This window comes from Cellulomonas endophytica, assembly GCF_004123805.1.
Classification (GTDB): Bacteria; Actinomycetota; Actinomycetes; order Actinomycetales; family Cellulomonadaceae; genus Cellulomonas; species Cellulomonas endophytica.
Map to the genome: position 1 here is coordinate 115,343 of NZ_RWJX01000001.1, position 53,160 is coordinate 168,502.

48 protein-coding genes, 2 tRNA genes and 1 riboswitch (1 of these 51 running past the window's edge) are annotated in these 53,160 nt (G+C 76.6%); of the genes, 23 read left to right on the forward strand and 27 right to left on the reverse strand.

Annotated features, from left to right (window positions below; translation table 11 throughout):
• Positions 1–772, reverse strand: partial view of a depupylase/deamidase Dop gene (gene dop, locus EJA20_RS00470; protein ID WP_129336205.1) — the 5' end (the start) only. Its footprint begins 833 nt before the window's first position; 772 of the gene's 1,605 nt are visible here — the first part of the coding sequence; its start codon is at positions 770–772; its stop codon lies beyond the left edge, outside the window.
• Positions 773–890: 118 nt separating this feature from the next.
• On the opposite strand from dop, the gene EJA20_RS00475 reads away from it, so the two are divergent.
• Together EJA20_RS00475 and EJA20_RS00480 are read left to right on the forward strand one after the other, a co-directional pair.
• A complete protein-coding gene (locus EJA20_RS00475; RefSeq protein ID WP_420836392.1) occupies positions 891–1,703 on the forward strand; it encodes an ABC transporter ATP-binding protein in 813 nt (270 codons plus the stop codon).
• Between the two features lie 32 nt (positions 1,704–1,735).
• A complete protein-coding gene (locus EJA20_RS00480) occupies positions 1,736–2,434 on the forward strand; it encodes an ABC transporter permease (protein WP_240674825.1) in 699 nt (232 codons plus the stop codon).
• A 91-nt stretch (positions 2,435–2,525) separates the two neighbouring features.
• Here EJA20_RS00480 and arc read toward each other — a convergent pair whose 3' ends face one another.
• From arc to EJA20_RS00495, 3 genes are all read right to left on the reverse strand, one after another.
• Complete coding sequence (gene arc / locus EJA20_RS00485) at positions 2,526–4,157, reverse strand: proteasome ATPase (RefSeq protein WP_129336208.1); 1,632 nt, start codon at positions 4,155–4,157, stop codon at positions 2,526–2,528.
• 233 nt (positions 4,158–4,390) lie between these two features.
• On the reverse strand, positions 4,391–5,512 hold the full coding sequence (locus EJA20_RS00490; protein ID WP_129336209.1) for a tRNA (adenine-N1)-methyltransferase: 1,122 nt from the start codon (positions 5,510–5,512) through the stop codon (positions 4,391–4,393).
• A 92-nt stretch (positions 5,513–5,604) separates the two neighbouring features.
• The gene (locus EJA20_RS00495; RefSeq protein WP_240674826.1) at positions 5,605–6,792 is read right to left on the reverse strand and encodes a site-2 protease family protein; all 1,188 of its coding nucleotides are present in this window, start codon (positions 6,790–6,792) and stop codon (positions 5,605–5,607) included.
• 170 nt (positions 6,793–6,962) lie between these two features.
• Here EJA20_RS00495 and EJA20_RS00500 point away from each other — a divergent pair, with 170 nt between their 5' ends.
• The gene (locus EJA20_RS00500; protein ID WP_129336210.1) at positions 6,963–7,907 is read left to right on the forward strand and encodes a RecB family exonuclease; all 945 of its coding nucleotides are present in this window, start codon (positions 6,963–6,965) and stop codon (positions 7,905–7,907) included.
• A gap of 85 nt (positions 7,908–7,992) precedes the next feature.
• Here the strand turns inward: EJA20_RS00500 and EJA20_RS00505 are convergent, their stop codons facing one another.
• The 4 genes from EJA20_RS00505 to EJA20_RS00520 form a co-directional block, all read right to left on the reverse strand.
• Positions 7,993–8,856: an amino acid ABC transporter ATP-binding protein gene (locus tag EJA20_RS00505; protein ID WP_129336211.1), complete on the reverse strand. Its 864-nt coding sequence runs from the start codon at positions 8,854–8,856 to the stop codon at positions 7,993–7,995.
• Positions 8,843–9,505: an amino acid ABC transporter permease gene (locus EJA20_RS00510; protein ID WP_129336212.1), complete on the reverse strand. Its 663-nt coding sequence runs from the start codon at positions 9,503–9,505 to the stop codon at positions 8,843–8,845. The genes EJA20_RS00505 and EJA20_RS00510 overlap by 14 nt, the downstream gene beginning before the upstream one ends.
• Complete coding sequence (locus EJA20_RS00515; RefSeq protein WP_129336213.1) at positions 9,502–10,353, reverse strand: amino acid ABC transporter substrate-binding protein; 852 nt, start codon at positions 10,351–10,353, stop codon at positions 9,502–9,504. The genes EJA20_RS00510 and EJA20_RS00515 overlap by 4 nt, the downstream gene beginning before the upstream one ends.
• Positions 10,354–10,678: 325 nt before the next feature.
• Positions 10,679–11,380 carry an HAD family hydrolase gene (locus EJA20_RS00520; protein ID WP_276319513.1) on the reverse strand — a complete coding sequence of 234 codons (702 nt, stop codon included), beginning with the start codon at positions 11,378–11,380 and terminating at the stop codon, positions 10,679–10,681.
• 118 nt (positions 11,381–11,498) lie between these two features.
• Between EJA20_RS00520 and EJA20_RS00525 the strand changes: the two genes are divergently transcribed.
• Together EJA20_RS00525 and EJA20_RS00530 are read left to right on the forward strand one after the other, a co-directional pair.
• The gene (locus EJA20_RS00525; RefSeq protein WP_129336214.1) at positions 11,499–12,353 is read left to right on the forward strand and encodes a PAC2 family protein; all 855 of its coding nucleotides are present in this window, start codon (positions 11,499–11,501) and stop codon (positions 12,351–12,353) included.
• Positions 12,354–12,370: 17 nt separating this feature from the next.
• Entirely contained in the window at positions 12,371–12,775 is a 405-nt protein-coding gene (locus EJA20_RS00530) for a thioredoxin family protein (RefSeq protein WP_129336215.1), read from the forward strand.
• On the opposite strand, the gene mshC is transcribed toward EJA20_RS00530, so the two are convergent.
• From mshC to EJA20_RS00565, 7 genes are all read right to left on the reverse strand, one after another.
• On the reverse strand, positions 12,772–14,091 hold the full coding sequence (mshC, locus tag EJA20_RS00535) for a cysteine--1-D-myo-inosityl 2-amino-2-deoxy-alpha-D-glucopyranoside ligase (protein WP_129336216.1): 1,320 nt from the start codon (positions 14,089–14,091) through the stop codon (positions 12,772–12,774). The genes EJA20_RS00530 and mshC overlap by 4 nt on opposite strands.
• Before the next feature lie 62 nt (positions 14,092–14,153).
• The gene (nirD, locus tag EJA20_RS00540) at positions 14,154–14,606 is read right to left on the reverse strand and encodes a nitrite reductase small subunit NirD (RefSeq protein ID WP_129336217.1); all 453 of its coding nucleotides are present in this window, start codon (positions 14,604–14,606) and stop codon (positions 14,154–14,156) included.
• On the reverse strand, positions 14,603–17,332 hold the full coding sequence (nirB, locus tag EJA20_RS00545) for a nitrite reductase large subunit NirB (RefSeq protein ID WP_129336218.1): 2,730 nt from the start codon (positions 17,330–17,332) through the stop codon (positions 14,603–14,605). The genes nirD and nirB overlap by 4 nt, the downstream gene beginning before the upstream one ends.
• Positions 17,329–19,029, reverse strand: coding sequence for an FAD-dependent oxidoreductase (locus EJA20_RS00550; RefSeq protein ID WP_240674828.1), 1,701 nt, complete (start codon positions 19,027–19,029; stop codon positions 17,329–17,331). Before EJA20_RS00550 ends, nirB begins: the two co-directional genes overlap by 4 nt.
• Positions 19,026–21,266, reverse strand: coding sequence for a molybdopterin oxidoreductase family protein (locus EJA20_RS00555; RefSeq protein WP_129336219.1), 2,241 nt, complete (start codon positions 21,264–21,266; stop codon positions 19,026–19,028). Before EJA20_RS00555 ends, EJA20_RS00550 begins: the two co-directional genes overlap by 4 nt.
• A gap of 2 nt (positions 21,267–21,268) precedes the next feature.
• Positions 21,269–22,660, reverse strand: coding sequence for an MFS transporter (locus EJA20_RS00560; protein WP_129336220.1), 1,392 nt, complete (start codon positions 22,658–22,660; stop codon positions 21,269–21,271).
• Between the two features lie 258 nt (positions 22,661–22,918).
• Complete coding sequence (locus EJA20_RS00565) at positions 22,919–23,806, reverse strand: undecaprenyl-diphosphate phosphatase (protein ID WP_129336263.1); 888 nt, start codon at positions 23,804–23,806, stop codon at positions 22,919–22,921.
• Positions 23,807–23,953: 147 nt separating this feature from the next.
• Between EJA20_RS00565 and EJA20_RS00570 the strand changes: the two genes are divergently transcribed.
• From EJA20_RS00570 to EJA20_RS00580, 3 genes are all read left to right on the forward strand, one after another.
• Positions 23,954–24,958 (forward strand): aldo/keto reductase, encoded by a 1,005-nt coding sequence (locus EJA20_RS00570; protein ID WP_129336221.1) that lies wholly within the window; start codon positions 23,954–23,956, stop codon positions 24,956–24,958.
• Between the two features lie 100 nt (positions 24,959–25,058).
• A complete protein-coding gene (locus EJA20_RS00575; protein ID WP_129336264.1) occupies positions 25,059–25,889 on the forward strand; it encodes an ABC transporter ATP-binding protein in 831 nt (276 codons plus the stop codon).
• Positions 25,889–28,459, forward strand: coding sequence for an ABC transporter permease (locus tag EJA20_RS00580; RefSeq protein WP_129336222.1), 2,571 nt, complete (start codon positions 25,889–25,891; stop codon positions 28,457–28,459). The genes EJA20_RS00575 and EJA20_RS00580 overlap by 1 nt, the downstream gene beginning before the upstream one ends.
• A gap of 60 nt (positions 28,460–28,519) precedes the next feature.
• Here EJA20_RS00580 and EJA20_RS00585 read toward each other — a convergent pair whose 3' ends face one another.
• The 4 genes from EJA20_RS00585 to EJA20_RS00600 all read right to left on the reverse strand — a co-directional run bounded on the left by EJA20_RS00585 (position 28,520) and on the right by EJA20_RS00600 (position 30,683).
• Positions 28,520–29,569, reverse strand: a complete 1,050-nt coding sequence (locus EJA20_RS00585) for a zinc-dependent alcohol dehydrogenase family protein (protein ID WP_129336223.1) — start codon at positions 29,567–29,569, stop codon at positions 28,520–28,522.
• 50 nt (positions 29,570–29,619) lie between these two features.
• A tRNA-Val gene (locus tag EJA20_RS00590) sits at positions 29,620–29,693 on the reverse strand.
• A 55-nt stretch (positions 29,694–29,748) separates the two neighbouring features.
• Positions 29,749–30,204, reverse strand: a complete 456-nt coding sequence (locus EJA20_RS00595) for a peroxiredoxin (protein WP_240674848.1) — start codon at positions 30,202–30,204, stop codon at positions 29,749–29,751.
• Between the two features lie 56 nt (positions 30,205–30,260).
• A complete protein-coding gene (locus tag EJA20_RS00600) occupies positions 30,261–30,683 on the reverse strand; it encodes a DUF3052 domain-containing protein (RefSeq protein ID WP_129336225.1) in 423 nt (140 codons plus the stop codon).
• Positions 30,684–31,084: 401 nt separating this feature from the next.
• On the opposite strand from EJA20_RS00600, the gene aceE reads away from it, so the two are divergent.
• On the forward strand, positions 31,085–33,826 hold the full coding sequence (gene aceE, locus EJA20_RS00605) for a pyruvate dehydrogenase (acetyl-transferring), homodimeric type (RefSeq protein WP_129336226.1): 2,742 nt from the start codon (positions 31,085–31,087) through the stop codon (positions 33,824–33,826).
• Between the two features lie 97 nt (positions 33,827–33,923).
• On the opposite strand, the gene EJA20_RS00610 is transcribed toward aceE, so the two are convergent.
• Positions 33,924–34,502 (reverse strand): hypothetical protein, encoded by a 579-nt coding sequence (locus EJA20_RS00610; RefSeq protein ID WP_129336227.1) that lies wholly within the window; start codon positions 34,500–34,502, stop codon positions 33,924–33,926.
• Positions 34,503–34,777: 275 nt separating this feature from the next.
• Here EJA20_RS00610 and EJA20_RS00615 point away from each other — a divergent pair, with 275 nt between their 5' ends.
• The 6 genes from EJA20_RS00615 to EJA20_RS00640 all read left to right on the forward strand — a co-directional run bounded on the left by EJA20_RS00615 (position 34,778) and on the right by EJA20_RS00640 (position 40,440).
• Positions 34,778–36,028, forward strand: coding sequence for a PucR family transcriptional regulator (locus tag EJA20_RS00615; protein ID WP_240674829.1), 1,251 nt, complete (start codon positions 34,778–34,780; stop codon positions 36,026–36,028).
• Positions 36,029–36,134: 106 nt separating this feature from the next.
• A complete protein-coding gene (locus EJA20_RS00620; RefSeq protein WP_129336229.1) occupies positions 36,135–37,160 on the forward strand; it encodes an ACP S-malonyltransferase in 1,026 nt (341 codons plus the stop codon).
• Positions 37,157–38,161 carry a beta-ketoacyl-ACP synthase III gene (locus tag EJA20_RS00625; RefSeq protein WP_129336230.1) on the forward strand — a complete coding sequence of 335 codons (1,005 nt, stop codon included), beginning with the start codon at positions 37,157–37,159 and terminating at the stop codon, positions 38,159–38,161. The genes EJA20_RS00620 and EJA20_RS00625 overlap by 4 nt, the downstream gene beginning before the upstream one ends.
• Positions 38,162–38,325: 164 nt before the next feature.
• Complete coding sequence (locus EJA20_RS00630) at positions 38,326–38,574, forward strand: acyl carrier protein (RefSeq protein WP_129336231.1); 249 nt, start codon at positions 38,326–38,328, stop codon at positions 38,572–38,574.
• A gap of 90 nt (positions 38,575–38,664) precedes the next feature.
• Positions 38,665–39,909 (forward strand): beta-ketoacyl-[acyl-carrier-protein] synthase family protein, encoded by a 1,245-nt coding sequence (locus tag EJA20_RS00635; protein ID WP_129336232.1) that lies wholly within the window; start codon positions 38,665–38,667, stop codon positions 39,907–39,909.
• Positions 39,910–39,996: 87 nt separating this feature from the next.
• Positions 39,997–40,440, forward strand: coding sequence for a cupredoxin domain-containing protein (locus EJA20_RS00640; RefSeq protein ID WP_129336233.1), 444 nt, complete (start codon positions 39,997–39,999; stop codon positions 40,438–40,440).
• On the opposite strand, the gene EJA20_RS00645 is transcribed toward EJA20_RS00640, so the two are convergent.
• From EJA20_RS00645 to EJA20_RS00660, 4 genes are all read right to left on the reverse strand, one after another.
• Complete coding sequence (locus EJA20_RS00645; protein ID WP_129336234.1) at positions 40,421–40,876, reverse strand: hypothetical protein; 456 nt, start codon at positions 40,874–40,876, stop codon at positions 40,421–40,423. The genes EJA20_RS00640 and EJA20_RS00645 overlap by 20 nt on opposite strands.
• A 12-nt stretch (positions 40,877–40,888) precedes the next feature.
• Positions 40,889–41,389, reverse strand: coding sequence for a DUF3145 domain-containing protein (locus tag EJA20_RS00650; protein WP_129336235.1), 501 nt, complete (start codon positions 41,387–41,389; stop codon positions 40,889–40,891).
• Positions 41,390–41,553: 164 nt separating this feature from the next.
• A complete protein-coding gene (def, locus tag EJA20_RS00655; RefSeq protein WP_129336236.1) occupies positions 41,554–42,042 on the reverse strand; it encodes a peptide deformylase in 489 nt (162 codons plus the stop codon).
• Positions 42,043–42,224: 182 nt separating this feature from the next.
• On the reverse strand, positions 42,225–42,455 hold the full coding sequence (locus tag EJA20_RS00660) for a BldC family transcriptional regulator (protein WP_129336237.1): 231 nt from the start codon (positions 42,453–42,455) through the stop codon (positions 42,225–42,227).
• Positions 42,456–42,470: 15 nt separating this feature from the next.
• A riboswitch (cyclic di-GMP riboswitch) is annotated at positions 42,471–42,545 on the reverse strand.
• Between the two features lie 335 nt (positions 42,546–42,880).
• Between EJA20_RS00660 and EJA20_RS00665 the strand changes: the two genes are divergently transcribed.
• Together EJA20_RS00665 and EJA20_RS00670 are read left to right on the forward strand one after the other, a co-directional pair.
• Positions 42,881–43,363, forward strand: coding sequence for a hypothetical protein (locus EJA20_RS00665; RefSeq protein ID WP_129336238.1), 483 nt, complete (start codon positions 42,881–42,883; stop codon positions 43,361–43,363).
• 121 nt (positions 43,364–43,484) lie between these two features.
• Positions 43,485–44,663, forward strand: coding sequence for an RtcB family protein (locus EJA20_RS00670; protein ID WP_129336239.1), 1,179 nt, complete (start codon positions 43,485–43,487; stop codon positions 44,661–44,663).
• Between the two features lie 137 nt (positions 44,664–44,800).
• On the opposite strand, the gene EJA20_RS19230 is transcribed toward EJA20_RS00670, so the two are convergent.
• Both EJA20_RS19230 and EJA20_RS00685 read right to left on the reverse strand, forming a co-directional pair.
• A complete protein-coding gene (locus EJA20_RS19230; protein WP_240674831.1) occupies positions 44,801–46,405 on the reverse strand; it encodes an excalibur calcium-binding domain-containing protein in 1,605 nt (534 codons plus the stop codon).
• A 193-nt stretch (positions 46,406–46,598) separates the two neighbouring features.
• Positions 46,599–46,672: transfer RNA gene (locus EJA20_RS00685), tRNA-Ile, on the reverse strand.
• Positions 46,673–46,773: 101 nt separating this feature from the next.
• Between EJA20_RS00685 and EJA20_RS00690 the strand changes: the two genes are divergently transcribed.
• The 5 genes from EJA20_RS00690 (at position 46,774) to EJA20_RS00710 (ending at position 52,234) form a co-directional block, all read left to right on the forward strand.
• Positions 46,774–48,447, forward strand: coding sequence for a methyl-accepting chemotaxis protein (locus tag EJA20_RS00690; protein WP_240674833.1), 1,674 nt, complete (start codon positions 46,774–46,776; stop codon positions 48,445–48,447).
• A 94-nt stretch (positions 48,448–48,541) separates the two neighbouring features.
• Positions 48,542–49,060, forward strand: a complete 519-nt coding sequence (locus EJA20_RS00695; protein WP_129336240.1) for a hypothetical protein — start codon at positions 48,542–48,544, stop codon at positions 49,058–49,060.
• A gap of 121 nt (positions 49,061–49,181) precedes the next feature.
• Positions 49,182–50,345 (forward strand): GGDEF domain-containing protein, encoded by a 1,164-nt coding sequence (locus EJA20_RS00700; protein ID WP_129336241.1) that lies wholly within the window; start codon positions 49,182–49,184, stop codon positions 50,343–50,345.
• Between the two features lie 75 nt (positions 50,346–50,420).
• A complete protein-coding gene (locus tag EJA20_RS00705) occupies positions 50,421–51,479 on the forward strand; it encodes an ATP-binding cassette domain-containing protein (RefSeq protein ID WP_129336242.1) in 1,059 nt (352 codons plus the stop codon).
• The gene (locus EJA20_RS00710) at positions 51,476–52,234 is read left to right on the forward strand and encodes an ABC transporter permease (protein WP_129336243.1); all 759 of its coding nucleotides are present in this window, start codon (positions 51,476–51,478) and stop codon (positions 52,232–52,234) included. Before EJA20_RS00705 ends, EJA20_RS00710 begins: the two co-directional genes overlap by 4 nt.
• Positions 52,235–52,342: 108 nt before the next feature.
• Here EJA20_RS00710 and EJA20_RS00715 read toward each other — a convergent pair whose 3' ends face one another.
• Positions 52,343–52,753: a bleomycin resistance protein gene (locus EJA20_RS00715; RefSeq protein ID WP_129336244.1), complete on the reverse strand. Its 411-nt coding sequence runs from the start codon at positions 52,751–52,753 to the stop codon at positions 52,343–52,345.
• A gap of 213 nt (positions 52,754–52,966) precedes the next feature.
• Between EJA20_RS00715 and EJA20_RS18970 the strand changes: the two genes are divergently transcribed.
• A partial coding sequence (locus tag EJA20_RS18970; RefSeq protein WP_205687283.1) for a WD40 repeat domain-containing protein occupies positions 52,967–53,160 on the forward strand: 194 nt, incomplete at its 3' end.

The following is a 53,160-nucleotide window of genomic DNA, read 5'->3' on the forward strand; positions in this document are numbered from 1 at the left end:
CGGCGTGCGGCTCGTCGCGGGTGTTGACGATGGGTCGGCGCAGGGTGGTCTCGAGGCCGATCTCCGCCTCGACGTAGTCCGCGCGCTGGGACAGCTGGTAGCCCGCGCGCTCGCCGTGCTGCCCGAGGCCGACCCGACCGGCCCCGGCGAACACCGTCCGCGTGGCGAGGAACGGCATGAGCCGCGCGGCGAGCTCGCCGAAGGGCACCGCGCGCTCGACGAGGTAGTTCTCGTGCGTGCCGTACGTGGCGCCCTTGCCGTCGACGTTGTTCTTGTACAGCGTGACGTCCGGGAGGGCGGGGTTCGCCGCCAGCGCCCGCACCGAGGCGAGCATGACCCGCTCGCCCGCCCGGTCCCACCGCACGGCGTCCCGCGGCGTGAGCACCTCCGGCGAGGAGTACTCGGGGTGCGCGTGGTCGACGTACAGCCGCGCGCCGTTGGTGAGGATGACGTTGGCCGCGCCGGGGTCCTCGTACTCCTCCGCCGACGAGCGGGGCACCTCGTGCGGCCCGTCGCCCGAGGGGGCCGGGGCGGCGGGGTTTTCCGTGATCAGCGAGGGGTGCGCCGACGCGCGCTCGAGCCGGAACCCCCGCGCGTCGTGCAGGGGGTCCTCGTCGTCGTAGTCCCAGCGGGCCCGGGTCCGCGCGCCCTCGCGCGCCGCCGCGTGCACCGCCACGACGTGGGAGGACATGAGCATCGGGTTGGCCAGGGGGTTGCCGGGCTGCAGGACGCCGTACTCGGTCTCGATCCCCATCACGCGCCGCACCGTCACGCGCCCACCCTACGAGCCGCGGCAGGGCGCCCTTGACGCCGGGGGCCGACGGGAGGACGTTCGCGGCGTGAGCAGCGTCCCGGCGACCGCGCCCGTGCCCGCGCCCGTACCCGCGCCCGTGCCCGTACCCGCGCCCGCCGTCGTCGCGCGCGACCTCGCCGTGCGCCGGGGCGGGCGGCCCGTGCTGCACGGGGTCACGTTCACGGTCGCCGCCGGAGCGGTGACGGGCCTGCTCGGCCCGAGCGGCGGCGGCAAGACGACCCTCCTGCGCGCGGTGGTGGGCGTCCAGGCGGACGTCACGGGCTCGCTCACCGTGCTGGGCCTGCCGGCGGGGTCGCCCGCCCTGCGCGCCCGGACGGGCTACGTCACGCAGAGCCCGTCGGTCTACGGCGACCTCACCGTGCGGCGCAACCTGCGGTACTTCGCCGACCTGCTCGGCGCGCCCCCGGGCCGGGTCGACGAGACGCTCGCCGCCGTCGACCTCCAGGGCGAGGCCGACCGGCGCACGGACGCGCTCTCCGGCGGCCAGCGCGCCCGCGTGTCCCTGGCCGCCGCCCTCGTCGGCTCCCCGGACCTGCTCGTGCTCGACGAGCCGACCGTGGGCCTGGACCCCGTCCTGCGGCGCGACCTGTGGGCGCTCTTCCACGCCCTCGCCGACGCCGGCCGCACGCTCCTCGTCTCGAGCCACGTCATGGACGAGGCCCGTCGGTGCGACCACCTGCTCCTGCTGCGCGACGGGCGGCTCGTCGCCGACGACACGCCGGCCGGCCTGCTGGCGCGCACGGGCGCCGCCGACGTCGAGGACGCCTTCCTCGTACTGGCCGAGGGGGGCGGTGCGGCCGGTGGGACGGGCGGTGCGACCGGTGCGACCGGGGCGGTCGGGGCGTCCGGACGGGGGCGGCACCGCGGACCCGCCGGGGGCTCGCGGTGAACGGCGCGCGGACCCGGGCCACGGCGCGCCGGGTGGCGGCCCAGCTGCAGGGCGACCACCGCACGCTCGGGCTGCTCCTCGTCGTGCCCCTCGTGCTGCTCACCCTGCTGCGCTACGTGCTCGACGCGGGCGACGCGTTCGACCGCGTCGGTGCGCCGCTCCTGGCCCTGTTCCCCTTCATCTCCATGTTCCTCGTCACCTCGGTGGCGATGCTGCGCGAGCGCGGGTCCGGGACGCTGGAGCGCCTCCTGGCGCTGCCCGTCGGGCGGGCGGACCTCCTCGGCGGCTACGCGCTCGCCTTCGGGGGCGTCGCCGTCGTCCAGACCCTGCTCGCCTCGGCGCTGGCCGTGGGTCCCCTCGGGCTCGACGTCGCCGGTCCCACGGCCCTCCTCGTGGCGCTGGCGGTCCTGGACGCGCTGCTCGGCACCGCCCTGGGCCTGCTGCTGTCGGCCTTCGCCCGCACGGAGTTCCAGGCGGTCCAGTTCCTGCCGGCCGTGGTGCTGCCGCAGCTGCTGCTGTGCGGGCTCTTCGCCCCGCGCGAGGGGATGGCGGCGCCGCTGCGCCTGCTGTCGGACGTGCTCCCGCTGAGCTACGCGGTGGAGGGCATGCAGCAGGTCGCGCGCTCGGCCGAGGTGACGGGGACCTTCGTGCGGGACGTCGTCGTCGTGGCCGCGTGCACCGTGGTGGCGCTCGTGCTCGGCGCCGCGACCCTGCGGCGGCGCACCGCCTGACAGGGCCGAGGGCCCGGCCGAGCGACGGCGCCGGCGCACCGCGGGGGTGCGCCGGCGCCGGCCCGTGCGTCGCGGGGACGCCCGGGTGGGGTCAGAGGTACTGGCCGGTGCTCGTCACCGTCTCGATGGTGCGCGCGCCCTCCTGGCCCTTCTTGCCCTGGACGATCGTGCGGATGAAGACGATCCGCTCGCCCTTCTTGCCGGAGATGCGCGCCCAGTCGTCGGGGTTCGTCGTGTTCGGCAGGTCCTCGTTCTCCTTGAACTCGTCGACCACCGCGGTGAGCAGGTGGTCGACGCGGATGCCGCGCTGGCCCGTGGCGAGCAGGTCCTTGATGGCCGTCTTCTTCGCCCGGTCGACGATGTTCTGGATCATGGCGCCGGAGTTGAAGTCCTTGAAGTACAGGACCTCCTTGTCGCCGCTGGCGTAGGTGACCTCGAGGAAGCGGTTCTCGTCGCTCTCGGAGTACATCCGCTCCACGACGCGGCCGATCATCCCCTCGACCGTGGCCTTCGCGTCCCCGCCGTGCTCCGCGAGGTCGTCGGCGTGCACGGGCAGGTCTGCCGTCAGGTACTTCGCGAAGACCTCGCGCGCGCCCTCCGCGTCGGGCCGCTCGATCTTGATCTTCACGTCGAGCCGGCCGGGGCGCAGGATCGCGGGGTCGATCATGTCCTCGCGGTTCGAGGCGCCGATGACGATGACGTTCTCCAGCCGCTCCACGCCGTCGATCTCGGCGAGCAGCTGCGGGACGATCGTCGTCTCGACGTCCGAGGACACCCCCGTGCCGCGGGTGCGGAACAGGGACTCCATCTCGTCGAAGAAGACGACGACGGGGCTGCCCTGCGAGGCCTTCTCCCGGGCGCGGGCGAAGATGAGGCGGATGTGGCGCTCCGTCTCCCCCACGTACTTGTTGAGCAGCTCGGGGCCCTTGACGTTGAGGAAGTAGCTCCGGGTGTCCGTCGGCCCCTCCTCGCCGCGCAGGCGCGCCGCCGTCTGCGCCAGGGAGTGCGCGACGGCCTTGGCGATGAGCGTCTTGCCGCACCCGGGCGGGCCGTACAGGAGCACGCCCTTCGGGGGCTTGAGGCCGTGCTCGCGGAAGAGCTCGGGGTGCAGGAACGGCAGCTCGACCGCGTCGCGGATCGCCTCGATCTGCGGGCCCAGGCCGCCGATGTCCTCGTACTCGATGTCGGGGACCTCCTCGAGGACGAGCTCCTCGACCTCGGCCTTGGGGATCACCTCGAACACGAAGCCCGAGCGGGAGTCGATGGTGAGGGCGTCGCCCACGCGGACGCGGGCGTTCATCACCTGGCCGGCGAACCGGACGACCCGCTCCTCGTCGCCCCGCCCGACGACGAGCGCGCGGTCCTCGCCCAGCAGCTCCTTGACGGTGACGAGCTCGCCGACCCGCTCGTAGCCTCCGGCCTCCACGACCGTGAGGGCCTCGTTGAGCATGACCTCCTGCCCCGGGCGCAGCGCCGAGAGGTCGAGGGTCGGGCTCGCGCCGACGTGCATCTTGCGGCCCGCCGAGACGATGTCGACCGAGCCGTCCGCCCGCGACGCGAGGAAGGTGGCGTACGTCCCGGGCGGCTTCGCGAGGTCGTCGACCTGGCGCTTGAGCTCGACGATCTGCTCCCGCGCCGCCAGGAGGGCGTCCGTGAGGCGCTCGTTCTTCGCGGCCAGCACCGCGATCTCGCGGGCCGTGTCCCGCCCGTGCATCTCCGTCATCGCCTCCGCCTCCGTCCGTGCTCCGTCGGTGCGTCCGGGCTCGGCCCGGCCGCGCGCCGGCGGCGTGCCGCGGACACGGCCGGCGGCGTGCCCCCGATGCCGCGACCCTAATCCGAGACGGCCGGGCACGGGACCCGGACACGAGGACGTCACAGGACCGTGACACGGACGTGGCGCCGGGCGGGCCGCGGAGTCGGGCGGGGCCGGGCGGGGCCGGGCGGGGTCGGGCGGGGTCAGGCGGGGTCGTCGTCCCGGCGGGCCGCGACGACCGGGTCGTCCGCCGGCGCCTGCCCCACGGCCCGGCGCGCGCGGCGGACGTGCTTGGCGGACGGCAGGCGCTCGCCGAGGGCCTCGGAGGTCCACGGCCCGTCGCCGTCAGCGGCACCCGCGCCGGGGGCGTCGCCCGCGTCGGAGAGGTCGGAGGCGTCGGCGACGAGGTCCGCGGCGCCCTCCTCGACCACGGGGTAGGAGCCCTTCGCGGGGCGGCGGCGGCGCAGCGGGGCCTCGACGCCGTCGGCGAGCCGGCGGGTCGTGAGCAGGAACCCGGTGTGCCCGATCATGCGGTGCTGCGGGCGGACGGCCAGGCCCTCGAGGTGCCAGCCGCGGACCATGGACTCCCACGCCTCGGGCTCCGTGTAGCGCCCGTCGGCGCGCAGGTCCTCGGCGAGGCGGGACAGCTGGGTCGTCGTGGCGACGTAGCAGACGAGCACCCCGCCCGGGGCGAGCACGCCCGCCACCGCGTCGAGGTTCTCCCAGGGCGCGAGCATGTCGAGCACCACCCGGTCCACGCTCCCCGGCGCCTCGGCGACCGGCGCCACGTCGGCGAGGTCGCCCACCGACAGCGTCCACGCCGGGTGCGGCCCGCCGAAGAAGCCCTCGACGTTGCCGCGCGCGATGGCGGCGAAGTCCTCGCGCCGCTCGACGGAGTGCACACGCCCGCCGTCGCCGACCGCCCGCAGCAGGGACATCGTCAGCGCACCCGAGCCCACGCCGGCCTCGAGCACGCGCGCCCCCGGGTAGACGTCGGCCATCGCAACGATCTGCCCCGCGTCCTTCGGGTAGACGACGGCAGCGCCGCGCGGCATGGACAGCACGTAGTCCGGCAGGAGAGGTCGCAGCGCGAGGTACTCGATGCCGGCGGTGTTCCGGACGACCGTCCCCTCGTCGGCGCCGACGAGCTCGTCGTGCCGGAGGTAGCCCTTGTGGGTGTGGAACGTGCCGCCCGGCGCCAGCGTGACCGTGTGCAGCCGGCCCCGCGGGTCCGTCAGCTGGACGCGCTCGCCGACGCGGAACGGGCCGCGCCGCTGGGCGGCCCCGGTGGGGGCGGGCGGGAGGGGGGCGTCCGGGAGGGTCACGGGGGGGCAGTCTAGGTGGGGCGCCGGGGACGGCCGGGCCCGGCGCCCGCCACCCGCCGCGGCAGGGCGTCGGCGGGGCGTCCCGCCCCGGGTCAGCGGCCGCGCAGCAGCGCGACGACGTCCGCGGCCCGGACCACGCCGACCACCCGGCCGTCGAGGACGGCGACGGCCAGGGGCGAGCGGCGGCAGGCGGCGGCCAGCGCGGCCAGGAGGTGCGGCCCCGCCAGGCGCGCGTCGACGACCGCCTCGGGCGGCAGGGGCGCGCTCACGGCGCCGACGGGCGTGGCGGGGGCGGCCTCGGGCGGCACGCCGGACGCGGCCTCGCGCACGACGGTCGACGCCGGCCCCCCGTCCTCGCCGAGGACGACGACCTCCTCGGCGGCCGCGGCCCGCGCCGCGGCGACGACCGCGGTCACGCTGGAGCCGGCCGGCACGGCGACCGCCGTCCGGAGGACCTGCTCCAGGCGCAGCCCGTCCCGGGCGCGGGCCCACCGCTCGCCGGCGAGCGCCGCGCGGGCGCTGGTGAACAGGTAGGCGCCGAGCAGCCCGGACCAGGCCACGGACAGGAACGACGGCGGCCGCCCCTGCGCGAGCGCCTCCCCGAGGACCGCGACGGGCACGCCCACGGCGAGCACCAGGCCCGCGCGCCCCGCGACCCGGGTGCCGAGGTGCCGGTCCCGGCGCGCGGCCCACACGGCGGCCTCGAGCACCCGGCCGCCGTCGAGCGGGAGCCCGGGCAGGAGGTTGAACAGGGCGACGAGGAGGTTCGCGGCCGCCAGGCCCGTGACGAGCAGGCCCGCCGACCCCTCGAGGTCGAGCACGCCCGCCGCGAGCGCGCCCAGGCCGGCGAGCACGAGGTTCGCCGCCGGGCCGGCCGCGGCGACCAGCGCGCTCGTGCCCGGGGTCGAGGACTCCCCGGAGAAGGACGTGTGCCCGCCCCACAGCGTGAGCACGAACTCCTGGGGCTGCTGGCCCCGCGCCCGCGCGACGAGGCCGTGCGCGAGCTCGTGGACGAGCACGGAGGCGAAGAGCAGCACGACGACGGCGAGGGCGACGAGGTACGCGGCCACGCGCAGGTCCGGGACCTGCTGAACGACGGGCAGGAAGGCGAAGGCGAGCACGACGGCGGCGACGAGGGAGCTCGGCGCGACGACGACCGGCGCGCCCGCCACGCGGCCCACCCGCCAGCCCTTCGTCCCCGTCGGCGCGGGCCGCTCCGGCAGCGGGGGCCGCGGCGGTACGACGGGCGGGACGGGCGGGACGGCGGGCGGGACGGGCACGGGCCCAGGGTAGGCGGCGCACCTGGGCGGCGGCCGAGAGCGCGGGGCCAGAGGGACGGGCGGGGAGCAGGGGCGGGGAGCACGGGAGGGTGCACGGCCGGGCCGTCGGCGGAGGGCGCCGGCGGCGGGGCGTCGCGGCCGTGTCGGGGGCGGCGCCTACCCTCGGACCCGTGACGCTCCAGGTCGACCTCGCCCCGCCCGCCGCCGCCGCGCCGGCGCCCGTCGGGGCACCTCCCGAGGCACCCGCGGCGGCGGGCGCCGACGCCGTCCGTACGGACCGCGCCCCCTCGGCCCCGGGCCTGTCGCCCTCCCGCGCGGCCGACTTCGGCCGCTGCCCCCTGCTCTTCCGCTACCGGGTGGTCGACCGGCGGCCGGAGCCGGCGAGCCCGGCCGCCGCGCGCGGCACGCTCGTCCACGCGGTGCTCGAGCACCTCTTCGAGCTGCCCGCGGCCGAGCGCACCCTCGAGGCGGCGCACGGCCTCGTCCCCGGGCGCTGGGAGGCGCTGCTGGCCGACGACCCGCGCTGCGCGGAGCTGTTCTCCTCCGACGCGGAGCGCGTCGAGTGGCTGCGCTCGGCGGAGGGCCTGCTGGGCACCTACTTCCGGCTCGAGGACCCGACACGCCTGGAGCCGGCGGAGCGCGAGCTCACCGTGCGCCTGGACCTGGCCGACGGGCCGCAGCTGCGCGGCATCGTCGACCGCGTCGACGTCGCGCCGAACGGCTGGGTGCGCGTGGTCGACTACAAGACGGGCCGCGCGCCCTCGCCGGGGTTCGAGGGCCAGGCCCTCTTCCAGATGCGTTTCTACGCCTACGTCCTGTGGCGGACGCGCGGCGTGCTGCCGAAGCTGCTCCAGCTCGAGTACCTCGGCGACGGCACCGTCGTGCGGCACGAGCCGACGGAGGAGGAGATGCTCGTGCTCGAGCGGCGCGTGCGCGCGCTGTGGTCGGCCGTGCAGGCCGCGGCACGTGCCGACCGGTGGGAGCACCGGGTCTCGAAGCTGTGCGGGTGGTGCTCGTTCCAGAGCCTGTGCCCGGCCTTCGGCGGGACGGTGCCGCCCGTCGACCCGGACGCCGTCGAGCGGGCGCTGGGCGTGCGCCCGGACGCCGCGGCCTGAGGTCCCCGCCCCCGGCGGGACCGGACGACGGCACGGCGGGACGGCACGGCGCGACGGCACCGGCCGGGGCGCCGAGGGCCGGCGCCTAGGGCCGCAGCTCCGGGCCCTCCGGGGCGGGGCGGTGCAGCAGGCGCCGCAGGAACGTCCGTGTGCGCTCCTGCTGCGGGTGCTCCAGCACCTGCGCGGGCGGCCCCTGCTCGACGACCACGCCGCCGTCCATGAAGACGACGAGGTCGGCCACGTCGCGGGCGAAGGCGAGCTCGTGCGTGACGACGAGCATCGTCCAGCCCTCGCGGGCGAGCTCCGTCATGAGGTCGAGGACGTCCCCGACGAGCTCGGGGTCGAGGGCCGACGTCGGCTCGTCGAAGAGCAGCAGCGCGGGCCGCAGGGCGAGGGCGCGCACGATCGCCACCCGCTGCTGCTGCCCGCCGGACAGCTCGTGCGGGTAGGCGTCGGCCCGGTGCTCCAGCCCGACGCGCCGCAGCAGCTCCAGCGCCTCGGCGCGCACCTCGCGCTCGGGCCGGCGCTGCACGACGAGCGGCCCCTCCGTGACGTTCTGCAGCACGGTCCGGTGCGGGAAGAGGTGGAAGTGCTGGAACACCATGGCGGAGCGGTCCCGCAGGGCCGCCCGGTCGGCCCGGGTGGCGCCGGCGCCGAGGTCGACGCGCAGGTCGCCGACCTCCACCACGCCCGCCTCGGGGGTCTCGAGGTCGTCGAGGCAGCGCAGGACGGTGGTCTTGCCCGAGCCCGACGGCCCGATGAGGGCGACGACCTGCCCGCGCCGCACGTCGAGGTCGATGGAGCGCAGCACGGGCGTCCCGTCGAAGGACTTCTCCAGCCCGCGCACGCGCAGGAGCAGCTCGCCCGGGGCGACGCCGCCCGAGGCACCGGGCCCGGCAGCGGGCCCGCCGGCCGGGGCGGGCCCGCCGGTGCGGTCAGTGGGCGACATGGCGCTCCAGGCGGGTCTCGAGACGGCTCTGGCCCGCGGACAGGACGAGGCAGATCACCCAGTAGATCGCGGCCGCCTCGCTGTACACGACCATGAACTCGCGGCTGAAGGCCGAGATCTCCTGGGCCACCCGGAACATCTCGGTCACCAGGACGATGGAGGCCAGGGACGTGTCCTTCACCAGGCTGATGAACGTGTTCGACAGGGGGGGCACCGACACGCGCGCGGCCTGCGGCAGGATGATCCGCCGCAACGCCTGGGTGCGGTTCATCCCGATCATGTGGGCGGCCTCCCACTGGCCGCGCGGCACGGACAGCACCGCCGCCCGGATCACCTCGGCGGCGTACCCGCCGACGTTGATGGAGAACGCGATGATCGCGCTCGGCCACGACGGGATCGTGACGCCGAGGGACGGCAGCCCGAAGAAGACGACGAAGAGCTGCACCAGCAGCGGGGTCCCGCGGACCACGGACACGAAGGCCCGCGCCGGCGCCCGCAGCCACCACCGGCGCGAGAGCCGCATGAGGGCGACGACGAGCGCCAGCACCAGGCCGATGGCGAACGAGACCAGCGCCAGCGGGATCGTCCCCCGGACCGCGCCGCCGACGAGCGGCCCGAGGGAGTCGAGGAGCAGCTCCCCCGTCGTCACGGCACGGTCACGTCCGCGCCGAAGTACGTCTGCGAGATCTCCGCGAGGGTGCCGTCGGCGGCGAGGGCGGCCAGCGCCTCGTCGATCGCGTCACCCAGGGCCGTCGCCCCGCCGGCCAGCGCGACCGCGCTGCGGGACTGGTCCTCGGTCTCCGCGGCGACCTTGAGGTCCGTGGCGTCGTCGGTCTGGGCGTAGTCGAGCCACGTCAGCTCGTCGTTGATCGTCGCGTCGACGCGGCCCTGGCGCAGCAGCTCCACGGCCTGCGCCCAGCCCTCGACGGCCTCCACCTGGGCGCCGCTCTCCTGCGCCAGCGTGTACCAGTTCGAGGTGAGCGACTGCGCGGTGGTCGTGCCCGACAGGTCCTCGAAGGAGGCGATGCTGCTGTCGTCCGCGCGGACCACGACGACGCCGCGGGAGTAGGTGTACGGCTCCGAGAAGGTGTAGGACTCCTCACGCTCCGGCGTGATGGAGACCTGGTTGGCGATGGCGTCGAACCGGCCCGCCTCCAGCCCGGCGAAGATCGCGTCCCACTGCGTCTCCTCGAAGCGCACCTCGACGCCCAGCTCCTCGCCGACCGCGCGCGCGACGTCGACGTCGAAGCCGACGAGGTCCCCCGAGCCGTCCTCGTGGTAGCTGAAGGGCCGGTAGGTGCCCTCGGTCCCCACGACGAGCTCGCCCGCGTCCAGGACGTCCTGCAGCGAGGTGTCCTCCCCGCCGGCGTCCGCCGGGGCGGAGCCGCCCGTCCCGCCCGCGTCGGAGGAGCAGGCCGCGAGGGTGAGGGCGGCGGCGGCGAGGAGCGCGGCCCCGGTCCGTCGGGCGGCGCGGGGGGTGCGGGGCAGGCGGAGCATGAGGGGTCCTTCGCGTGGTGGTGGTGCATCGGTCCGTGCGGGGCGGGCGGTGCGTCCTGTGCCGGAGGGGCCGGGCGGGGGCCGGAGGGGCCCGCCCGGCCGTCCGCGGTCGGACGGGGGCGGGGCGGGCACCCGGCGGGGCGCCGCGGGCGGACGGGGCGCGGGGCCGGTCAGCGACAGCGGCGGCGGCGACAGCACCACGCCGCCGCGGCCGGGGCCGTGCGGGGGCGGAGCGGTGCGGCGGCGTGCATGGCGCGATCTCAGCACACCCGCCCGCGGGGAGCCACCCGGGTCCACGCCCGTGGAGCCCGCCCTCGGCGTGCCCTCAGGCGGGGGCGGGCACGCCCCGGGGGCGGGTGTCGAGCGTCTCACCGGCGACGACCCGGGCGAGGGTCGCCGCGTCGAGGTCCGCCAGCGAGGCCACGACGCTCAGGCCGGGGCGGCCCGTCACCGGCACCACGGCCTCGACGGCCACGGTCCGTGCGCCGGAGGCCAGCGCGGAGGCGATGCCCGCCGGCGAGTCCTCGAGCGCCACGCAGCGGCGCACGTCGACGCCGAGCAGCTCCGCCGCCCGCAGGTACGGCTGGGGGTGCGGCTTGGGGTGCTCGACCTCGTCCCCGGCGACGACCACGTCGAAGAGGCCGGTCGCGGCGGCGAACGGCTCGGCCAGGACCCGGAAGGACGAGGTGACCAGCGCCGTCGGGACGCCCGCGGCCCGGACGGCCCGCACGAGCTCGAGCGCGCCGGGCTGCCACGGCGTCCGGGCGGCGACGGCCGCCGCCACCGAGGCGTTGAGCCGGTCGACGATCTCCTCCAGCGGCAGGTCCACGCCGCGCCCGGCGAGGACCTGCGCCGAGCGCATCATCGGGTTCCCGACGAGGGACAGGCCGTCCTCGTGCGTCCACGTGCCGCCGTGGGCGGTGACGAGGGCCGTCTCCGCGGCGATCCAGTGGGGCTCGCTGTCGATGAGCGTGCCGTCCATGTCGAACAGGACGGCGGCGGGTGCGACGACGGGTGCGGGGGGCAAGGGCGCTCCTGGTGCAGGGCGCCGCGCACGGGCGCGCACGGCGGTGGTGGGGGGCTCGCCGCGTCGTCGGGGCGCGCCCAGCCTACGGGCACCCGTGGCGGCACCTAGGCTGACCGGCGTGACCGAGCACGCCCACGCCCCGCTGCCCCGGGACGAGACCGTCATGCTGGCCGCCTTCGAGGGCTGGAACGACGCGGGCAGCGCGGCGACGAGCGCCCTCGAGCACCTCCACGAGGTGTGGGGCGCCGAGCCGGTCGACGAGCTCGACCCGGAGGAGTACCACGACTTCCAGGTGAACCGTCCCACCGTCGCCCCCGGCCCGGACGGGCGCCGACGCCTGACCTGGCCGACGACCGCCGTGGCCGTCGCGACGCTGCCCGACGGCCGCCAGGTCGTCCTCGTCCACGGCATCGAGCCGTCCATGCGCTGGCGGCGCTACTGCGCCGAGCTCCTCGACATCGCCGCCGACCTCAAGGTGACGAGCGTGGTGACCGTCGGGGCGCTGCTGGCCGACGTGCCGCACACGCGCCCCATCCCGGTGAGCGCCACGACGGAGGACCCGGTCCTGCGGGACGTGCTGGGCCTCGAGGCGAACACCTACGAGGGCCCCACCGGCATCGTCGGCGTCCTCCAGCACGAGGCCATCGACCGCGGCCAGCGCGCGCTGTCGCTGTGGGCCGCGGTGCCGCACTACGTCGCCCACCCGCCGTCGCCGAAGGCGACCCTGGCGATCCTGCACCGGATCGAGTCCCTGCTGGGGGTGGCGGTCCCCCTCGGCGAGCTGCCCGAGGACGCGGTCGCGTGGCAGACGGGCGTCGACGAGCTCGCGGCCGAGGACGGCGAGATCGGCGACTACGTGCGCCAGCTCGAGGAGGCGAAGGACACGGTCGAGCTGCCGGAGGCCTCCGGCGAGGCGATCGCGCAGGAGTTCGAGCGCTACCTGCGCCGCCGCGACCGCGGCACCGGCGGGTAGGGGCGGTCGAGGCGGGGATGACGACCCCGGTCCCCGACGAGGTCGGCCCGCTCGGCGAGCGGGCGACGCTCGTGCAGCTGTCGACCGCCTTCTGCGCGCCGTGCCGGGCGACGCGCGCCGTCCTGGCGCGTCTCGACGGCCGCGACGGCGTGCGGGTCGTCGAGGTCGACGCCGAGGCGCACCTGGAGCTCGCCCGTCGGGTCGACCTGCGGCGGACGCCGACGACGCTCCTGCTCGACCCGGCGGGCCGGGAGGTCGCCCGGTTCGAGGGCGTGCCGCACCTGGCGCGGCTGCGCTCGGCGCTGGACGCGCTGGTGCCCGCACGCGGTCCCGACGGCACCGGCCCGACGACCGGCCCGACCACCGGCCCGACCACCGGCCCGACCACCGGCCCGTCGACCGGGCGCGGCCCGGACCGCTAGAGCCGGACGCCGAGGATCGCGTCCACGGTCCGCGCGACGACGCCCGGCGCGCCCACCTGCCAGCCGGCGGGGTCGGCGGCCGCGGATCCCGCGAGGGTCCGCTCCGCCCACTCGTCGACGGCCGACAGCGCGGTCGGCGTGTCGAGGTCGTCGGCGACGGCGGCGCGCACGGCGGCCAGGGTCCCGGCGGCGTCGACGCCCCCGTTCCCGCCGAGCGCCGCGCGCCAACGGTCGAGCCGCGCCTGCGCCTCGGCGAGGACGGCGTCCGTCCACTGCCAGTCGTCGCGGTAGCGGTGCGCGAGCAGCGCGAGGCGGACGGCGGCCGGGTCCACGCCCTGCGCCCGCAGCGTCGAGACGAGCACGAGGTTGCCCCGCGACTTGCTCATCTTCTCGCCGTCGAGGCCCACCATGCCCGTGTGCAGGTGGTAGCGGGCGCTGCGGCCCTCGTCGAGCACCCGCGCGTGGCTCGAGCTCATCTCGTGGTGCGGGAAGACGAGGTCGCTGCCGCCGCCCTGCACGTCGAACGGCAGGCCGAGCGCGTCCGCGGCGATGACGGCGCACTCCACGTGCCAGCCGGGCCGCCCGCGGCCGAGGCCGCGCCCGTCCCAGGCCGGCTCCCCCGCCCGCTCGCGCCGCCAGAGCAGCGGGTCCAGCGGCGACCGCTTGCCCGCCCGCTCCGGGTCGCCCCCGCGCTCGGCGAAGACCTCCCGCATGCCGGCCTCGTCCAGGCCGGTGACCGTCCCGGGCCCCGCGAGGGTGCCGAACGCGGGGTCGGCGGACAGGTCGGCGTAGACGTCCCCGTCCTCGCCCGCACGGGATCCGGCGTCCGAGCCGGGGCCGGCCACGGCGTCGGGCGTGGGCACCCGGTAGGCGGTGCCGGCGGCGAGCATCGCCTCGACGGCGTCGACGACGGCCGGGACGGACTCCACCGCGCCGGTCCACGTGTCCGGCGGCAGCACGCCGAGCGCGGCCATGTCCTCGCCGAAGAGCGCCGTCTGCTCCGCCGCGAGCTCGCGCCAGTCGCGGCCCGTGGCCGTCGCGCGCTCGAGCAGCGGGTCGTCGACGTCCGTGACGTTGGAGGCGAACCGGACCCGCAGGCCGCTGTCGCGCCAGGCGCGGACGAGCACGTCGAAGGCCACGTAGGTGGCCGCGTGACCCATGTGGGTGGCGTCGTACGGGGTGATGCCGCAGACGTAGAGCGAGGCCGTCGGGCCCGCCGCCGCGACCACCGGCGCACCGCCGGCGGACTCCCGGATCTTCACGGGGTCGCCCCGTCCCGGGAGCGCGGGGACGTGCGGGGCGGGCCAGGTGAGCACGGTCCGAGCCTACCGGCGGCGCCGCGGACGGCCCGTCGCGGGCCCCGCCCCCGGCCCCGTCCTCAGCGCCCGTCCGCGCCGGCGGGCGGCCCGCCGTGCACGCGCACGAGGACCGTCCCGCCCGCGACCTGCACCTCGTGCACCCCGAGGGCGAGCGCCGGGTCGTCGAGGCAGCGGCCCGTGGTGAGGTCGAACACCTGCTTGTAGAGGGGGCCGGCCACGGTCGGCACCGCGCCCCGCGTCCCGACGAGGCCCCGCGCCATGACGTTCGCGCCCGAGGCCGGGTCCCGGTGGTCGACCGCGCGGACGGTGCCGTCGTGCAGGCGGAAGAGCGCCACCTGCACCCCGTCGACGAGGGCCGCGGCGCCGCGCTCGGCGACGAGGTCGTCCAGCGCGCACACCGGGTGCCAGCGGTCGGCGGGCGCGGCGGCCCGCAGGGCACCGTCCGGGACGGGGCGCGGGGCGGCGTGGCCCAGGGGCGTGGGGGCGAGGGGCGCGGGGGCGGTCGTGGTCATCGGGGCATCACCTCGAGGGTCGGGCCGGCGACGAGGACGCCGCCGGGCGTGCGGGGGCCGGGGGCGGGGGTCGGGCCGGCAGGGCCGGGCGCGGCCCCGGCGGGGGCCGCGAGGCCGCGCTCGGCCGCGGTGGCCGGGCGGCGCTGGCCGCGCTCGGGCACGTAGGCGAGGTCGGGGTCGGCGGTGCCGGGCGCGTTGACGAAGGACGCGAACCGGCGGAGCTTCTCGGGGTCGGCCAGGGTGGCGGCCCACTCGTCCTCGTAGCCGGCCACGTGCGCCGCCATCTGCGCGTCGAGGTCCGCCGCGATGCCGAGGGAGTCCTCGAGCACGACGGCCCGCACGTGGTCGACCCCGCCCTCGATCTCCTCGAGCCACGGCGCCGTGCGCTGGAGGCGGTCGGCCGTCCGCACGTAGTACGCCAGGAACCGGTCGACGGTGCGCACGAGCGTCTCGTCGTCGAGGTCCTCCGCGAGCAGCTGGGCGTGCCGGGGCGTGAAGCCGCCGTTGCCGCCGACGTAGACGTTCCAGCCCTTGTCCGTGGCGATGACGCCGACGTCCTTGCCGCGGGCCTCGGCGCACTCGCGCGCGCACCCGGACACCCCGAGCTTGATCTTGTGGGGGCTGCGCAGCCCCCGGTAGCGCAGCTCGAGCCCGACGGCCATGCCGACGGAGTCCTGGACGCCGAACCGGCACCACGTCTGCCCCACGCAGGACTTCACGGTGCGCAGCGACTTGCCGTAGGCGTGCCCGGACTCGAAGCCCGCGGCGACGAGGCGCTCCCAGATCTGCGGCAGCTGCTCGATGCGCGCGCCGAACAGGTCGATCCGCTGGCCGCCCGTGATCTTCGTGTAGAGCCCGAAGTCCTGCGCCACCTGCCCGATCGCGACCAGCCCCTCCGGGGTGACCTCCCCGCCGGGGATGCGCGGGACGACGGAGTAGGTGCCGTCCTTCTGCATGTTGGCCATGACGTGGTCGTTCGTGTCCTGCAGCGCCGCCTGCTCGCCCTCGAGGACGTGGCCGGCGCCCAGGGAGGACAGGACCGAGGCCACGACGGGCTTGCAGATGTCGCAGCCTCGCCCGGTGCCGTACCGCTCGACCAGGTCGGTGAAGGTCCGGATGCCCGTGACCCGCACGATGTCGAACAGCTGCGCGCGGGTCTGCGCGAAGTGCTCGCACAGGGCCTTCGACACGGTGACGCCGGCGCTCTCGAGCTCGACGGTGACGAGCTTCTTCACCAGCGGCAGGCAGGAGCCGCAGGAGGTGCCGGCGCGGGTGCAGGCCTTCACCGCGCCGACGTCGGTGCAGCCGTCGCAGCGCACGGCGTCGCGGATGCGCCCGGCGGAGACGTTGTTGCACGAGCAGACGGTCGCCTCGTCGGGCAGCGCGGCCTGGGCGGCGCCGCCCTCCGCGCCCTCGGGCAGGAGCCAGGCGGACGGGTCGCCGCCGAGCGCGGTCCCGAGCATCGGGCGCAGCGCGGCGTAGGAGGACGCGTCCCCGACGAGGACCCCGCCGAGCAGCGTGCGGGCGTCGTCGGACAGCACGAGCTTCTTGTAGACGCCGGCGACGGGGTCGGCGTAGACCACGCTCAGCGCGCCGGGCGCCGCTCCCATGGCGTCGCCGAAGGACGCCACGTCGACCCCGAGCAGCTTGAGCTTCGTCGACAGGTCCGCCCCGGGGAAGACGGCCTCGCCGCCGACGAGGTGGTCGGCGACGACCTCCGCCATCGTGTAGCCCGGCGCGACGAGCCCGAGGCACCGGCCCTCGAGGCAGGCGACCTCGCCGACCGCCCAGATCGCCGGGTCCTCCGTGCGGCACGTGAGGTCCACGACGACGCCGCCGCGCGGCCCGACGGGTAGGCCGGCGGCGCGGGCGAGCTCGTCGCGCGGCCGCACACCCGCGGCGAACACCACGACGTCGACGTCGAGCACGTCGCCCGCTTCGGCACCGTCGGCACCGTCAGCACCGTCGGCACCGACGCGGGGCGCGAACTCCATCCGTGCGACGTGCCCGGCGCGCGGGCCCTCCTCGTGGGCGTGGAGGCGGGCGGTCGCCGTGGCGGTGTGCACGCTCACGCCCAGCCCCTCGACGAGCCGCTTGAGCGCCTCGCCGCCGCCCTCGTCGACCTGGAGCGGCATGAGGCGCGGCGCGAACTCCACCACGTGGCTCGTGGCCCCGAGCGCGGCGAGCGCGCCCGCCGCCTCGAGCCCGAGCAGGCCGCCCCCGACCACGGCCCCGGTGACGGGCCCGCCGCCCGTGGCCGCACGCTCGGCCGTCAGCGCGGCGACGTGGGCGCGCAGCCCCTCGACGTCGTCGAGCGTGCGGTACACGAACACCCCGGGCAGGTCCTTCCCGGGCACGGGCGGGACGAACGCGGACGAGCCCGTGGCCAGGACGAGCGCGTCGTAGGCGTAGGCGGCGCCGGTCGAGGTCGCGACCGTGCGGGCGTCGCGGTCGAGCGCCGTGACCGCCTCGCCGAGCCGCAGGTCGACCCGCGGGTCGTCCCACAGCGCGCGGTCGCCGAGGACGAGGTCGTCGGCGGTGCGGCCGGAGAAGAACGACGTCAGCGCGACGCGGTCGTAGGGCACGCGCGCCTCCTCCGCGAGGACCGTGACGCGCCAGGCGGGGCCGTCGGCGGCGGCGTCGACGCGGGCCAGCAGGGCCTCCACGAGGCGCTGGGCGACCATGCCGCCGCCGACGACGACGAGGTGGGAGGTGGTGGCGCTCATCGGAGGGCTCCTTCGAGGGGGCTGACCGGCTCGTGCGGGACGGCGGGGGTGGCGGGGCCGGCGGGGTCGGCGGGCGGGGGCGCGACGGCGCCGGCCGCGCCCGGGGCGTCCGCCGGCGGGGGGTCGGAGGCCTGCCGCGCGAGCCAGTCGGCGATCCCGCCGACGGCGTCGGCGCAGGTGCCGCAGCCCGTGGTGGCCCGCGTGGCGGTGGCGATCTCGGGCACCGTGCGCGCGCCGCCGCGCCAGACGCGGACGATCGCGCCCTTCGTCACGCCGTTGCAGCGGCAGATGGTGGCGCGGTCGGGGATGCGGGTCGGGTCGTCGGCGCGCTCGGCGGTGCCGCGACGGGCGCCGGGGAGCACGAGCACGGCCCGGTCGAGCGGGGCGGGCGTGCCGCGGTCGACGAGGACCGTGAGCTCGGCCGCCGCGCGGGGGTCGCCGATGCTCACGGCGCCCACCACGCGGTCGCCCCGGACGACGGCCTTGACGTAGCGCCCGTGCGCGGCGTCGAGGAGCTGGACGACCTCCGTGCCCTCGTCGGCCTCCAGCGGGTCGACGAGCGTCTCCCCCACGGCGGCGACGTCGAGACCCGCCGCCTTCACGCGGAGCACAGCCGTCTGCGGCACGTAGGTGGCGTCGGGCCGGGCGCCGGTGAGCCGGTCCGCGACGACCCGCGCCTGGTCCCACGCCGGCGCGACGAGCCCGGGCACGGCGCCGCGGTGCTCGGCGCAGTCCCCGACCGCCAGCACGGCCGGGTGGCTCGTGACGAGCGCGTCGTCGACGACCACGCCCCGCCGGCACGCCAGGCCCGCCGCGGCCGCGAGCGCGGTGCGGGGCCGGACGCCGCAGGACAGCACGAGCAGGTCGACCGGCCGGTCGGTGCCGTCGGCCAGGCGCACCCCGACGAGCCGCCCCGCCCGGACGTCGACCGCGGCCACGCCGCTGGAGGCGAGGCTGGGCAGGCCGAGGCGGCGCAGGGCCCGCGCCAGGACGGCCCCGCCCGCGGCGTCGAGCTGCCGGTCGACGAGGTGCGGCCCCGTGCTCACGACGGTCGTCGGCACGCCGCGCCCGACGAGCCCGCGGCCCGCCTCCACGCCGAGGACGCCGCCGCCCAGGACGAGCGCGTGGCGCGCGTTCGTGCTGGCGGCGACGATCTCGCGGCAGTCGTCGAGCGTGCGCAGCGCGTGCACGCCGGCGGGCAGGTGCTCGGGGTCCAGCCCCGGCAGCGCGGGCACGTGGGCGGCGGCGCCCGTGGCGAGCACCACGCGGTCCGCCACGAGGCGCGTGCCGTCGGACAGCAGGACCGTCGCGGGGGCGGCGGCGCCGGCACGGGTGCCGGCACGGGTGCCGACACCGTCACCGGCACCGGCGACCGGCGCGGGCAGGTCGAGGCCGATCGCGCGCACGCCGTCGCGCACGTCGACGCCGGCGCGGCGCAGCTCGTCGCCGTCCGAGAGCGCCAGCGCGGCCACCTCGACCTTGCCGGCCACGACCTCGCTGAGCAGGACCCGGTTGTAGGCGCCGTAGGGCTCGTCGCCGACGACCGTGAGGCGGACCCGGCGGGTGGCGCGCCCGTCCGCGGACCGGGCCACGACCTCGTCGACGAGGCGGCTGGCGGCCATGCCGTGGCCCACGACGACGACGCGGAGCACGGCCCCGTCCGCGGCGGGCGGACCCGCCGGCGTCGTCGCGCTCACGCGGGCACCTCCTCGAGGACGGGCGTGCCGGCAGCGGGACGCGGCGGGGCCAGCCGCACGGAGACGGCGCACACCTTGAACTCGGGCATGGAGGACACGGGGTCGAGGGCGTCGTTCGTCAGCCGGTTGACGCTGCCCTCCCCCGCCCAGTGGAACGCCATGAACACCGTGTCGGGCCGGGCGGTCCCGGAGAACCGCGCCACCGCCCGCGCGGTGCCCCGGGCGGTCGTCAGCTCGACGTCCGCGCCCTCGTCGATCTCGAGGCGCGCGGCGAGGTCGGGGTGCAGCTCGACGAACGGCGCGGGGTGCGCCGCGACGAGCTCGGCGACGCGCCGGGTCTGCGCCCCGGACTGGTAGTGCTGCAGGACCCGTCCCGTGACGAGGTGCAGGGGGGCGTCGGGGCGCAGGTCGTCGGCGGGCGGCCGGTGGTCGACCGGGACGATGCGCGCGCGGCCGTCGGGGGTGGCGAAGCCGTCGAGGAAGGTGCGGGGGGTGCCGGGGTGGGTCGGCGCGGCGGACGCGGGGTCGTCCGGGCAGGGCCAGTGCAGCGCCTCGCCCGCGTCGAGGCGGTCCCAGGTGATGCCCGAGTAGTCGGCGGTCCCGCCCGCCGACGCCCGGCGCAGCCCGTCGAAGGCCTCTGCGGCGGTGCGGGGCAGGATGCCCGGCCGGCCGAGGCGCTCGGCGAGGTCGGCCCACACCTCGAGCTCGTCCCGCACTCCGGCTGGCGGCGGCACGGCGCGGCGGCGGCGCAGGACCCGGCCCTCGAGCGAGGTCATGGTGCCCTCCTCCTCCGCCCACTGGGGCACGGGCAGGACGACGTCGGCGAGCAGCGCGGTCTCCGACGGCACGAGGTCGGCCACGACGAGCAGGTCGAGCGCCCCGAGCCGCTCGACGACGTCGCCGGAGCGCGGGGCGCTGACGACGAGGTTGCTGCCGTGGACGAGGAGGACGCGCGACCCCCCGGGACGGCCGAGGCTGCGCAGGAGCTGCACGGCGGGCAGGCCGGGACCCGGCAGCTCGTCGGGGTCCACGCCCCACACGGCGGCGACGTGCGCCCGGGCCGCGGGGTCGTCGATCTTCCGGTACCCGGGCAGCTGGTCGGACTTCTGGCCGTGCTCGCGGCCGCCCTGGCCGTTGCCCTGGCCGGTGATGCAGCCCCAGCCGCTGCCCGCCACGCCGGGCAGGCCCAGCGCCAGGGCCAGGTTGATGCAGGCGGTGACGGTGTCCGTGCCCTTCGCGTGCTGCTCCGCACCGCGGCCGGTGAGGACGTAGGCGCCGGCGCCGCCCCGGTGCGGCGAGGCCGCCGCGAGCCGGAGGGCGGCCGCGCGCACGAGCGAGGCGGGCACGCCCGTGACCCGCTCCGTGCGCTCGGGCCACCAGGCGGCGAGGCTGCGGCGCAGCGCGTCCGCCCCGGTCGTGCGCGCCGCCAGGTACTCCTCGTCGGCCAGCCCCTCGGCGAGCACCACGTGCGCGATCCCCAGGACGAGCGCGAGGTCCGTGCCGGGCACGTTCTGCAGGTGCAGGCCACCGCCGTCCTCCGCGAGCGCGGCCGTCGGGGTCCGCCGCGGGTCGACCACGACGAGCCCCCCGCGCGCCACGGCCCGGGCCAGGTGCGCCTGCGCGGGCGGCATCGTCTCGGCGAGGTTGGACCCGACGAGCAGGACCGCGTCGGCCCCGCCGAGGTCCGTGAGCGGGAAGGGCAGCCCGCGGTCGAGGCCGAACGCCCGGTTGCCAGCCGCCGCCGCGGAGGACATGCAGAACCGCCCGTTGTAGTCGATGCGCGAGGTGCGCAGCACCGCCCGGGCGAGGGCGCCCAGGGCGTACGCCTTCTCGTTCGTCAGGCCGCCCCCGCCGAAGACCGCCACCGCGTCCGGCCCGCTCTCGGCCTGCACCCGCCGGACCGTGCCGGCGACGAGGTCCAGCGCGGTGTCCCAGGACGTCGGCTCCAGCGCGTCGGCCGCCGCCCCCGTCCGGCCCAGGTGCCGGCCCCGCACGAGCGGAGCCGTCAGGCGGTCGCCGGCGCGCAGCACCGCGCCGGCGGTCCAGCCCTTCTGGCACAGCCCGCCGCGGTTCGTCGGGAACGCGCGGCCCGCCACGCCCACGCCGGCGACGCCGTCCGCCCCGACGGGCTCGGGCGTGAGCGTCGTGGCGCACTGGAGGGCGCAGTAGGGGCAGTGGGTGTCGACCGGCCCACCGGGGGCGGCGCCCCGGGGGGCGTGGACGGGGGCGGCGCTCACGCCTAGGCGCCGATCGCCGTCGCGCCGGAGCCCTTGCGCAGGTAGAAGGCCCAGGTCACGACGAGCATGACCACGAAGACCCCGATGTAGAACTGCAGCGCGGGCAGGATCGTGCCGGTCGACGACCGCGCCCAGGCGTAGAGGATCGGCACGAGGAACCCGCCGAAGGCGCCGACGGAGGAGATGATCCCCAGCGCCCCCGCCGCCTCGCGCTTCGTCGCGACGAGCTCCTCGGCGGACGCGCCCCGGGCCAGGGCCTGCGCCCGGAAGATCGCGGGGATCATGCGGTAGGTCGACCCGTTGCCGATGCCCGTGGCGACGAAGAGCAGCATGAAGGCGGCGAAGAACAGCGGCAGGCTCCCGGAGGTCACCCCGGCGACGGCCAGCACGCCGCCGACCGCCATGAGGCCGAAGGCGCCCACGGTGACGACCGCCCCGCCGAGCCGGTCGGACAGCTTCCCCCCGAACGGCCGGGCGATGGAGCCGATGGCCGCGCCGAGGAAGCCCCAGGCCAGCGCGATGTCGGCCCGGTCGAAGGCCGTCCGCAGCAGCGTCGGGAAGGCGGCGGAGTACCCGATGAAGGACCCGAAGGTGCCGATGTAGAGGAACGAGAGCACCCAGGTGTGCAGCCGGCGCGTGGAGTCCACCACGGGCCGCCAGTCGGCCTTCGCCTCGGACAGGTTGTCCATGAAGAGCCAGGCGAGGACGGCGGCGGCCACCGCGAGCGGGATGTACATGAGGCCGGCGCGGGCCAGGGCGAGGCCGCCGCCCGCGACGACGACGACCGGGACGACCTTCTGCACGACGGCGACGCCGATGTTGCCGCCCGCGGCGTTGAGGCCGAGCGCGAAGCCCTTCTCCCGCTCGGGGAAGAAGAAGGAGATGTTCGCCATCGACGAGGCGAAGTTGCCGCCGCCGAGGCCGGCCGTCGCCGCGACCGCGAGCAGCACGCCGAAGGGCAGGCCGGGGTTCGAGACGGCCCACGCCAGGCCGAGGCACGGGACGACCAGCAGCAGCGCCGAGACGACCGTCCAGTTGCGGCCGCCGAAGACCGGCACCGCGAACGTGTAGGGGATGCGCAGCACGGCGCCGACGCCGGAGGGGACCGCGACGAGCCACAGGGCCTGGCTCGTCGTCAGGTCCCAACCGGGCGCGGCCGACAGGCCCGTGGTGGCGTCGGCCGTCATCTGGACGACGACGATGCTCCAGAGCAGCCAGACGGAGAAGCCGATGTGCTCGGCGAGGACGGACCACACGAGGTTGCGGCGGGCGATCGCCCGCCCCGTCGAGCGCCAGAAGCCCTCGTCCTCGGGGTCCCAGTGGTCGATCCAGCGGCCGCCGCGGCGGGCGGAGGGCGGGGCGGGGGTGGTGACGTCGAGGGTGGGGGCGGCCATGTCGGCTCCTCGCGGGTCGGCGGCGCAGGGTGGGGGCCCGGGCGCCGGCGGGGCCGGTGCGGCCCCGCCGTCGTCACCTGGCGGCACCGGCGACGCTAGGAGTGCCGTGTTACGCCCTGCGCCGCGCGGCGTAACGCGTGCGCGACGGTCTCCTCTCACCCGCCCCGGGGCCCGTGTGAGAGACGACGACGGCCGGCCCCCGGGTGGGGGCCGGCCGTCGGGGCCGTGCGGGACGTGCGGGACGCGCGGGGGCGACGCTCAGGCGGCGGACCCGAGGGGCTCGAGCACCCCGACGAGGAGCAGCACGACGACGGCCGCGGCGAGCGCCAGGCGGTACCAGACGAAGGGCCAGTAGCTGCGCGTCGAGACGAGCTTGAGGAAGCCGATGATGACGACGTAGCCGACGACGAAGGAGATGACGGTGGCCACGAGGGTCGCGACGCCGCCCGGGGTGCCGGCCGTGCCGAGCTCGTCGTAGCTCTTCACGAGCTGGAAGAGTCCCGAGCCGAAGACGGCGGGCACGGCGAGCAGGAAGGAGTACCGCGCCGCGGCCTCGCGGGTGTAGCCCATGAGGAGCCCGAACGTGATGGTGCCACCCGAGCGCGAGACGCCGGGCACGAGGGCGAGGGCCTGCGCGAGCCCGAAGTACAGCGCGTGCTTCGGCGTCAGCTGCTCCAGCGTGCGCCGCTTGGCCCCCACGCGGTCGGCCCACCCGAGCACGAGCGCGAAGACCGCGAGCGTGCCCGCGATGAGCCAGAGGTTGCGGAAGGTCTCCTCGATGGCGTCCTGGAACGCCAGCCCGAGGACGACGATGGGGACGGAGCCCAGGATGATGAACCAGCCCATGAGGGCGTCGTGGTCCCCCGCGGACCCGTGCCGCGGGGCGCCCGTGCGCGAGCGCAGGTCCGTGCCGTGCCGCCCGAGCAGCGCCCGCCACCAGGCGGCCACGATCCGCGCGATGTCCTTGCGGAAGTACAGGAGCACCGCGGACTCCGTGCCCAGCTGCACGATCGCCGTGAAGGCCGCCCCGGGGTCGCCGGAGCCGATGAGCTCCCCCACGATCCGCAGGTGCGCGCTGGAGGAGATCGGCAGGAACTCCGTGAGCCCCTGCACCAGTCCCAGCACGGACGCCTCGAGCACGTTCATCCCCGGTTCCACGGTCGCCGACCCTAACCGCGCGCCGCCCGGGGGCACGCCCCGGCGCGGGGAGGGCATGGTCACACCACCCCTCCCGCACCCGGGCCGCCGACGGGCCGGGCCTCCTGCCAGGACCGCCCGTTAGGGTCCTGCCCCATGGAGCAGCGCCACCTGGGACGCACGGGACTGCGGGTGTCCCGGCTGGGGCTGGGCACGCTGACGTGGGGCCGCGACACCGACCCCCACGAGGCGGCGGAGCAGCTGCGGACCTTCGTCGACGCGGGCGGCACCCTCGTCGACACCTCCGCCTCCTACGCCGACGGCGGCGCGGAGGAGCTCCTCGGCCGCCTGCTGCGCGAGGAGGTCGCACGCGAGGACGTGGTGCTCTGCACGAAGGCCGGCGTGCGCCGGGCCGGCGGCCGGGCGGTCGTCGACGCCTCCCGCGGCTCGCTGCTGTCCACCCTCGACGCCTCCCTGCGGCGGCTGGGCACCGACCACGTGGACCTGTGGCTCGTGCAGAGCCCGGACCCGCGCACGCCGCTGGAGGAGACCGTCGCGACCCTGCGGCAGGCCGTCGCGACCGGGCGGGCGCGCTACGTCGGCCTCGCCAACCACGCGGGGTGGCAGGTGGCGCGGGCGGCGACGCTGCTCGACGACGGCACGGGCCTGGCCGCGGTCGAGGCGGAGTACTCCCTGCTCCAGCGCGGGGTCGAGCGGGAGGTCGTGCCCGCGGCGCAGTCCCTCGGCGTCGGGCTGCTCGCCTGGTCGGCGCTCGGCCGCGGCGTCCTCACCGGCAAGTACCGCCGGACGGTGCCGCCGGACTCGCGCGCGGCGTCCGCGCACCTCGCCGGGTTCGTGCAGCCCTACCTCACGCGCCAGGCCGCGGCGGTGGTCGAGGCGTGCGCGACGGCCGCGGCGGGGCTGGAGGTCTCCGCCCTCGAGGTGGCCCTGGCCTGGGTGCGCGACCGCGCCGGGGTGGCCTCGGCGCTCGTCGGGCCGCGGACGACCGTGCAGCTGAAGGCCTGCCTGGCCGCCGACGACCTGCGCCTGCCGCCGGAGATCCGGATGGCGCTCGACGACGTGACGCGCCCCGAGCTGGGCTACCCCGAGCGCTTCGAGGTGCCCGCCGAGCCGGCCGTCCGCCCCGTCGCGGGGGTCTGAGGCCGTGCCCGGTCCGGGGCCGGCCCGCTCCCGGGGGCGCCACGCGCGCGAGGACGACGGCGCGCCGACGACCGCCCCCGGGTCCGCTCTGGGGTCCGCTCTGGGGTCCGCTCCCGGGTCGCCCGCCGCAGCCGGTGCGACCCCGCCCGCGCTCGCGCCGCCCGGCACGGCGGTCATCGCCTCCGCCCGTGCCCTCGTGAAGGACTACGGGTCCGGCCCGACGGCGGTGCGCGCGCTGGCCGGCGTGGACGTGGACCTGCGGCGCGGGGAGCTGACGGCCGTCATGGGGCCCTCGGGCTCCGGCAAGTCGACGCTCATGCACTGCCTGGCGGGCCTCGACCGCCCGACGAGCGGACGGGTCGTCGTCGACGGCGAGGAGGTCAGCGCCCTGTCGGAGCGTGGCCTCACGCGGCTGCGCCGCACGCGCCTGGGCTTCGTGTTCCAGGCCTTCAACCTCATCCCCACCCTCACGGCGCGGGAGAACATCACGCTGCCGCTGGACATCGCACGGCGCCCGGTGGACCGGGACCTCCTCGACGAGGTGGTCGCCGCCGTGGGGCTGGCCGACCGGCTCGACCACCGCCCGAGCGAGCTGTCGGGCGGCCAGCAGCAGCGCGTCGCCTGCGCCCGCGCGCTCGTCACCCGGCCCGCGGTGGTCTTCGCCGACGAGCCGACGGGCAACCTCGACTCGCGGTCGTCCGGGGAGGTCCTCGGCTTCCTCCGGCGCAGCGTGGACACGCTCGGCCAGAGCGTCGTCATGGTGACGCACGACCCGCGGGCCGCCTCCTACGCCCACCGCGTCGTCTTCCTCGCCGACGGCGCGCTCGTCGCGGAGCTGCACGACCCCACGTCGGCCTCCGTGCTGGACGTGCTCGCCGCGCTCGGGCCCGCGGGGTCCACGGGTCCCCCGGGTTCCCCAGGTCTCCCGTGATGCTCACCCTGGCCGTGCGGGGCGTGCGCGAGCACCTCGTGCGGTTCGCCCTCTCGGTCCTGGCGGTGACCCTCGGCGTCGCCTTCGTCGCCGGCACCTTCGCGCTGCGCCAGATGCTGGCCTCCACGTTCGACGACATCGTCGCCACGACCGTGACGGCCGACGCCTACGTGCAGCCGCCCGGGGCGACGACCGGCGACCCCGGCGCCGCGGCCCCCGTGCCCGACGGTGCGGCGGCCGGCGTGCCGCTCGACCTCGTCCCCGAGGTCGAGGCGCTGCCCGGCGTCGCGACGGTCACCCCGGCGCTGCAGGGCACGGGCGTGCTCGTCGGCGCCGACGGCACCGCCGTCGGGTCGGGCGGCGCGCCGACGATCCTCACGGTGCTCGACCCCGGCGACGGGCTGACGGACCGCGTCGTGGGGCGGACCCCCGCCGCGGCCGGGGAGGTCGTGCTCGAGAGCGCCGCCCTCGCGCGGTCCGGGCTCGCGGTCGGGGACGCCACGCGCCTCGTCGTGCTCGGGGAGCTCCGGGACGTCCGGGTCGTCGGCGAGGTCGACGTCGGGCCCGCCACCGCCGGCGCCACGCTGGTGTTCCTCGAGCGGGGCGCGGCGCAGGCGCTCTTCGCGCCGGACGGCACCGTGCCGTCCCTCGCGGTGCACGCGGCGGCGGGCACGAGCCCGGAGACGCTCGTGGGGCGGCTGAGCGGCCTCGCCGCCGACGCCGGGGCCGTGGCGCTCACCGGCGAGCAGGTCCGCGCCGACGCCACCGCCGCCGTCCGGGAGCAGCTGGGGTTCGTCTCGGCGTTCCTGCTCGTCTTCGCCGCGGTGGCGCTCTTCGTCGGCGCGTTCCTCATCGCCAACACCTTCACGATGAGCGTGCGGCAGCGGCTGCGCGAGTTCGCGCTCCTGCGCGCCGTCGGCGCCTCCCCCGCCCAGGTGTTCGGCTCCATCGTCGCCCAGGCCGCCGTCGTCGGGCTGCTGGGCTCGGCGCTCGGCGTGGCCGGCGGGATCGGGCTCGTCGCCGCGCTGCGCGCCCTGCTCGCCGGCATGGGGGCGCAGCTCGCCGGCCGCATCCCCGTCGACGCCGCGACCGTCGGGGTCTCCCTCGCCGTCGGTACCCTCGTCAGCGTCGCCGCGGCGGCGCTGCCCGCCCGCCGGGCCGCGCTCACCCCGCCCGTGGAGGCCATGCGGGAGGTCCTCTCCGTCCGCGAGCGCTCCCTGCGGCCCCGGACGGCGGCGGGCGCCCTCCTCGGCCCGCTCGGTGCGGGCGCCGTGGCGCTCGCCGCCGCGCGGCCGGACGAGGACGCCGCGACGGCCCTGCTCGCGACGGGCGCGGGGCTCGTGCTCGTCGCCGTGCTGCTGCTGGGTCCCGTGGTCGCGCCCGCCGCGATCCGCGTCCTGGCCGCCCCGGCCGTCGCGCTCCTGCGCCCCGTGGGCCGCCTCGCCCGCGGCAACGTCACCCGCAACCCCCGCCGGACGGCCAGCACCGCCGGGGCGCTCACCATCGGCATGGCGCTCGTCGGGGCGGCGTCCGTCCTCGCGGCCTCGGCGCAGGGCTCGACGACCGCGCTCGTGCAGCGGGAGGTCACCGCGGACTTCGTCCTGCGCGCCGCCCCCGGGACGACCGTCGGCCCGACCCTGGGCGAGAGGGTCGCCGCGGTGACGGGCGTGGCCTCGGCGTCCGGGCTGCCCGTCACGGTGGTGACGGCGACGCGCACCGACCCCGCGGGCGGCGACCGGGGCGCGGCGGCGCCCCTGACCGGGGTCGACCCGGAGCTCCTCGGCACGGGCCTGCGCATCCAGGACGGCGGGACCGTGGCGGCCGCCCTGCGCGACGGCGACCTCGCGGTGCACGCCGCCCTCGCGGAGGACCGCGGCTGGGCGGTGGGCGACACCCTCGTCCTGGCCGGGGCGGCCGGCGAGCGCACGGCGCGCATCGGCGCCCTGCACACCTCCGACGGCATCGGGCGGACGCTCGTGCTGCCCGCGGCCGACCTCCCCGCCCTCCAGCCCGCGGCGGCCGTGGAGACGTCGACCCTCCTCGTGACGACCGCGGAGGGCGCGGACCCCGAGCGGGTCCGGGCGGGGCTCGTCGCCGCCGTGCGGCCCTACGTCGTCGTCAGCGTGCTCGACGGCGAGGAGTTCGTCTCGTCCCTCGCCGACCAGGTCGACCGGGTGCTCGTCATCCTCTACGCCCTGCTGGGCCTGTCCGTCGTCATCGCGGTGCTCGGCATCGTCAACACCCTGGCGCTGTCCGTCATCGAGCGGACCCGCGAGATCGGCCTGCTCCGCGCGGTCGGGCTCGGTCGGCTGCAGCTGGCGGGGACGATCACGGTCGAGTCCGTCCTCACGGCCGTCACGGGCACGCTCGTCGGGCTCGCGGTGGGCGTCGGCCTGGCGTCGGCGCTCCCGCGGGTCTACGCCGACGAGGGGCTGTCCGAGCTCGTCGTGCCCTGGTCGAGCCTGGGCGCGATGGTCGCGCTGGCGGTGGTCGTCGGGGTGCTCGCGGCGGTGTGGCCCGCGGTGCGCGCCGCCCGGCTGCCCGTCCTCGACGCCGTGGGCCAGGAGTAGCGGCCCCGGCGGCGGCGGCCGGCTCCGTCCGCGGTCGTCGGACGGGCGGGCCGGCGCACGTCAGGGACGGAGCATGACCTTGACGGCGCGGCGCTCGTCCATCGCGGCGTACGCCTCCGCGACCTCGTCCAGCGGCAGGACGAGGTCGAACACGCGCCCCGGGTCGACGGCACCGGACCACACGTCGGGCAGCAGCTCCTCGATGTAGGCCCGCACCGGCGCGACGCCGCCCCGCACGCCGACGTTGGTGGAGAACATCTGCTGGACGGGCAGCTCCGGGCCGCCGGCGGGCACGCCGACGAACCCGACGGTGCCGCCGGGCCGGGCGCTGTCGAGCGCCTGCTGCATGGACTCCTTCGTGCCCACGCACTCGAGCACCGCGTCCGCGCCGGTGCCGTCGAGGAGGTCGCGCACCGCGGCCACGCCCTCCGCGCCGCGCTCCGCGACGACGTCCGTGGCGCCGAGCTCGCGGGCGATCCGCTGCCGGTCCGCGTGCCGGGACATCGCCACGACGCGCTCGGCGCCGAGCCGGCGCGCCGCCAGGACCCCGCAGAGCCCCACCGCGCCGTCCCCGACGACGACGACCGTGGACCCCGGCACGACCCCGGCGGCCCGCGCGGCGTGGTGCCCGGTGCCCATGACGTCGCTGAGGGCGAGGACGGACGGCAGGAGGGCCTCGTCGGGGTGCTCGGGCGTGGCGACGAGCGTGCCGTCGGCCAGCGGCACCCGGACGAGCTCGCCCTGCCCGCCGTCGGAGGGGATGCCCTCGTGGTCCGGGGCCCCCCACCAGGCGACCCGCTCGCAGGAGGTGTGCACGCCGGCCCGGCAGTGCCGGCACGTCCCGTCGGCGATGGAGAAGGGCGCCACGACGAACTGCCCGGGCCGCACCCGCCGCACCTCCGCGCCGACCTCCTCGACGACCCCGACGAACTCGTGCCCGATGCGGTGGGGCCCGGACGTGGGGCGCACCCCGCGGTAGGGCCAGAGGTCGGAGCCGCACACGCAGGCGGCGACCACGCGCACGAGGGCGTCGGTCGGCCGGCGCACCTGCGGGTCGGGGACGGTCTCGAGGCGGACGTCGCGCGGTCCGTGGATGAGGGTGGCCTTCACGGGCCGGGAGCCTACGGCGGCCCCCGCGGCGGCGCAGCGGGACGTGCGGGTGGGCCCGGTCGGGCTCGAACCGACGACCTCCGCGGTGTAAGCGCGGCGCTCTGACCCACTGAGCTACAGGCCCCGAGGGGGTGCGGCCAGCCTAGCGGCGGCCCCGGCCGGCGCCGGCCCGCCCCGCCTCAGCCCAGGGCGGCGACGGCCAGGCGGTACCCGTCGATGTCGCGCGCCTGCCCGGCGGGGCTGACGACGCTCCAGCGCAGCACGCCCTCGGCGTCGACCAGGAAGGAGCCCCGCCGCGGGACGCCGCGCGCCTCGTCGAAGACGCCGTACGCGCGGGCGGCAGCGCCGTGCGGCCAGAAGTCCGACAGGAGGTCGAACGTGTAGCCGTCCTGCTCGGCCCACGCGCGCAGGGCGAACAGGGGGTCGCAGGAGACCGCGCACAGCAGGACGCCGGCGCGGTCGAAGACCGCCAGGTTGTCCCGCAGGGTGCACAGCTCGCCCGTGCAGGTCCGCGAGAACGCGAAGGGCACGAACACGAGGGCCACGGGGGTGCCGCGGAAGCCGGCCAGCGTCACGGGCGTGCCGTGCGTGTCCACGAGCGCGATCTCGGGCGCCGGCCGTCCGACCTCCGGCAGCCCGGGCGACGCCGCGTCCCCGCCGGCGCCGGGCGGGACGGTGGAGCCCGGAGGGGTCACTTCCCGCGGCCGCGCGTGCCGAGCCGCGTCGCCGACCAGTCGGGTGCGATGGCGAAGGTCGTCATGGCGTGCAGGCCGGAGGTGGTCGCCGCCTCCTGGATGTCGCTGTGGGGCACGTGGCCCGGTCGCCCGGCCTTCGGGCTGAGGACCCAGATCGGCCCGGAGTCGTCGAGCACGGTCATCGCGTCGACGAGGGCGTCGGTGAGGTCGCCGTCGTCCGACCGGAACCAGATGATGGCGCCGTCCGTGACGTCGTCGTAGTCCTCGTCGACGAGCTCGACGCCCGACCCGTCCTGCAGGTCCGCCCGGAGCGCGGCGTCGACGTCGTCGTCGTACCCCAGCTCCTGGACCACCTGCCCCTCGGTGAAGCCGAGGCGGCTGCCCGCGCCCGTGCCCGAGCCGTCCGCGGTGGATGCCACGTCCCGTCGATCCCTTCCCTCGCCGTCGCTGCCCGCCCGGTCGCCCGGTCCGGCCGGTGCCCTCGGCGGCACCTCGCGATCCGCTGACCGTAGCCCACCGCAGAGTCGCTGACCTGGCAAGCCCCGGGACCCGGCGCCGCCCGGACGGCGCACCACCGGGCTCCCCCCGGCTGTGGGGAGACCCCCGCCGGAGGTCCTGTCGCCCACGTCACGCGCCCGCCGGGACCCTCGGTGTGACTTTCACCCTGCCAGGGTCGGAGAATGGCCGGTGCGACCGCGTCGTCGTGCCGCCGACGGCACCCACGGCCCGGGCGCGGCGTCGCCCCGGGCGCGCCGCACCGCCGAGCAGGTCCCGCACCACCCGCAGCATCCGCAGCACACCAGACAAGCAAGGAGCACCGGTGGCACCGATCGACGAGACGGGCCCGCTGATCGGCGGCCTGCTCAGCCAGGTCCCCGACATCGACCCCGACGAGACCCAGGAGTGGCTCGACTCCCTGGACGGGCTCATCGGGGAGAAGGGTGGCCCGCGCGCGCGGTACATCCTGCTGAGCATGCTCCGGCACGCCCGGCAGCAGAACGTGGCGATCCCCTCGTCGCTGAACACGCCGTACGTCAACACCATCGCCGTCCACAACGAGCCGTACTTCCCGGGCGACGAGGTCATCGAGCGGCGCTACCGCTCCTGGATCCGGTGGAACGCGGCCGTCATGGTCACGCGCGCCCAGCGCCCCGGCATCGCGGTCGGCGGCCACATCTCCTCGTACGCGTCGGTGGCGACGCTCACCGAGGTCGGGCTCAACCACTTCTTCCGCGGCAAGGACCACCCCGGCGGCGGCGACCAGGTCTACTTCCAGGGCCACGCCTCCCCCGGCGTCTACGCGCGCGCCTTCCTCGAGGGCCGCCTGTCCGCGGACCAGCTCGACGGCTTCCGCCAGGAGAAGTCGCACGCCGCCGGCGGCCTGCCGTCCTACCCGCACCCGCGCCTGGCCCCCGAGCTGTGGGAGTTCCCCACGGTGTCCATGGGCCTGGGCCCGGCGAGCGCCGTCTACCAGGCGTGGACGAACAAGTACCTGCACAACCGCGGCATCAAGGACACGGACCAGCAGGACGTGTGGGCCTTCCTCGGCGACGGCGAGATGGACGAGCCCGAGTCGCGCGGCATGCTCCAGCACGCCGCCCAGCAGGGCCTGGACAACCTCACGTTCGTCGTGAACTGCAACCTGCAGCGCCTCGACGGCCCCGTCCGCGGCAACGGCAAGATCATCCAGGAGCTCGAGGCGCAGTTCCGCGGCGCGGGCTGGAACGTCATCAAGGTCATCTGGGGCCGCGAGTGGGACACCCTGCTCAACGCCGACAAGGACCGCGCGCTCGTCAACCTCATGAACACCACCCCGGACGGCGACTTCCAGACGTTCCGGGCCGAGAACGGCGCGTTCATCCGCGAGCACTTCTTCGGGCGCGACCCGCGCACGAAGGCGCTCGTCGAGAAGATGACGGACGACGACATCTGGGCCCTCAAGCGCGGCGGCCACGACTACCGCAAGCTCTACGCGGCCTACAAGGCGGCGCGCGAGCACACGGGCCAGCCGACGGTCATCCTCGCCCACACCATCAAGGGCTACGGCCTGGGGTCGGGCTTCGCGGGGCGCAACGCCACGCACCAGATGAAGAAGCTCAAGGCCGAGGAGCTCAAGACGCTCCGGGACTCGCTGCACATCCCCGTCACGGACGAGCAGATCGACGAGAACCCCTACCTGCCGCCGTACTACAACCCCGGCCCGCAGGACGAGGCGATCGCCTACATGCTGGACCGCCGCCGCGCGCTCGGCGGGTTCGTCCCCGAGCGCCGCACGGCGCACAAGCCGCTGGTGCTGCCCGAGGCGAAGGCCTACGAGGGCCTGGCGAAGGGCTCGGGCACGCAGGAGGTCGCCACGACGATGGCGCTCGTGCGCCTCTTCAAGGACCTGCTCAAGGACAAGGAGATCGGCAGGCGTCTCGTGCCGATCATCCCGGACGAGGCGCGCACCTTCGGCCTGGACTCCATCTTCCCGACGGCGAAGATCTTCAACACGAACGGCCAGAACTACCTCGCCGTGGACCGCGCCCTCATGCTCTCCTACAAGGAGTCCGAGGCCGGCCAGATCATGCACACGGGCATCAACGAGGCCGGGTCGGCGGCGGCGTTCCAGGCCGTCGGCACGTCCTACGCGACGCACGCCGAGCCGCTCATCCCGTTCTACTTCTACTACTCGATGTTCGGGTTCCAGCGGACGGGCGACCAGTTCTGGGCGGCGGGCGACCAGCTCACGCGCGGCTTCCTCATCGGCGCCACCGCGGGCCGGACGACGCTGACGGGCGAGGGCCTGCAGCACGCCGACGGGCACTCCCCGCTCCTGGCCGGGACCATGTCGCACGTCGTCCACTACGACCCGGCCTACGGGTACGAGATCCGGCACATCGTCCGGGACGGCCTGCAGCGGATGTACGGGCAGGACGGGCGCGACCCCAACGTCGTCTACTACCTCACGGTCTACAACGAGCCGATGGTGCAGCCGGCCGAGCCCGAGGGCGTGGACGTCGAGGGCATCCTCAAGGGCATCCACCTCCTCGCGCCGGTCGAGGGCGACGGGCCGCGCGCCCAGATCCTCGCCTCCGGGGTCGGGGTGCCGTGGGCCCTGGAGGCCCGCCAGCTGCTCGCCGACGACTGGGGCGTGCGCGCCGCGGTCTGGTCCGTCACGAGCTGGAACGAGCTGCGCCGCGACGGCCTGGCCGCCGACGAGCACAACTTCCTGCACCCGGGCGAGGAGACCCGCCAGGCCTACCTCACGACGAAGCTGCAGGGCGCCGAGGGGCCGTTCGTCGCGACGAGCGACTACGACCACCTCGTCCCCGACCAGGTCCGGGCCTGGGTGCCCGGTCCGTACGCGACGCTGGGCGCCGACGGCTTCGGCTTCTCGGACACCCGCGCCGCCGCGCGCCGGTTCTTCAAGATCGACGGCCCGTCCGTCGTCGTGAAGGTGCTCGGCGAGCTGGCGAAGACCGGCGCGGTCGCGCACGACGCCCCCGCGCAGGCCATCGAGCGCTACCGCCTGCACGACGTCGCGGCCGGCACGTCGGGCAACGCCGGCGGCGAGAGCTGACACCGGACCGGGCCGCCCACGGGCGGCCCGGTACCGCACGTGCACGCAGGGCCGGCCCCCCGAGGGGGACCGGCCCTGCGTCGTCCGGTGGGGGCGGTCAGGCGCCCGGGGCGCCCTCCGCCTTGGCGACGAGCGCGCCGAGCTCCGCGCGCAGGTCGGCGACCTGGCGCTGGCGCGGGTGCAGGTCGAGGGAGGCCAGGTGCTGCTTCGCCTCGCCGGGGCGGCCGGCCTCGAGGGCGGCGTGGACGAGCTGGCGGGCCACCTCGGGCTCGTGCTCGCGCGGGCGCCAGTGGCCCACGCCGAGGTTGAGCGCCTCGGCCGGCCGGCCGACCTCGCGCAGGAGGGACAGCGCCGCGACGAGGGCCTTGCCGCTGGGGTCGCGCTCCACGGCGGTCTGCAGCCGGCGCGTCGTCCCCTCGGGGTCGTCGTGCGCGGACAGCCGCGCCACCTCCACGAGCGGGTACCAGGCGCGCGGGTTGCCCGCGTACTCCTCGCCGAGGGACCACACGGCGAGGTCGGCGGCGCGGCGGCGCTCGGCCTCGGCGTCGTGCCCCTCCGTCTCCTCGGCGTGGCCGGAGAGCGGGTCCTCCTGCGCGACCGCCTCCGCGGCGTGGCGCCGGACCATCTCGGCGAGGGCCGCGAAGGCCCGCTCGTCGTTGGGGTCGTCGGTGAGCATCTGACGCAGCGCGTCCTCGTGCAGCGAGTCCCCCCGGCGAGCGGTCTTCGACGGCCGACGGGCGCCGACCCGTGATGCGGACACGGGTCTGCGCATCAGCTGACGCAGTCGAGGCAGCAGAGCCATGACAGGGACACTAACCGCTGAGGGCCACGCGCACCCCATGGACGGGCAATGACGTGGCGTGCCGGACCCCTGCGGACCCCGCCCGTCGGGTCGTCCGGCGGCCCCCGGCTTTGTCCGGACCCCACAACCCGACCCCTATGCTCACGCGCATGACGACGGTCGAGGGCGAGCCCGTGGGCCGCACCGCACGCCCGCCCCGCGCCCGGCGCCGGGAGGCCCCGCCGCCGGCGCCGCCGGCCGACGCCGGGCCCGGCGCGGAGACCCGACGCCGGGTGCGGGACGGCACGGGGCTGCTGGCGGCGGCGGCGATGCGCCGCCTCGACGCGGACCTCGACTGGTACCGCGACCTGCCCGCCGACGACCGCTCGTGGGTCGGCCTCGTCGCGCAGGCGGGCATCACCGCGTTCGTCACCTGGTTCGCCGACCCCGCCCGCCCCCCGCAGGGCGTCGGGGAGATCTTCTCCACCGCTCCCCCGGACCTCACGCGCTCCATCTCGCTGCAGCACACGCTCCAGCTCGTGCGCGTCGTCGTGGACGTCGTCGAGACGCACAGCGACCAGCTCGCGGCGCCGGGCGAGGAGCGGGCGCTGCGCGAGGCGGTCCTGCGCTACTCCCGCGAGGTCGCCTTCTCCGCGGCGGAGGTCTACGCCCGCGCCGCCGAGGTCCGCGGCGCGTGGGACGCGCGCCTGGAGGCGCTCGTCGTCGACGCCCTCGTGCGCGGGGACGTGGACGACTCGCTGCGCTCCCGGCTCGCGGCGCTCGGCTGGAGCGGCCGGGGGGCGACCCTCGTGCTCGTCGGGACGACCGCGTGGCCGCTCGACGGCGTGCGGGCCGCCGAGCTGCGGCGCTCGGGGCGGCGCGCGGCCGACGACGCGCTCGTCGGCATCCACGGCGACCGCCTCGTCGTGTTCCTCGGCGGCGAGGGCGACCTGCAGGCCGGCGCGCGGTCCCTGCTGCCCCGCTTCGGGCCGGGTCCCGTCGTCGTGGGGCCGACGGTGACCGACCTCGCCGACTACGCGCGCTCCGCCCGGGCGGCGATGGCCGGCCTGGCGGCGGTCGGCGCGTGGGACGCCGCGCCCCGGCCGGTGCCGGCGGACGACCTGCTGCCCGAGCGCGTCCTCGTCGGGGACGCGGAGGCCCGCGCCGAGCTCGTCCGCCTGGCGTACGCGCCCCTGTCGGCGCACCAGGGGCAGCTCCTGGAGACGCTCTCGGCCTACCTCGGCGCCGGGCGGTCGCTGGAGGCCGCCGCCCGGACGCTGTACGTGCACCCGAACACCGTCCGGTACCGCCTGCGCCGGGTCGCCGAGATCACGGGCTGGGACCCGCTGGACGCGCGCGAGTCGTACGTCCTGCAGACGGCCCTCGCCGTGGGACGGCTCGACGCTCCCCCGGGCGCGTAGCCCGTCCCGGGCGCCGCGCCCGTTGTAGGGGTCGGACAACGTGCCCTCGCGGATGTGGTGCCCGCCGCGACCGGGGGGCCCGTCCGCCGGCTGGCACCGTGGACCCGTGCTCGCCCTCCTCTGCCCCGGTCAGGGCGCCCAGTCCCCCGGCATGCTCGCCCCCTGGCTCGAGCTCCCGGCCGTCGCGGCCGCCGTCGACGCCGCCTCGGAGGCCGCCGGGCTGGACCTGCGGGTCCACGGCACCGTCTCCGACGCCGAGACCATCCGTGACACGGCCGTGGCCCAGCCGCTCCTCGTCGCCGCCGCGCTGGCGAGCCTGCGCGCGGTCCTCGACCTCGACGGCGGCGCCCCGCTCGCCCCGGCCGCCGCGACGGCGGCCGACGTCGTCGCCGGGCACTCCGTCGGCGAGCTCGCGGCCGCCGCGATCAGCGGCGTCGTGACCGAGGACGAGGCGCTGCGCCTCGTGGCCGTCCGCGGCACCGCGATGGCGCGGGCCGCCGCGGCGACGCCCAGCGGCATGGCGGCCGTCCTCGGGGGCGACCCCGAGGAGGTGCTCGCCGCCCTCGAGCGGCTGGGGCTCGTGCCCGCCAACGTCAACGGCGCGGGCCAGGTCGTCGCCGCCGGCACGCGGGAGGCGGTCGCGGCGCTCGTGGCGTCCCCGCCGGCGAGGGCCCGGGTGGTCGCCCTCCAGGTGGCCGGCGCGTTCCACACGGAGCACATGGCGCCCGCGGTCGCCGAGCTCGCCGCGGCGGCCGCCGCCCTCGCCCCCGCCGACCCGGGCATGCCCCTCCTCACGAACGGCGACGGGTCCGTGCTGACCTCCGGGGCCGACGCCCTCGAGCGGCTCGTCGGCCAGGTCGCCCGGCCCGTCCGCTGGGACCGCTGCCAGGAGACGCTCGCCGGTCTGGGGGTCACGGCCGTCCTCGAGCTCGCCCCGGGCGGGGTGCTCACGGGTCTGGCCCGGCGTACGCTCCCCGGGGTCGAGACGCTCGCCCTCAAGGGGCCCGAGGGCCTCGACGCCGCCCGCGCCCTCGTCGCCGCGCACGGCCCCGCCGCCCGCGCCGGGGCCCCGGACGGCACCCCGGCCGCGGACGACGGCCCCGCGCCCCTCACCGAGAGGTCCCACCCGTGACCCGTCCCCGCCTCACCCAGGCCACCGGGCCCGCCCACACCCGCATCCTCGGGCTGGGCGGCGTGCGCGGCGAGCACGTGGTGCCCAACGACGACCTCGTCGGGCCCATCGACTCCTCCGACGAGTGGATCCGGCAGCGCACGGGCATCGTCACGCGCCGGCGCGCCGGTGCCGGCACGGACGTCCTCGACCTCGCCGAGGGCGCCGCGCGCCAGGCGATCGAGAACGCGGGGCTCACGGGCGCCGACATCGACGCCGTGATCCTGTCCACGGTCACGTACTTCCACCAGACGCCCGCCGGGGCTGCGGTGCTGGCGGACCGCATCGGCGCCACGCCGGCCGCGGCCTTCGACATCTCGGCCGCCTGCGCGGGCTACTGCTACGGCATCGGCCAGGCGGACGCGCTCGTGCGCGCCGGCACCGCGCGCCACGTGCTCGTCGTCGGCGCGGAGAAGATGAGCGACTTCGTCGACCCGACGGACCGCTCCATCTCCTTCCTGCTGGGCGACGGGGCCGGCGCGGTCGTCGTCGGGCCGTCGGACACGCCCGGGATCGGCCCGACGGTGTGGGGCTCGGACGGCGGTCAGGCGCACGCCATCCGCCAGACCCACTCGTGGATCGACGTCCGCGACGCCGGCGCGGGCTGGCCCACGCTGCGCCAGGAGGGCCAGTCCGTCTTCAAGTGGGCGGTGTGGCAGATGGCGCCCGTCGCGCAGAAGGCCATCGACGCGGCCGGCGTCACGCCCGAGGACATCGAGGCGTTCATCCCCCACCAGGCGAACGTCCGCATCATCGACCAGATGGTCAAGCAGCTGAAGCTGCCCGGCAGCGTCGTCGTCGCCCGCGACATCGCCGACACGGGCAACACGAGCGCCGCCTCCATCCCGCTGGCGGCCGAGCGCCTGCTCCGCGAGGGGCAGGTCCCCAGCGGCGCGCTGGCCCTGCAGATCGGCTTCGGCGCGGGGCTGGTCTACGCCGCCCAGGTCGTCGTCCTGCCCTAGACGCCCCCTCCGCCCGGGGTCCGCGTGTGGTAGACCCGGGGCGGTCGCACGGGCACCCGGCCGGACCGGGGCCCGCACCGCACGAGCCGTACGGGACCGCACGGGCCCGCACGTCACCGCACGTACCGCACGTACCGCACCACCACCGACACGAGGAGACACCGATGGCGCACAGCGAGCAGGAGATCCTGGCCGGCCTGGCCGAGATCGTCGCCGAGGAGACCGGCCTGCCGACCGACTCCGTCCTGCCCGAGAAGTCCTTCACCGACGACCTCGACATCGACTCCCTGTCGATGATGACGATCGTCACGCTCGCGGAGGAGAAGTTCGGCGTCACGATCCCGGACGACGAGGTCAAGAACCTCACGACCGTCGGCGACGCGGTCTCCTTCATCTCCGCCGCGCAGTCCTGAGCGCGTCCGGGACGGCGCCGGCACCCGCCGCCGCCGTCCCGGGCCCGCCGCCGCGCAGCCCAAGCGCACGAGTCGAACGCAGGAGAGGCCATGAGCACCGTCCCCGAGGTCGTCGTCACCGGTCTGGGCGCCACCACGCCGCTCGGCGGGGACGTCCCCAGCACCTGGGCCGCGGCCCTCGCCGGCCGGTCCGGCGCCCGCACGCTCGAGAACGACTGGGCGGACACCTACGGCATCCCGGTCCGGTTCGCCGCGACCGTGCGCGTGACGCCGGACGCCGTGCTGCCGCGCCCCGAGCTCAAGCGCATGGACCCCTCCGCGCAGTACGCCGTCATCGCGACCCGTGAGGCCTGGGCCGATGCCGGCCGCCCCGAGGTCGACCCCGAGCGCCTGGGCGCCGTGGTGTCGTCGGGCATCGGCGGCATCTGGACGACCCTCGACGCGTGGGACACCCTGCGGGAGAAGGGCGCCCGCCGGGTCCTGCCGATGACGGTGCCCATGCTCATGCCCAACAGCCCCACCGCGTTCGTCTCGCTCGAGCTCGGCGCACGGGCCGGGGCCCACGCCCTCGTGTCCGCCTGCGCCTCCGGCGCCGAGGCCATCGGCTACGCCGCCGACATGATCCGCTCCGGCCGTGCCGACGTCGTCGTCGCCGGCGGCACGGAGGCGGTCATCCACCCCATGCCCATCGCGGCCTTCGCCGCCTCGCGCACGCTGTCCCTGCGCAACGACGACCCCGCCGGTGCCTCACGGCCCTACGACACCGCCCGCGACGGCTTCGTCATCGGCGAGGGTGCCGGCGTCGTCGTCCTCGAGAGCGCGGAGCACGCGGCGGCCCGGGGCGCCCGGGTCTACGCCCGTCTCGCGGGTGTCGGCCTGTCCGCCGACGGGTACCACATCACGTCCCCCGAGCCCTCGGGCGACGGCCAGATCCGCGCCATGCGCGCCGCGCTGGAGCAGTCCGGGGTGGCGGCGCGCGACGTCGTGCACGTCAACGCGCACGCGACCTCGACGGTGGTCGGCGACCTCATCGAGGCCCGCTCCATCCGCGGCGTGCTGGGCGACGACGCGGACCACGTGGCCCTCTCGGCGACGAAGTCCATGACGGGCCACCTCCTCGGCGGCGCCGGGGCGCTGGAGACGATCTTCACCGCGCTCGCCCTGCACGAGCGGCAGGCGCCGCCGACGATCAACGTCACCGACCCGGACCCCGAGCTCGTCCTCGACCTCGTGCGGGACACGCCCCGCGCCCTGGGCGAGGGCCCGCTCGCCGCGATCAACAACTCGTTCGGCTTCGGCGGCCACAACGTGGCCCTCGTCCTCACGACCGCCTGAGACCCGCACCGGCCGCGCACCGGCCGCGCTCCTTGCGGGCGGGCCGTGCGGGCAGCACAGTGGGCGCTCCCCGACGAGAGGCCCACCATGCGCCTGCGACACGCCCCCGGGGCGGCCCTGGCCGCCCTCGCCCTGCTGGCCACCACCGCGTGCGGCGGCGGTGACGAGCCCGCCGGGGACGCACCCGGCGGTGCGGCCGACGACGCCGCGGAGGCCCGCACCCCGGGCGAGGGGGCCGACCTGCTCGCCTACGTCGGCACCGCCGAGGACCCGGACGCCTTCGAGATCGCGGTCGTCGACGCCTCCGGCGAGCGTGTCGAGACGCTGCCCGCCGGGGACTACACGATCGAGGTCGACGACCCGTCGACGATCCACAACTGGCACCTCACGGGCGGTTCCGTCGACGAGACGACGACGGTGGACGGCACCGGGACGACCATGGTCGAGGTGACGCTCGAGCCCGGCGAGTACACCTACACGTGCGACCCGCACCCCAACATGACGGGCGCCTTCACCGTCGAGGACGCGTAGTCCCGCCGCGCCGGACCCCCACGAGCGCGACGAGCGCGAGGAGCGCACCGGCGCCCGCCGAGACGGCGGCGACGACCTTGTCGGCGTACCAGACCGGCTCGTAGAGGACCGGGAACGGCCCGACCGCCGGGATCCGGACGAGGACGCTCAGCACGAGCGCGACGAACGAGGCGAGCGCGACGGCGCCGAGGAGCAGCCAGGTCGTGCGCCCGCCCCGGACGAGGACGGCGAGGGCCACGAGGGCGGCGACGACGCCCTGCGCGACGAACAGCCCGCTGAGCGTCACGCCGCTCCCCGTGGTCAGCGGCGGCCGCTCGAGACCGATCCGCAGGTGCACCCAGGCCGAGACGCCGAGCGCGAGCGCGGCGAGCAGCCGCAGGATCAGCCCGGTGCGGGCCCCGCGGCGGGGTGCGGGGGTGGGGGCGGAGGCGCTCACGGGTCCTCCCCCTCAGCCGACGCGGTGCAGCCAGCGCACGGGCGCGCCGGCGCCGGCGTAGCGGAAGGGCTCCAGCTCGTCGTCCCACGCCTGGCCGAGGGCGAGGTCGAGCTCCGCGCGGAGCCGGACGGGGTCCGCCGCGTGCTCGAGCGCGGACCGGACGCGGTCCTCGGGGACGACGACGTTGCCGTGGACGTCCGTCGCGGCGTGGAAGATCCCGAGCTCGGGGGTGTGGCTCCAGCGCGAGCCGTCCGAGCCCGGCGCCGCCTCCTCCGTCACCTCGTACCGCAGGTGCGCCCAGCCGCGCAGGGCCGACGTCAGCCGTGCCCCCGTGCCCTGGGGGCCCTGCCACGACAGCTCGCTGCGGTGCAGCCCCGGCCCGGCCGGCTGCGGCGTCCACTCGAGCGTGACGCGCGTGCCCAGCACGTTGCCCGCCGCCCACTCGACGTGGGGGCACAGCGCACGGGGCGCGGAGTGCACGAAAAGGACACCGCGGGTGGTGGCACCGGCCATGCCGTCCTCCTGTTCGGGTTCGAGGGGCGTCTTCCCCAACGACCTCGGGCCCGTGGCGGACGTGCGTGGTGCGGCGTGCGTGTCCCTGCGGTGCGGACGGGGCCAGCATGCCCGACGGGGGGCGCCCTGCGCCACCCGCCGCGCGGCCGGGCTGCCGCCTCTCGCTAGAGCTGCTCGCGCAGGGCCCGCATCGCCTTCTTGCGGACGGAGCGCTCGAGGCGGTCGAGGTAGAGCATCCCGTCGAGGTGGTCGACCTCGTGCTGCAGGCAGCGCGCCATGAGCTCCGTGCCCTCCACGACGACCTTCTTCCCGTCGAGGTCCGTGCCGACGACCCGCGCGTACCAGGCGCGGTGCGTGGGGTACCACAGGCCGGGCACCGAGAGGCAGCCCTCCTCGCCGTCCTGGTACTCGTCCTCGCTGACCTCGACGAGCTCGGGGTTGAGGACGTAGCCGACCTCGTCGTCGATGTTCCAGGAGAACGCCCGCAGGCCCACGCCGATCTGGTTGGCGGCCAGGCCGGCCCGACCCTCGGTGTCGACCGTCTCGAGCAGGTCCTCGACGAGGCCGCGCACCCGGTCGTCCACCTCGGTGATCGGCGCGCACGGGGTGCGCAGGACGGGGTCTCCGACGACGCGGATCTCACGCATGGCCATGGTCCGATCCTCCCATGCCTGCCGGGCACGCCCGACGCCGGCCGGGGGTCGGCACAGGGCCCGCCGCGTGCGGAGCCGGGGGCACGTACGCCGGACGCCGGCGGCGACAGGGGGGAGTCACCACCGGCGTCCGGGGTCGTGGGCGGCGCCGCCGAGGGGGCGCCGCGGGTGCAGGTCCGGCGTCAGTCCTGGGGCGCGACCTGCTGCGGCACGCCCGCGAGCAGCTGACGGATCTCCGCCTCGTGGAAGCGGCGGTGGCCGCCGAGCGTGCGGACGGCCGAGATCTTGCCGGCCTGCGCCCAGCGCGTGACCGTCTTCGGGTCCACGCGGAAGAGGACGGCGACCTCGCCCGGCGTCAGCAGCGCGCCCTGGGCGGCCTGCAGGTCGGACACGGGGGACGTGGCGATGCTCATGTGGTGCTCCTGTCGTTCGGTAGCTCGGCTGACCCTGCGGGTCCCGTGGCTTTGCGTCCCCGCCTCTCGGCGGGTTTGCCCTTCTCGCTGACCCCGCAAGTGTGCATCAACCCGACATCCGTGGCAACAGTCCTGGGCCGCGGAAGCGTCGCGAGGAGGACGCGGGGTGCTCCGGACGGGTGACGTCCGGGGGCCGCCACGACCCGCGCGGCGGCCGGCGGGCGGCCGCGCCGGCCGTCCTCGTGCTGGTGGGCGGCGCGGGATGCGGCCGGCGCCCGACGGTCACCCGGTCGGCCGCCCGACCGGGGCGCCCGGAGGCCCGGGTGGGCTCAACCGGGCACGGCGGACGGTCGATGGAGGTGATACCGGCAGCCCCGCCCCCGGGGCCGCCGGACCCCCACCGCACCACAGGAGGGACGAGCACCGTGGCCACCGTCTCCGTCGGCGAGCACGCCGGCGCCGCCCGCCCGCACACCGGCAGCACCCGGTCGCACGCCGTCACCGCGCGCCCGCACACGGGCCCGGCCCGACCGGCCGCAGGTGCCGCCCGCCCGGCCGACCCCGCCGGCGCGTCCCTGGAGTGGGGCGTGCTCCACGAGGCCGTCGACGCCGCCACGGGCGCGGTGCACGTCGAGGCCCGCTGGGGCCTGCCCGACGCCGCCTGCGCCGCCGCCCTCGCGGCCCGCGTCGACGCCGGGGAGTTCTCCGAGACCGGGTCCGTCGTCCACCGCAACGCCCACGTCGTCCACCGCTGGGTCGGCGCGGTCGAGCTGGGCGTGGAGCCGCGGCCCGCACCCCCGGCCTGGGACCTCGTCGAGTCGCTCGTGCTCCAGCTCGCGCGCGCCACGGGCCGGCCCGAGGCGGCCGTCCGCCTCGGCATGGGTCTCCCGCTCCCCCACCGGGTCTGACGCCCCCGCCCCACCGGACTGTGCCCGCCGGCCACCTCCCGAGCCCGTCGGGACTCACCCGGGCGGGTGGTCGGGCGCAATGCCCGTGACCGGGGCGGACCGCCGCCGCAGGATGGGCGCCATGACGCGCCAGCACCTGTCCGACCGCCTGGTCAGCTGGGCCTCCGTCCTCGAGCCCGCCACCCGGGACCAGGCCGTCCGCACCTCCCGCATGCCCTTCGTCTTCCCGCACCTCGCCCTCATGCCCGACGCCCACCTGGGCAAGGGCGCGACGGTCGGGTCGGTCATCCCCACGCTCGGCGCGATCATCCCCGCCGCCGTGGGCGTCGACATCGGCTGCGGCATGATCGCCGTCCGGACGCAGTGGGACGAGGCGCAGGTCCGTGCCGCGGGGTCGCTGACGCGGCTGCGGGAGGGCGTCGAGGCCGCCGTCCCCGTGTCCGCCGGGGGCTACAACCGGTCCCTCACCGGCACGGCGGCCGCGCGCGTGGCGACGCTCGAGGCCTCCGCCGCCGCGGCCGGCTTCGACCCCGCGTCCTACGCCGGCAACTGGCGCCTGCAGCTCGGCTCCCTGGGCTCCGGCAACCACTTCATCGAGGTGACGGCCGACGAGACCGGTGCCGTCTGGCTCTTCCTGCACTCGGGCTCCCGGGGCGTGGGCAACAGGATCGCGCAGCACCACATCGCCGTCGCCGCCCGGCTGTGCCGGCAGTGGTGGATCGACCTGCCCGACCCCGACCTGGCCTACCTCGTCGAGGGGACGGACGAGTTCTGGGCGTACGTCCGCGAGCTGCGCTGGGCGCAGGACTTCGCCCTGGCCAACCGCGAGGAGATGATGGACCGGGTCGTCGACGTCGTCGCCGCGCACATGGGCGAGCCCGTGCGCGAGCTCGAGCGCATCAACTGCCACCACAACTTCACGGAGCAGGAGAAGCACTTCGGCAAGACGGTGTGGGTCTCCCGCAAGGGCGCCATCCGCGCCCGGGCGGGCGAGCCCGGCCTCGTGCCGGGGTCGATGGGCACGGCGTCCTACGTCGTGGTCGGCCGGGGCGACCGGCTCTCGCTCGAGTCGAGCCCGCACGGCGCCGGCCGCACCCACTCGCGGTCCGCGGCCCGCCGGCTGTTCACGCACGCCCAGCTCCGGGAGGCGATGGCCGGCATCGAGTACCGGGACGCGGACGCGTTCCTCGACGAGATCCCCGCGGCCTACAAGGACATCGACCAGGTGATGGCCGATGCGGCGGACCTCGTCGAGGTGCGCCACACGCTGCACCAGCTCGTCAACGTCAAGGGCGACTGAGGCGTCGGTCGCGGGCGGGCAGGGGACGCCGCCTGCTCGCCCGCGGCCGTGCGGGACCACTCCTCCGGGGCTCTCCGCCAGCACCACAGCCCCCCGCCACCGGCGTCACGCCGGCGGCGAGGGCGCCACGTCTCGCCTCAGTAGCGGTGGGAGTCGCAGGCGCGACGGTCGTTGTCGCCGTCGAGTCGCGCCACGTCTCCGTAGTAGGGGTAGTAGGTCATGAACCAGGCCTGCGCTTCGGCCTGCGAGCGGAAGCTGTCGCAGTTCTTGACGTCGCCAGGGTTCGGCGGGCGGGAGGGCCCCGGGTTGCTCGGCGGGGGCGTGGGGTTGCTGGGCGGCGGCGTGACCGGGTCCGTCCCGATGAGCCGCGGCGCCGGGGAGCCGGCTGCGGCCCACTCCGCCGCCGTGATCGTCCGGTTCATGGTGGGCCCGGCGTACCAGATGGCGGAGGTCCCCCCGTACCGGTAGAAGTCGTCACCGGCGAACCGCTGCACGGCGAGCGGTGCGGGGAACAGCTCGGCTGCCCACTCCGCGTAGGAGGTGGGGCGACCCTGGCCCCGGGACACGTCGGACATCACGGCCATCTCGCCGGACCAGGAGAGCTTGGCGAAACCGCGGCCCACGAGCTCCTGGTAGGGACGGAAACCGGAGGCCGCCCACTCGTCGTAGGACAGCTTGTGGCGCGAGCCGTCCTCGCCGATGACGTACAGCTCGTCGGAGGTGCCCCACGAGTAGAGGTACGACCCTGCGATCCAGCCGGAGGTGCGGGGTGCCGGGGAGCCGGCGGTGCGCCACTCGTCGTACGTCACGCGGGTCCAGAGCCACCTCGACTCCCCGCCCGGCCAGAAGGTGACGGCGTAGACGGTCGGCGACCACGGGTACGTCACGAAGTCCGTCGGCGAGGGGGTCGGCTGCTGCCGGCCGTAGACGTCGTCCCACCGCTCGAACGACAGCGGCACCGGCGACACCGACCCGTCGGCCTCGGTCACGAGCTCGAAGATCGTGCTCGTGTAGACGATCTTGACCAGCGGCCACCGCGGCTGCTGCGGCTGCTGCGGCTGCTGCGGCACGGTCGGCTCGAGGGCGACCGCGGCGCGGTCGACGTCCACCGCGACGTCGTCGCACTCCTTCGCCAGCCAGACGGCGATCCGGGACTTCTCGTCGGCATCCATGGTCAGCTGCCATCGCCACTTCACGGCCACCCAGTCGACGAGGAACTGGCAGGCCGCCTCCGCGCCCGCGGGAGGGAGCCACTGCCGCGGCTCCTGGTCGCCCTTGGAGCGGTCGACGTCGACCGTGACCGCGACGAGGGAGCCGTCGAAGCCGAGGTCGTTCGCGAACGCGCGCCGCGTCGACGCCGTCCAGGCGCCGGCACCCGAGGCCCACGCCTCGGCGAGGGCGACGGTGTGGTCGACGTCGACGTCGGAGGCGCTCGTCCGCTCGGCGCCGTCGTACGACGAGTACCACCGGCCGCTGCCGACGGTGCAGCCGGACGAGAACGAGACGTCGACCAGGGACTCGGCCTGCAGGACCTCGGAGCGGGTGTCGCACCCGTCGCCGTCGTCGTCGACCCAGTGCGCGAAGAGGTCGCGGTCGTACCCGCTCGTCACCTCGTCGGCGACCGGGATCTCGGCGATCAGGTCCCGGACGAGGCGGTCGGCGGCCGAGGCGGGAGCCGCCGGCAGGACGAGGGAGGCGAGGACGGCGCCGACGACGGCGCTCCCCGTCAGGCGACGACGCATGAGGGCTCCTGGTGACGAGAGGTCTCCCGCACCGTAGGTCCGCGCGGGACGGAGCGGTGTCCGATTCGTCGGGTGAAGTCCGGGGCGCGGGGACGGCTCGTCCTCGGGAGCAGGGCGCCCGGGCTCGCGCGTCGCCGCGCCCCGACCGGTCACGGGACGTCAGGCATCAGGCGGAGCACGACATCCGCACGGGTGGGGCAGGTGGGGCTTGAACCCACGACCCACGGATTATGAGTCCGCTGCTCTGACCGGCTGAGCTACTGCCCCCGCGCCGGGCACTGTACCGGGCGGCGCCCCGCGGCCACCCGGTGGCCGGGTGCTCCACGGGCCGCGGCCGGCGCCGCCTCACGTCCTGCCCGCGACGGCCGATGAGGACGAGGGACGAGCACGAGTCATGGACGACGACCTCTGGAGCCCCGATGCGCGACCCCGGCACGACCACCACCGACGGCCTGCCGCGCCGGCCCTTCGCCGACCGCTCCGTCCGCGCGAAGATCCTCAGCCTCGTCGCGCTGTTCTGCGTCTCGGGCGTCGCCCTCGGCGCGCTCGGCGTGTGGGCGCTGGGCCGCGTCGCCGCGGACGGGGTCGCCATCGCCGAGATCCAGACGGACCTCGTCGCGCCGCTGAGCACGGTCCACCAGGACCAGCTGAAGTCCCGCATGATCGTCGCGCAGCTCGCGGCCGTCGGCAGCGCCGAGGGGCGTGAGCACTGGACGCAGGAGCTGGCCGACAACGACGCCGAGCTCGACGGCGCCCTCGAGGCGTTCGAGGCCGCGGGCGGGACGGTCGTCCCGCACTACGAGGAGTTCCTCGACGCGTTCGGCGCCTGGCGCGCGGCCCGCGACGAGGTCCTCGTCCCCGCCGCGGTCTCCGGCGACGCCATCGAGTACGAGCGCGTCCTCACCGACGTGACGGAGCCGCTCAAGGGCACCTACGTCGACGCCCTCGACCTCATGGCCGAGAACGTCGACGCGTACGTCGCCGGCGTGGCCGCGGACGCCTCCTCGCAGGCCGACACGGTCCGGGTCGCGATCGTCGTGGGCGTCCTCGTGGCGCTCGTCGCGATCGGCACCGTCGGCCTCGCGGTCACCCGCTCCCTGCGCCGCTCCGTCGCCTCCGCCGAGCACGCCCTGGACGCCATGGCGACGGGCGACCTCACCGTCGCCGCCGAGGTCCACTCGCGCGACGAGCTCGGCCGCATGTCGGCCTCGCTCAACCGCGTCCGCGAGCAGCTCGGCGGCACGCTCGCCGGCGTCACGGAGGCGGCGGGCGCCGTCTCCTCCGCCACGGGCAGCCTCGGCGGCGCCTCGCAGCGACTCGCCGGCACGGCCCAGAGCACGTCGGAGCAGGCCGCCCAGCTGGCCGAGGCCGCCGAGGAGGTCTCCCGCAACGTGGGTGTCGTCGCCGCCGGTGCGGAGCAGATGGGCGCCAGCATCCGCGAGATCGCCGAGAACGCCTCCGCCGCTGCCCGGGTCGCCGACCAGGCCACGCAGGTCGCGTCCGCGACGAACGACCAGGTCTCGCGCCTCGGCGTCTCGAGCCAGGAGATCGGCGAGGTGGTCCGCACCATCACGCAGATCGCCGAGCAGACGAACCTGCTGGCGCTCAACGCCACCATCGAGGCCGCGCGCGCCGGGGAGGCCGGCAAGGGCTTCGCGGTCGTCGCCGGCGAGGTCAAGGAGCTCGCGGGCCAGACGGCCAAGGCCACGGAGGACATCGCCCGCCGGGTCGACGCCATCCAGGCCGACACCGCGGGCGCCGTGAGCGCCATCGGCCAGATCAGCCAGATCATCGCCTCGATCAACGACTACCAGATGACGATCGCCTCCGCGGTCGAGGAGCAGACGGCCACCACCACGGAGATGTCGCGCAGCGTCGCCGAGGCGGCCGGCCGCTCCAGCGAGATCGCGACGACGATCCAGGGCGTCGCCCACGCCGCCGAGGGCTCCGCGCAGGTCGCCGACGAGGTCGGCACCTCCGTGCAAGACCTCGGCCGCATGTCGGGCGAGCTGCACGCCCGCACGGAGGCCTTCACCTTCTGACCCCGGTCGTCTGCACCGCCACCTGTGCGTACCGCCGCCCGGTGCCCCCTCGCGGGCACCGGGCGGCGGCACGTCCCGCACTAGCGTGGGGGACGTGCCCCTGCGTCGGGCCGGGCGGCCGCCCGGCGAGGTCCTCGCCCTGCTCCCGCGGGGCGACCGTGCCCTCGACGCCGTCGTGCTCGCGGACGGGCGCTGGGCCGTCGTCGCCCGCACGGTGCTCCTCGTCGCCGGGGCGGACGGGGCCGGGGGCGTGGCGCGCCCCTGGACCGACGTCGACCGCGGCTCGCTGGACCCGGAGGCGGGCGGGCTCACCGTGCACTGGGTCGACGGCACACGGACCGCCCTCCCCCTCGTCGACTCCGGCGCCGCGGCGCGCTGGGCCCGGTCGTTCCGCGAGCGCGTGCAGCAGTCCGTCGTGCGCTCCCTGCCGGTGACGGGGCTGCCCGGACGGCCCGCGACGCCGCCGCGCGTGGCCCTGCGGCGTGCGGCCGACGGGACGCTCTTCACCCAGCTCCTCGGCGACGCCCGCGTGGACCTCGCCGACCCGGCGACCCTGGCGGCGGTGGTCGCCGTCGAGGACGAGCTGCGCAGCAGCGCCGGCCTGCCCCGCTGACGGCCGAGGTCGTCCGCCTCCTCGGCGACACGGGCCGCCACCTGCAGGTTCACCCGAACGAGGTCGCACCGACGCCCGGAGGCGCCCGCGTCGCGGACGGCTCCTTCGGCACGATGGTCCGATGCCGCCGCACGACCCCGCCCCCGCGCCACCGCGCGCGGGCACCCGGACCCCGGCACGGGTGCCGGCCGGCCTCCGGTCCCGGGTGCCGGCGCTCACCGCCGCCCTCGTGCCGCGGGACGTCACGACCGCCGCACGCACGCTCGTCCTCATCGTCGCGCTCGGCGTCGTCGCGAACGTCGGGTGGGAGCTGTGGGCGATCGCGACGGGGCGCCCGGGCAGCGGCGCCGGCAGCCTGGCCGGGACGGCGGCGTCCAGCCTGGCGGTGCTGGCCGGGGCGCTCGCGCTGAGCCGGTACCGCGCCCGCGTCCCCTGGCCGGTGTGGCCCCTGGCCGCGCTCGTCCTCCTCGTCGGCGCGACCGGCGTCTCCGTGGCGGCGGGCGACCACTCGGCCGCCGGGCAGGTCGGCCTCGTCTACCCGGTGGTCTACGCCGCCTCGCAGTTCCACCGCGGGTTCGCGTGGACGGTGACGGGGCTGGCGGTGGCGGCCGAGGCCGTGCTGCTCGCCCTCACGGGTCCGCACCCGGGCGCGGTGCCCGACCTCCTCGTCGTGGGGTGCGCCCTACCGATGCTCGCCGCGGTCCTCGTCACCCTGACGGCCGCGCACGACCGCCTCGTCGCGCGGCTGCACGCCCGCGCCGACTCCGACCCGCTCACCGGGCTGGCGACCCGCCGCCACCTCGAGGAGAGCGCGCTGCGGCTCCTCGACCCGTCGTCCCACCGGCGCGGCGGGCGGCGGCGCGGCGACGCCGGGGTCGGCCTCGTGCTGCTCGACCTCGACCGCTTCAAGGAGCTCAACGACACGCGCGGCCACCCGGCCGGGGACGCGGCGCTGGTGGCGCTCGCGCGCGTCGTCCGGGCGGTGTGCGACGAGGGCGACCTGCTCGCCCGGCTCGGCGGCGACGAGCTCGCGGTGCTCGTCCCCGGGCCGCCCGAGGTCGCCGCCCGCCGCGCCCGGGCCCTGCACGCCGCCGTGCGCGCCGAGCGCCTGCCGGGCGCGCACGGCCTGCCGCTGACCCTCAGCGCCGGGGTCGCGCACGGCACGCCCGGCACCACCACCTACGACAGGCTCTACGCCGACGCCGACGCCGCGCTGTACGCCGCGAAGGCGGCCGGGCGGGACGCGGTCGTCGTCGGGCCGGCCCGGGGCGCGTCACCCCGATGAGTTCCGCCCCCGGGGGCGGTCGGTCGTCGTCAGGTGCGGGCCGCACCGCCGACCCGGCCTGCCGAGGGGGGAGCCGTGATCCGAGCACGAGGACTGGTCCAGACGTTCAGCACCCGTCAGGGCCGCACGAAGGCGGAGGTGCGCGCCGTCGACGGCGTGGACCTCGACGTGGAGGAGGGCGAGGTCGTCGGGTTCCTGGGCCCGAACGGGGCCGGCAAGACGACGACGCTGCGCATCCTCACCACCCTGCTGCGGCCGACGGCCGGCACCGCGACCGTCGCGGGGTACGACGTGGCGACGCAGCCCCAGGACGTGCGCCGAAGCATCGGCTACGTCTCGCAGGCGGGCGGCGCGTTCTCCGGCGCGCGCGCGGGCGACGAGGTCGTCGACCACGGGATGCTCTACGGGCTGCCCCGGTCCGTCGTCGAGAAGCGCGGCAAGGAGCTCTTCGAGCAGCTCGACCTGCCGGGGCTGTGGACGCGCATGCCGCGCAACATGTCGGGCGGTCAGAAGCGCCGGCTCGACATCGTCATGGGCATCGTGCACGACCCCACGCTCGTCTTCCTCGACGAGCCGACGACCGGCCTGGACCCGCAGGCCCGGGCCAACCTCTGGGAGCACATCCGCGCCCTGCGCGAGCGGCGCGGCGCGACGGTGCTGCTCACGACGCACTACCTCGACGAGGCCGACGCCCTCTCCGACCGCATCGTCATCATCGACCACGGCCGCATCGTCGCCTCGGACACGGCCGACAACCTCAAGGCGCAGGTCGCGGGAGACCTCGTCGACCTCGAGGTGGCCGACCCGCTGCGCCTGGCGGACGCGGCCGAGCGCCTCGTGCGCCTCGTCGACGACGAGCGCTCCGTGGAGGTGGTCGACGGGCACGTCCGCGCCCGCGTGCCCCGCGCGGGGCGGGCCGTCCCGGGGCTCCTGCGCGAGCTCGAGGCCAGCGGCATCACGCTGGAGTCCGTCGAGGTCCGGCGGCCGACGCTCGACGACGTCTTCCTCGCGCTCACGGGCCGGTCCCTGCGCGACGCGGACCACGCGCCCGGCCCCGACGGCGCCGCCGCGCCGCCCGTCCCCGCCGGCACGCCGACCGGCACGCCCACGACGACCGAGGGGGCCCTGCGATGAGCGGGTTCCTGCGCGACAGCAGCATCGTGTTCCGCCGCCAGCTCCGGATGAACCTGCGCAACCCGGCGTGGGTCATCATCGGGATGCTGCAGCCCATCCTCTACCTGCTGCTGTTCGGCCCGCTGCTGGAGCCGCTCATCGGCCAGTTCGGCGCGACGAACGCCTACACGTTCTTCGTCCCCGGCATGCTCGTGCAGCTCGGGGTGTTCGGCGCCTTCTTCGCCGGCTTCAGCCTCATCGGGGAGTGGCGCGAGGGCGTCATCGAGGCCGAGCGCGTGACGCCCGCGAGCCGCACCGCGCTGCTGGCCGGGCGCCTCTACCGCGACCTGCTGCAGCTCTTCGTGCAGGCGCTCATCCTCATCGGGCTGGGCGACCTGCTCGGCATGGACGCCTCGCCGATCGGCCTCGTCCTGGGTGTGCTGCTCACGCTCCTGCTGGGCGGTGCCTGCGCCGCCGCCTCCAACGCCCTCGCCCTCACGACGAAGAGCGAGGACGTCATGGCCCCGGTCATCAACATGGTCATGCTCCCGGTGCTGCTGCTGTCCGGGATCCTGCTGCCCATGGCGATCGGGCCGGCGTGGCTGGAGCGCGCGAGCGACTTCATGCCGATCCGGCACGTCGTCGACGGCGTGCGCGCGTCCTTCGCCGGGGACCTGGCGTCCTCGGGCCTGCTGTGGGGCGGGCTCTGGTCCGTCGTGCTCTTCGCCCTGGCGCTCTGGTGGGGCACCGCGACGTTCCGCCGCGAGAACGCCTGAGGGCTCGGCGGGCCACCGCGACGGTGGCCCGCCGGTCGCCGAACGGCGTCCTCGGGGTCCCGGCTGCCGGCTCCGGTCGGCGCGCGGGCGGAAGCCCGCTGCTGCGGCTCAGCCGTCGGTCTCCGCCGGCGGACCGGGCGGCAGCGGCGAACCCACCCGCAGGAGGTTCCCGCTCGGGTCGACGACGGCCATCTCGCGCATGCCGTAGGCCTGGTCGCGCGGTGGCACGAGACGGGCGCCCGCCGCGCGCTGCTCCGCGGTGAGGGCGGGCCAGCCGGCGCTCCAGAGCGCGTGGAGGGCGTCGACGTCCTCCACGTAGGCGTAGCAGGAGGACGCCGTGCGGAGGGGGTCGACCGACGGGTCGGCGACGAGGTGGAGCTCCACGCCGCCGCGACCCAGGAGCAGGTAGTCCCACTCCTCCGGCGGGGCCCCGCGGTTCTCGAACCCCAGCGCCCGGTAGAACGCCAGCGACTCGCGCAGGTCGCGGCTCGGCAGGATCGGGACGGCGCGCTCGGCCATGCTCGACGCTACCGCCGCCCGGGGGGGCCTCCGCACGCGGCGGCGGCAGCCGGAGGTGGTTGACTCGGTGCGCGCCGGCGTCGGCGCCCGCCGGGCGAGGACGCCTGCGCCTCGGACGGCCGCCGGGAGATGCGGCGTCGGCGTCCGCGAGGAGCGGTGGGGGCCCCGGAGAGGGGCCGAGGACGTCGGTCTGCTGCTGCACGAGGAGAGACGATGGCGTCAGGACGCACGAGGGGCCCGCACCGCGCGCCGCTGCTGCAGCCGGTGCTGGTCGTCTCGCCCGCGACGGCGCCGGGTCACGTCGACGGGCCGTCGGCGTGTCACGACGCGCCGGTCCGCGCCCTCGCCTTCGACCCCTCCGGCACACGCCTGGCCACCGCCGGCGAGGACCGCTCCGCACGCCTGTG

Excerpts from the sequence above, each read along its gene's own strand:
- arc (WP_129336208.1), bottom strand. The coding sequence starts at position 4,157 with ATGACGGAGATGCACGGGCGGGACACGGCCCGCGAGATCGCGGTGCTG.
- EJA20_RS00505 (WP_129336211.1), bottom strand. The coding sequence starts at position 8,856 with ATGTCGCCCACTGACCGCACCGGCGGGCCCGCCCCGGCCGGCGGGCCC.
- EJA20_RS00515 (WP_129336213.1), bottom strand. The coding sequence starts at position 10,353 with ATGCTCCGCCTGCCCCGCACCCCCCGCGCCGCCCGACGGACCGGGGCC.
- EJA20_RS00530 (WP_129336215.1), top strand. The coding sequence starts at position 12,371 with ATGACGACCCCGGTCCCCGACGAGGTCGGCCCGCTCGGCGAGCGGGCG.
- nirD (WP_129336217.1), bottom strand. The coding sequence starts at position 14,606 with ATGACCACGACCGCCCCCGCGCCCCTCGCCCCCACGCCCCTGGGCCAC.
- nirB (WP_129336218.1), bottom strand. The coding sequence starts at position 17,332 with ATGAGCGCCACCACCTCCCACCTCGTCGTCGTCGGCGGCGGCATGGTC.
- EJA20_RS00560 (WP_129336220.1), bottom strand. The coding sequence starts at position 22,660 with ATGGCCGCCCCCACCCTCGACGTCACCACCCCCGCCCCGCCCTCCGCC.
- EJA20_RS00565 (WP_129336263.1), bottom strand. The coding sequence starts at position 23,806 with ATGAACGTGCTCGAGGCGTCCGTGCTGGGACTGGTGCAGGGGCTCACG.
- EJA20_RS00570 (WP_129336221.1), top strand. The coding sequence starts at position 23,954 with ATGGAGCAGCGCCACCTGGGACGCACGGGACTGCGGGTGTCCCGGCTG.
- EJA20_RS00580 (WP_129336222.1), top strand. The coding sequence starts at position 25,889 with ATGCTCACCCTGGCCGTGCGGGGCGTGCGCGAGCACCTCGTGCGGTTC.
- EJA20_RS00610 (WP_129336227.1), bottom strand. The coding sequence starts at position 34,502 with ATGCTCACCGACGACCCCAACGACGAGCGGGCCTTCGCGGCCCTCGCC.
- EJA20_RS00615 (WP_240674829.1), top strand. The coding sequence starts at position 34,778 with ATGACGACGGTCGAGGGCGAGCCCGTGGGCCGCACCGCACGCCCGCCC.
- EJA20_RS00630 (WP_129336231.1), top strand. The coding sequence starts at position 38,326 with ATGGCGCACAGCGAGCAGGAGATCCTGGCCGGCCTGGCCGAGATCGTC.
- EJA20_RS00635 (WP_129336232.1), top strand. The coding sequence starts at position 38,665 with ATGAGCACCGTCCCCGAGGTCGTCGTCACCGGTCTGGGCGCCACCACG.
- EJA20_RS00640 (WP_129336233.1), top strand. The coding sequence starts at position 39,997 with ATGCGCCTGCGACACGCCCCCGGGGCGGCCCTGGCCGCCCTCGCCCTG.
- EJA20_RS00650 (WP_129336235.1), bottom strand. The coding sequence starts at position 41,389 with ATGGCCGGTGCCACCACCCGCGGTGTCCTTTTCGTGCACTCCGCGCCC.
- def (WP_129336236.1), bottom strand. The coding sequence starts at position 42,042 with ATGGCCATGCGTGAGATCCGCGTCGTCGGAGACCCCGTCCTGCGCACC.
- EJA20_RS00660 (WP_129336237.1), bottom strand. The coding sequence starts at position 42,455 with ATGAGCATCGCCACGTCCCCCGTGTCCGACCTGCAGGCCGCCCAGGGC.
- EJA20_RS00670 (WP_129336239.1), top strand. The coding sequence starts at position 43,485 with ATGACGCGCCAGCACCTGTCCGACCGCCTGGTCAGCTGGGCCTCCGTC.
- EJA20_RS19230 (WP_240674831.1), bottom strand. The coding sequence starts at position 46,405 with ATGCGTCGTCGCCTGACGGGGAGCGCCGTCGTCGGCGCCGTCCTCGCC.
- EJA20_RS00690 (WP_240674833.1), top strand. The coding sequence starts at position 46,774 with ATGAGGACGAGGGACGAGCACGAGTCATGGACGACGACCTCTGGAGCC.
- EJA20_RS00700 (WP_129336241.1), top strand. The coding sequence starts at position 49,182 with ATGCCGCCGCACGACCCCGCCCCCGCGCCACCGCGCGCGGGCACCCGG.
- EJA20_RS00710 (WP_129336243.1), top strand. The coding sequence starts at position 51,476 with ATGAGCGGGTTCCTGCGCGACAGCAGCATCGTGTTCCGCCGCCAGCTC.
- EJA20_RS00715 (WP_129336244.1), bottom strand. The coding sequence starts at position 52,753 with ATGGCCGAGCGCGCCGTCCCGATCCTGCCGAGCCGCGACCTGCGCGAG.